A 56,144-nucleotide genomic window follows, 5' to 3' on the forward strand; every position below is an offset into this window, starting at 1 on the left:
GCTACGGCGACGGAAATTCCGATCCTTCCGAACACGCAAGTCCACCGCGGCGATATCCTGACGATCGTCGGGCGAACGCAGGACACCGCGGCTGCCGCCAAAGCACTGGGTGTGGCCGACCGGCCGACTGACATTGCCGATGTCGCCTTCATCGGCGCCGCAATTGCCATCGGCGCCTTGATCGGTGCGCTCGTCTACAAGGTCGGCGATGTGCCGTTTACCCTATCCACGTCCGGAGGTGCATTGATTTCCGGGCTTTTCTTCGGCTGGCTGCGCTCCGTGCGGCCGAAATTCGGGCGCATACCGACCTCGACCGTCTGGTTCATGAACTCGGTCGGTCTGAATGTCTTCATCGCCGTGGTCGGCATTTCCTCGGGCCCGGGTTTCGTCGCCGGCTTGCAGCAGCTTGGTTTCAGCCTGTTCCTTTGGGGCATATTTGCAACGACCGTGCCACTGGTGCTGGCAATGTATGTTGGGAAATACGTGTTCCGGTTCCATCCCGCCATTCTTCTGGGGTGCTGCTCCGGCGCGCGTACGACGACTGCCTCGTTGGGCATGATCAACGATCGGGCCAAGAGCCAGATTCCTGGGCTCGGCTACACCGTGACTTATGCCGTCGGCAACACCCTGCTGACGATCTGGGGCATGGTGCTCGTGATGATGATGACCTAGAGCCTCTTCAGGTCGCGCAGTGGCGGTCTTCAAAAAGAAGACTTGCGAAAACAGATAGATAGAGGGTTTCCCGATTGCATTTTATCGGGCCCCCTCCTGCAGCCGGTCTTAATGCGTTGCGCGTCGCAACCTGAATTATCGCTGCCTCAGCCCAGTCGGAACACTATCGGGAGCGTGTTATGCCGAACAACACCGTACATGTTGATCAGTTTCTGCTCATCCATTCGGGACGTGCAGACAATTGGCGCGAGATCACGACACTCGCGGACGCCTGGGCCGCCAAGCGTGGCGATCGGGCAGCGCTGGAGGCGGCGATTGCAGCGGTACGGGCGGCGGAGGAGTACCACGCCTATCCGGGGGGGCGGTTGCTTTCGGCACTGGCAGAGCGCATCGCCACCGATGATGCCACCGGGGCAGCAAAGCTTGCGCGACGAATCTCCAACGGGCTGCTTACCCATTCCTATCGGGGCCGTCCGAGCGAATGGGACGTCCACGACGAGATGTCTGCAACCGAGGTGGCCGACATCATGCCGCCCGGAACCGGTGAGGCGGGCGGGCGCCGGCCCTATTTCGAGGTTCTGTTCGTCAACAGCCAGCCGGCCTCCCGATGGGACGCCTTCGCAGCCGAGATCCGCCGGTTGCGCCGGCCGGAGGATGGCTTCATCTACGAGCCCGTTCTGGTGGGTTCGTTCGAGGATGCGTTCTGCGCGGCCGCATTGAACCCCGACATCATAGCCGTCGTCCTCGCCGAGGGATTTCCGTACCGCTCGCGCCACGACGCGCCTGTGCTTCGCTCGGTGCTTGATCCGCTTGGCGAAACCGAGGGGCCGGACATGTCGGCGCTCCGCCTGGCGCGCGGATTGAAGCATATCCGGCCGGAGCTCGACGTGTATTTGCTTTCCGACCGCCAAGTCGAGAAAATTGCCGGCGACCCGACGGCCGATGCCATCCGGCGGGTGTTCTACGCGGTCGAGGAGCCGCTGGAACTGCATCTCGCCATCCTTGAAGGCGTGCAGGAGCGCTACGAAACCCCGTTCTTCGATAATCTGAAGAAATATGCGCGCAGACCGATCGGTACATTTCATGCCTTGCCCATCGCCCGCGGCAAATCCGTCTTCAAGTCGGACTGGATCCGCGACATGGGGGAATTCTACGGGCTCAACCTGTTCCTGGCGGAAAGCAGCGCGACAACCGGTGGTCTCGATAGCCTGTTGGAGCCAACCGGCACCATCAAGCGGTCCCAGGAATTGGCGGCCCGTGCCTTTGGCGCTGACCACGTCTTCTTCGTGACCAATGGCACCTCCACTTCCAACAAGATGGCCGTGCAGGCGCTTCTGGCGCCAGGCGATATCGCGGTGGTCGACCGAAACTGCCATAAGTCGCACCACTACGGCATGGTGCTGACGGGTGCCCAACCATACTACGTCGAGGCGTTCCCGATGACGGAGTATTCGATGTATGGCGCCGTGCCGCTGGCGACCATCAAGCGTGCGCTGCTGGCGCTAAGGGCCGAAGGTCGCCTCGACCGTTTGAAGCTGCTTGACCTTACCAACTGCACGTTCGACGGACATATGTACAACGTCAGACGGGTGATGGAGGAATGCCTCGCCATCAAGCCCGACCTCATCTTTCTCTGGGACGAGGCGTGGTCCGGATTTGCCCGGTTTTCGCCCTTCCTGCGTCCACGCACGGCCATGGGGGCGGCGGCCGACATCGAAGACTGGCTGCGCGATCCGGCCTCTGTCAGCGCCTACGAAAAGCAAAGCGCCGACCTTGGCAAGAATCCCTCCGACGAAGCGCTGCTTGCCGCTCGCCTGATCCCGGATCCGCGCCTTGTCCGCCTTCGGGTCTACCAGACCAACTCCACGCATAAATCCATGTCAGCAATCCGCCAGGGCTCTATGCTGCTGGTCAAGGACGTGGATTTTCACGATGTCGAAGCTCAGTTCCACGAGGCGGTTTTCACCCATGCCTCGACCAGCCCGAACCAGCAGCTGATCGCCAGTCTTGATGTTGCACGCAGGCAGATGGAACTCGACGGCTATGGGCTGGTGATGAACGCGATCGAGATCGCGCTGAAGATCCGCCGGGCGATCAACGAGCACCCGCTGATCTCGAAATACTTCCACGTCCTTGGCGCCGATCAGATGATCCCGGCAGAGTATCGCCAGTCAGGGTTTAAGGATTACCTGGCGCCTGGCTCTACCTGGGCCACGGCGGTCAAGGCGATGAAGGAGGACGAGTTCTATCTCGATCCCACGCGTATGACGCTGGTGTGCGGAACGGCTGGTTTCGACGGGACGCAGTTCAAGGGGCTGCTGGCGAACGAGTATGATATCCAGCTGAACAAGACGTCGCGCAACAGTGTGCTGCTGCAATCCAACATCAACAATACCCGCAGCGATATTGCGCACCTCGTTCGCGTTCTGGTGGAAATCTGCCATGATATCGAAAAGCGGCTCGCCGACGGCGGAGAGGGCGAGCGTGCTGCTTTTGCCGCGCGCGTAAAGTCGCTGATGACGGATGTGCCCGACCTTCCCAATTTCAGTCACTTCCATGAGGTTTACCGCGGCGATGCGGGCCGGACGACGCCGGAGGGCGATATGCGTGCCGCCTTCTTCCACGCCTATGATGCTTCGGTTTGCGAATACGTGCCGCTGATTGGAGCCGAGTGCGACAAGCGGCTGAAGGAAGGTCCGGAAATGGTCTCCGCCAACTTCGTCATTCCCTATCCTCCAGGGTTCCCGATCATGGTGCCGGGGCAAGTGCTGACGCAGGAGACGATCGACTTCATGCGCAAACTGGATGTGAAAGAGATCCATGGCTACGAGAAGGCGCGCGGACTGAAGTTGGTCAAGCCCGATGCTGTCGCCGCGAAAGCGAAGCGTCAGTCAAAAGCGCGATAGCGGCTGCGATGTGGAGGCGCTCCGACGTGGTTTTATCCGCATGATGAACTTGCGCTTTCTGGGGAGTAGCGCATGCAGCCAGAGCTTTTCGAAGGGGTGACTGACAGCCCGTTTGTCGCTGCAGTTCATTGGGGCGCACCGATTTTGCATGAGGGTTTGGGGCGGCAGTGAACGCGTCAAAGCCTCGGATCTGGGTGAGGGGGAACGAGTCTGGTGATGATTTGGGTTGAGCAATTCCTGATCAAGTATCCCGAGCTTGCGGTGTTCCTTGCGATCAGCATCGGATACCTGATCGGTGGTCTCAAGTTGCGTGGCTTCAGTCTCGGACCGGTTACCGGCTCACTGTTTGCCGGCATCCTGATCGGGCAGTTCGCCGACGTCCCGGTTGCCGGCATGGCAAAATCGTTCCTGTTCCTTTTGTTCCTCTTTGGCATCGGCTACTCGGTCGGGCCACAGTTCCTGCAGGCTTTGAAGCGGGACGGAATGAAGCCCGTTCTGCTCGCGGTCGTCGTCTGTGTCACCGGGCTGCTCATGTCCGTCGTCATTGCGAAACTCCTTGGACTGGATCCCGGTTTTGCGGCCGGGCTTTTGTCCGGTTCGCTCACCGAAAGCCCGGCGATGGGCACTGCAACGGAAGCGATCAATGCGCTACCGCTGCCCGAGGCCGACCGCGCGCGGTTCGTGGCGCACATCGCCGTGGCTGACGCGGTCTGCTACGTCTTCGGCGCGGTTGGCGTCATTCTCTTCTGCAGCGTCGTCGGCCCCTGGTTGCTTGGCATCGACCTCGTGGCCGAGGCGCTGAAGCTGGAGAAGGAATACGGCATCACCCGCAAGACGGCTGGGGTCTCCTCCGCCTGGCACAGGTTCGAGATTCGCGCCTACCAGATTGTGGCTGGCGCACCGGCCGCCGGCATGTCGATAGCCGCCGCCGAGGCGGCGCTTCCGGAACACAGACTTTTCATTCAACGTCTGCGCCGGGGCGGCTCGATCATCGAGGCGGCCCCGGATGTCGTGATCGAGCCCGGTGACATCGTCGCTGTCTCCGGGACGAGGGAAGCGTTGGTAAGTGTCCTTGGGCCGCGCGCCGAAGAGATCGAGGACCGCGAACTGCTCGATGTCCCGGTTTCGATCTGCGATGTGCTGCTCACAAGCCCTGATCTCAAGGGTCGAAGCATCGCCGATGTCGCCAAGGAAAGCTGGACCCGCAGCCTTTATCTGCGCACCATTACGCGCGGGAGCCAGGATATTCCCATCGCGTCAGGGATCACGGTCGAGCGCGGCGATATCCTGCGCCTCGTGGGGCCGGAGGCCGTTGTATCGAGCGCCGCCAAGCGCATTGGCGTCGTGGTCGCACCGCCCGCGGCGACCGACTTCCTGGTGCTCGGCCTTGCTATCTTCCTGGGCGGGCTTGTCGGTGTTCTCGTCACGTTTCCCATCGGCGACATGCGGATTTCGCTCAGCACCAGTGTGGGTACACTCCTCGCCGGGTTGGTCGTCGGCCATCTGCGCACGCGCTTCCCGCTCTTCGGCCGAATACCAGACGCCGCGGTATCACTCATGACCGCGCTGGGTCTTGCCGCCTTTGTCGCGATGACGGGTCTTCATGCCGGGCCTGTCTTTGCATCGGCAATCGCCGAGGCCGGGATCGGGCTTCTTTTCGGGGGCATGATCGTCACCACGGTTCCGATGATTGTCGGCCTTTACTTCGGGCGTTACGTGCTTGGAATGAACCCCATCCTGCTCCTGGGCGGGCTTGCCGGGGCGCAGACGATGACGGCCGGCATGGCAGCCGTCCAGGACAGGTCCGGGAGCACGGTTGCTGTCCTTGGCTACACGCCCGCGGTCCCCATCGGGCACATCCTGCTCACCACCTGGGGGACTGTGATCGTCGGTATCGTCGCAGGATGAAGAACGGCAGATTCCACCAATTGGCGGCAACACTTCTGCACGGTTACATTTTTGCAACAGACTTACACAGTGAAAAAGAAAATACTGACTGCGAATCGACAGTGTGACACGACCAAGGCCTAAAGGTGCTTTAGATGCGACAGACACTATACATCGCGCCGCCCTTGCTCTTCATCGCGGCGCTGGCAACCGCGGGATCGGCGGCGGCGCAGGAACCGCCAAAACCTGCGGCGCGGCCTGTGGAGGTCAGCAAGGCGCCGGAGCATTGGCTTCCCAAGCTGCGGCTGGGCGACGACAATGCCTATCTGGAATTCTATGGCCAGATCAACAAGGGCCTGCTGATCTACGATGATGGCGGGACAACGGAAAATTACTTTCCGGTCGACAACGGTAACTCGTCCTCGCGCGCGGGATTTCGCATCTACACGCTCATGGAAAAAGGCTGGTCGTTCGGCGCCAATCTCGAATGGGAATGGAACCCCTACTCGACCACCAATGTGAACCAGTTGAACGAGGATCACTTCGATTGGGGGACTGACCTGCTACGCAAGGCGGAAATTTATCTCGACTCGAAGGATTACGGCAGATTCTGGTTCGGCCAGGGCAGCATGGCCTCGGATGCGACAGCCGAGGTCGATCTGTCCGGAACCACCGTCGTCGGCTATTCGCTTGTTTCCGACATGGCCGGTGGGCCGTTTTTCCGCAACGATGACGGCACGCTGTCGACGGTCCGGGTCAAAGACGCATTCACCAACTATGACGGCCTCAGCCGCAAGTTCCGCGTCCGGTATGACACCCCATCGTTCGGCGGTTTCAGTTTTGCGACGTCGGTCGGCACGCAAGTCGTCCCGGAGGAAACCGACGTCACCGTCTGGGACATGGCGGTCCGATATGATGAGACCTACGATGCCTTCAAAGTCGGTGGCGCAATTGCCTTTTCGAGGCCGGGCGACGGTAATTCGATCTACGACGCGTCCGTTTCCGTGTTGCATCTGGATACCGGTCTCAGCCTTACCCTTGCGGCGGGCTATTCGGATAAGGAAACGGTCGACGGGCGCTACGGTTATGTGAAGGTTGGTTATCAGGCCGATATTTTCGACGTCGGCAAGACGGCGTTCTCGGTCGACGCCTATTTCGGCAAGGACATTGCGGGAATGGGGAGCAAGAGCGACTCCTTCGGAGCGCAGGTTGTCCAGAACCTCGACTATCTGCAGACGGAACTTTACCTGGGAGCTCGGACCCATTCCTTGGAGCAAAGGACAGCCGATCTCCAGGACAGTTTTGCCGTTCTTGGAGGTGCCAGAATAAAATTCTGAAGCACAGTTGGGTGTCCGTTGCCGACCGGACCTTTTCCAATGAACAGCGTCTCTCATTATCATTATTCTAGAAAGTGCTTGAGCTTCGCGTTATGGATTCACCGGCCTGTCTGTCGAGGCCAAGGTGGTCAATTGCCGTTGCGAATTCCCTTCGAGGAAGTCAGCACGGAACGGAGTTTAAATCCCGCGTCTACTCAGAGATCACGGCAGACTGGCAAGGCGAACGCCCGCCTTGCTAAGACCCTCGTCGATCAACGCGATCAAGTCCGGCGCGTATCCTCGCGCAGCAAGTTCTGTCTCGGCTGATTGCGGCAAACCGCGCTTAGTCCAACGAAGCCCGCCAAGGGCGTTGGTGGCCTCACGGGTCAGGCTGAGTTGGCCAGCCGATGCCATACGCAGGATGTTGACTGCGGTATCGGCGGGGTTGGCCAGTTGGCGCGCGCGTGTCAGCGCGTCGCGATACTTGCCGTTTCGATAGTCATCCAGGGCCAGGGTAAGCGCTGCGTCGCGGTGCAGATAGTCGCAGCCCGCTTCCGCCACCCGCGCGAGGCGCACGCCCTCAGAATAGTCCCCACTGACGAAGAACAGCAGACCGAGCCGAGCGGGGATGGCATCATCCAGCGGATTGAGTGCGGCGGCGCGGCGGCCGGACAGGAACGCCGCCTCCTTGTCGCCGCCGACGAAGCGTGCCTGCATCTGGGCGACATAGCTTTGGCTTGATTGCGGTGCGAGAGCCACGGCTTTGTCCGCGAGCTCCATCGCCCGCGCCGCCGCCGTCGGCGAGGCGCTTGCCTCACCGGTCGCCACCAGCACCATGGCCAGACTCGCAAGCACATCGGCATCGACCGCCTGATAAGTTACCGACCGTTCCAGGCAGGTACGTGCTGAAGCCAAGCCTTCCGGGTCGATCCGCGCCAGGGAGGCATAGGCTAGCAGCACGCAACCGTATCCGAGCGACGGCGACACGAGCTGCCCCGCGGCCTCCAGACTGACGATGACACCTTCCTCACCTGCAAGCGAGCCGGCGAGCCGGGTCAGCAGCTTTTCCTGGACGGCGCGTGCGTCACTGCTGTCGATGTCGGCTTTCGCCGTGCCCGCTCGCAAGGCCTCATTGCTTTGTGCATCCACCACCTGCCACGAAACCCGATGCTCGTGCGAGGCGACGTTGTAAGCGATTGAAACGTGATATTCCTTGCCGCTCTGCGATGATCCGTCAACGCCGGCTGCCGGTCTCTGCGTGAGGGTGCGCACGCCGGAAAAATGCGATAGCGCATGAACGAGGTAGTCGCTCGCCTTCCTTTGTTCTTCGGCATCGGCTCCGCTTGCGGTCGGGACGATGATAACGATCGTCGGCTTCGCAGAAAGCACCGGTTGCCAGGGAAAGCGCTCAACGAACGAGAGATAGGCCGCACCGCCCATTACCGCGGCTCCTGCGACAGCGCCCGCGATCAGAGTGAAGCGACGGCGTTTGGGCTGGACGATGGCGGGGATCGCTTCCGGTTCGTCCGGCTTGCGCCTCCTTTCTACGGGGGAGATCGCGATTCCTGAAGGGGCAGGGGACCGGCCGCTGGTCGTGAAATGCGGAACGTAGTTGCCCTTGGGCAGCTCGATGCGGAGCCCCGCTTTCTCGCCGAAATTATCGTGATATTGCGCCAGCGCTGCGCGCAGCCGCGAGACCTCCACACGCACGATTGGATCGGTTGCCGCATCGAAGGTGGTTGGACGGCCGAAAACATCGATCGCGATAGTATAGGCTTTGACCCGCCCGGAGCGGCCCGCGAAGAATTCATCGATCAGGTAGCGCAGGAGTTTCCGGTGACGATCGGTCGCATGGAACTTACGATCGGCAAGCAAACGGTCAAGTGCAGCACGCGCCTCATCTTCAGTGACGGCACTGTGTGCTTGTTGACACGCATTCCTGTCATCCATGCTGCGCCCTCAACTGCGCACCACCCTGAAGCGAGCGCGAGCGCAACACGAACTCTAGACGAGAGCCGCAGCGGGGAAAACAGTAAATTGTCTCGTCACAAAATATTCGTGGAGGCGAGTGAGGCTGCGAACATCACGCAACCTAGTGCCGTGCCTCTGTCGTGCGCCGATGTCAAAGTCGTCATAGCTTGGGAGGGTTAGAGAAGCGACATGGCGGCCCCGGCCGCCTGGCCGTGCTCGTAAATTAAGACGCCGGTTTGGTGCAAATCGGAGCTTTTGATTGCCTAACGAGAGGGCCGCTATAGATCAAAAAGACGCTATCCGCCCATACTTGAGGACCGCACATGGAACCTCCTGCAATCGTCAATGACCTTGCCTCTATTGTGCAAACCGCGCTGGCGCCTGTTTTCCTACTTGCTGGCACAGCCGGTTTCGTCGGCGTCTATGAGATCCGGCTTGGCAGGGTGTCGGAGAGGCTCAATGCGATACAGGAGAAAGGCGAAAGGGGCGAGGTGCGACGGACGCAACTGGATTATCTGCGACGGCGAACGTTGGCCTTGGAAATAGCAGTCGCCCTTGGCACATTTGCGGCGATCTGCACCGGTTGGGCTATCCTCAATCTGCTTGCTGGCGCACTCCAGTTCGGGTTTCGTGAAGAAAATCTCTTCTGGTTCTTTGGCGGTGCAATCCTGTCGCTTATCGGATCACTTCTGGCATTCCTTATCGAGATGCTTGTTGCGGGGCGAAGCATGCTGCGCCAGATGCGAACGGATGATGCGGGTGAGCAGCGCGAATAACTGCCGTAGCTTTTCGCACCTGGCAGACGTATATGCCCAAACAAGGCGTCTCGGCTTAAGTCCTTGGCATGGCCGGCACGGCGCTAGCACGCGAAATACGAATCGCTCAACGACAAGATGATGTCGCGCAACGTTTGTTTCGGAGGTACCAACCTGTTCAAACTACCGCGGAACAATCGCTCAGGGACGAGGGTGAGGGGCTTCTGACTTCGGCGACATAAACCTCGTAACCGAACAGGGGATCCTGGCTCAAGTCCTTGCCATCAAACCAGGTCATAAAGTCTTCAAGGTCGGTCTGCCGTGAGAAACCCATAGCCACGGCAGACATGGTTTCGATGTCGCCATCTTCGTCCTCGTATGTCGCGCTCACCTCGAGGACACCCAACCGTTTGAAGTTCGCTTGCATGTGAAATGAAAGCCAAACCAGATATTCCAGCGGGTAACCGGGATTACCTCCGTATGTCACAACGAACGGGAAAGCTAAACGGAACCGTTCGGCCAGCGCTTCGCCGTCGGTCACAAAGATCAGGAGATCAGTATCTTCGTCGATGTCGTGAAGTTCGATCGTCAAATCATGATTGCGCAATGCGACGTAGCCGCCAAGGCGATCCCATGGCAAGGAGGTCATGATGATGTCGCGCCATCGCTTGATGGCCTCGTCGAGATCGCTGCGGACCAAAAACATGAAGAATTCCTGCAAAGCGTGACAACCAAGAACATACAGCCTCGCATAGCGCGCGATTCAGTCAATAGATATTAGGGGGCACTAAATCTCATTTGCGACTTGTAGGGGGACAAGGTGAAGTTTGCGAGGATGGAGACCGCGGGCGCCGGCGATTTCGCTCGGGTGACGCCCACTGTTTAGGAGCAATTCCAAGGCCGGTTCTTCCTGGAGCGCGGGGCGCTAGCGAAAGTGAATCCACGGGGGTCCAAAGCGCACATAGCGACGGAATTATAAGCTTGCGGTTGTAGTATTTTAGGATAGCCTTGTGGGGGATTAGCCCGCATCGGCTATCCCGTTTGGAAGTGAGAAAGATCAACAAATAGAGAGACCTCGGACAAGAGGCGGCTCATATTCGAAAATGCTTCGTCCCCGAATTGGTATGCCGATCGGGTTCCCTTGGATGTACTTGCGGGACGTCTTTGGCTTGCGGCGCACGGCAACCGTGTAGTCCGATGTCACAGTGGTCCCATTTGCTTGAAATGGATCGACGTGATGGCTGAGAATAAGAATGCCGGCACACCTCCGAGTGCACAGGACCTCCGAATGCAGATCCTCCAGCGGGAAATGGAGGAGATGGACAAAGATCGGCGATTGAGGACGATTGAGGAAGAGAAACACGCCGACTTTGCCGCAGATTTCCTCAAGAAGCAGGTGACCGAGGAGGAGATCGCCATCGTTCGCCGCCTTGTGACGAACGCCGTCAAGGCCGGCAAGTTTGAAGCTATGGTTTATAGCTTCCCGTCCGAGCTATGCACCGACAGCGGCCGCGCCATCAACAGCGGTGATCGCGACTGGCCTCAGACCCTGCAGGGCAAGGCAAAGGAGTTCTTCGATCGCTATCAGCAGCACGGCAAGCCGCAAGGCTACAAGTTGAAGGCGATGATCATCAACTTTCCGGGCGGCGTGCCCGGCGACGTCGGGTTCTTCCTGAACTGGGCTCCGGACAAGGCCTGAGCATCACCGCCATCGGCGTCGGAGTGAGCGGTGGCGGCACTACATTTCCTGTGCTCAGGGAACGATCGACCGTTTCGGTAAGCCCGCGCCTTTCGGCGCGGGCTTATGCGCTTTAAGCAACGTCAGGCACCGTTCTGCGAACGTGGTCGTCGTGCTCGAAGTCATCCGGTCGTTTCTGGCGTTTGCCGAGGTCCGGCTCGGTGAACTTCACGCGCTCGTAGGGGATCGAGGCAAGAATGTGCGAGATGCAGTTGATCCGCGCCCGCTTCTTGTCGTCCGACGGCACGATCCACCAGGGGGCATACTCCGTGTCCGTCATGCGGATCATCTCGTTGTAAGCCCGGGTATAGTCCCACCAGCGCTGATAGGACTCGACGTCCATCGGGCTAAGCTTCCACTGGCGCAATGGATCGGCGATGCGCTGACGGAACCGGCGTTCCTGCTCCTTCTCGCTGACGTCGAGGAAGTATTTCAGCAGGACGATGCCGCTTTCGACCATTGCCGCTTCGAAGCGCGGCGCGAGTTCGAGGAAGCGCCGGGCGCTGTCTTCGGAGGTGAAGCCCATGACGCGCTCCACACCCGGGCGGTTGTACCAGGAGCGGTCGAAGATCACCACTTCGCCGGCTGCCGGCAGATGCTGGATGTAGCGCTGCATGTAGATCTGCGACTTTTCCCGCTCCGTCGGCGCTGGCAGGGCCGTTACCCTGAAGACGCGGGGGCTGACGCGCTCGGTAAGTCGCCGGATCACGCCGCCCTTGCCGGCAGCATCGCGGCCTTCGAAGATGATGACGATGCGGGCGCCGGTCTTTTTCACCCAGGCCTGCAGGTGCGCAATCTCTTCTTGCAGCCGGGCGAGCTCCTTGGCGTAGCCACCGGATGATCGCTCTTCTGCGGGTGCAGACGCTTCGACAACCTTGTCGGGGCCGTTCTTGTCCTTATTCTTTTTCTTGCCTTCGTGTTTTCCCATCTGTCTCTCCCGTTTCGAAGTTTTGTGCAGTTCCCATGGCGTTGGAGTTCGCCACAGCTTCCCCTTTCGGCACCTGGCTTTCGCCGTACCGGGCTTCGTAAGCGTCGAGCGCGTCCTCCATGCCCTCGAAGATCATGTTGGGTCCGATTCTTTCGATGATGCCGGCTCGCTCAAGCAGGGCGCGGGCATCCGTGTGCAGTTCCGCCGTACCGAGCGCAATGTCGCGCGCCTTCAGTTCCTCGGCGAGATCCCCGAGCATCTCGGCTGCGGTGCTGTCGATCTGCGGGATCGCACTGGCATCGATGACCAGCCAATGCGCAGGGGGCGGCAGTTCGTCGGCGATCGCCGTCAAGCGCGCCCGCACATAGTCCGCGTTGTAGAAAAGCAGGCTGTCCTGGATCATGCAGGCGCCAAAGCCCGGCACCGGGCGTGCGTCCGGTGCTCGATGCAGCTTGTAGAAACCGTCCCGGCCGGGGATTCTGCCAAGCATCGCGTCGTGCGGATACATGGTCTGCAGCAGCAGATAGATCAGTGTCGCGGCAATCGCGATGACCACGCCGGTCAAGACGCCGAGGCCGATCGGCCCCCAGAGCGCGATCAGGGCAAAAACGAACTCGATCCGGTTGACGCGCCATATCCGCCTGAGGCCCTTGATGTCGATCAGGCTGAGTGCGGTCGCCGCAAGGATAGCGCCGAGCGCCGCGATCGGCAGGACGCGCAGAATGTTGCCGAGAAACAGGAGCACGGCCATCAGGGTCGCAGCGGCAACCAGGCTTGCGATTTGCGATCTACCACCGACAGCAAAGTTCACGGCGGTACGGGAATCCGAAGCGGTCACCGGAAACGCCCCGAACAGCCCGGCGGCGAAATTTGCTGCACCGAAGCCTGTCAGTTCGCGATTTGGATCGACACGATAGCCACCGAGCGTCGCGAAACTGCGCGCCGTGATGACACCGGAGCCGAAACTGACGAGGAAGATGGCGGCTCCGCCCGTCAGTAGGGCGTCAATCGGCAGGTTCCCGAGGCGCGGCAGGGTAAACGACGGTAACCCCTGCGGTATGTCGCCGACAACCGCCATGCCGCGCCCTTCGAAGTCGAAGAGAAAGGAAAGCAGCACGGCGACGAAGACGACGATGACCGGTCCTGGTATGGGCGATCGATAGATGCGGGCCACTTGCAGGAGCGCGAAGCAGGCCAAGGCAAATGCCAGGGTGGGCCAATGGATCGAACCGGCTTGGCGCAGAAGTTCGACCACCGGCGATATCAGACCCTCGGACTCGATGCTGACGCCGGTAAAACGCTTGATCTGCCCAACCAGGATGGACAGGGAGATGCCGGCGAAGAAACCGGTCAGGATCGGACGTGACAGAAAGGTTGCCAGCACCCCGAGCCGCACGAGGCGGGCAATCAGGCAAAGGATACCGACGATCAGCGCCAGCAGCGCAGCGGCTGTCACGCGGTCGACCGTGGTGCCGGGCGTAGCGAAAACCGTTGTCAGAACCGCGGCCAGCACGGTCATCGTCGCAGCATCCGGTCCAACGATCAGTTGGCGCGATGGCCCGAAAAGTGCGTAGGCGATGAGCGGCGTTATGCTGGCATAGAGGCCGGTTTCGGCCGGCAGTCCAGCTATGGCCGGGTAGGCGATGGCGCTTGGCAGGCCAACGGCGGCAATGGCAAGTCCTGCGGAGATATCGTTGCGCAGCCAGCCGGCACGGTAACCATCCAGGTTCGCGAGCAATGGCAGGGGAGGCAAAGTAAATGGCATGTTTGTGTCTCGATAACGCGAAGAGTCAATCGGGCACGACGTCCCATTTGTCGTCGGGATCGAAGCTGTCGATGAAGGGCACGATCTCTTCGGTATTCGGCCCGAGATCGCGTTCGTAGACGATACCTTGCTGGTTGACGACGAAGGTCTTGACGCCGGTCTCGGCATAGCTTGCCGGCCAGGCGATCAATGCAAAGCCGCCGATCATGTTGCCGTTGATGACATAGTCATAATGGCCGCCGGCGATGTTATCGCCCTGCGATATCAGGATGCGGAAACGGTAGCCGAAATACCCTTGGCCGGCCTTTGCCTTTTCCAGCGCAGCTTCGCTGATCGCATCGCCGACCGGGCTTTCACCATCGCCCTGGTCAGCCGGCCAGTAAAGCCCGTCGGTCAGGCCCGGGCTACTGATCAGCTTCTGGGCATATTCGAGCACGCCATCGGCGTCGCGATCCTCAGAGGCATATTCCCTCTGGGCATCGACATAGGCCTGTACCGTGTCGATTGCCTCCAGTTCGTTCTCGCCGACGCGGCGATTGACGATCTCCTCGAGCCCGACATAGGTGTCGAAGGCCCATTTGCCGTCTTCGCCCTTGGTGATCGGGAATGGCAGCGGCCAGAGCCGATCGCCGATCTGGATGATCTTGCGCCCTTCGAGATCGCGTACGATCACATTGCGGGCGGCACCTTCACGGATGAGCGCAAAGGTATCCATCGTCCCTTCACCGGCCTTCAGCTTCTCGGCATTGAGCCCCAAAAGCTTCGCCAGACCGTCGAAATCATTGGCGGCGAGCTTCGCCTTGAATTCGTCGACCGCCTTGGCTGGGTCATCGAAGACCGGAGGATCTTCGTCCGCCGCATAGGCGTCGAGGCCGGCCGCCATTTGATCCGTTGGTGCCTGTTCCGCCGGCGCCTTTGTCTGCGAGAAGGCGTTGAGCGGCACGGCGGCCAACGTGAGAGCGATCGCCGTCCCAAGGAGAAGCGGATGAAAGAGCTTTGTCATGGTCGTTCTCCTATCTGACTATCGTCTGCCGCCGCCGCGCCCACCGCCGCCGCCACCGCGGTGGATTGGAGGTTTGCCACCGCCGCGGGTCGCTTGTGGCCGCCCGCCGCCACGCTGGCCGCCACCCATGCTCTGTCCACCACGCTTCGACGAATTGACCTCGCGCCGGCCGGAATTGACGTTGCCGAGCCCCGACGGGTTCACGGGTCGATTCTCGGCCTTGCCGCCCATCTTCGGCTTGCCTGCGGGTCGGTTTGCCGGGGTCTGCTTTGCTTGCGGACGGTTGGCGCCTGCCTTGGCGTCACCGGCCTTCGGTCTTGTCGCCTGACCATCGGCAGGACGGGTCGCGGACCGCTGCTGCGCTTTCAGTCCATCTAACGTGCTCTTGCGCACATCCCTGATCTGGCCGGCGCTGCCGCCGCCAGCGGGCCGCGCGTTCGGGCGCTCGCGATTGATCTCGTTGGCGCGGTTGCGCAGGTTGTTGTTGCCGTCGGCCTTGATGTTGTTCTTGATGTTGGTCCGGTCGAACTTCTGAAACTGGGTGCTGTCGAATTTGATCTTGCTGCGGTCGACATTCTTCCAGTCGACGTCGTTCCACTTGACCTTGCCGTTGATGTTGTTGAAGCAATTGTTGCAGTCGATGTCGACGTCACCGCCGTTCCAGCGGCCGCCCCACACGCCCCAATCGTCCCAGTCGACGATTGCTGCGAAGGCAGCACCCGTCACAGCACCTGCAAAGAAGGTCGCGCCCGGATACCAGTAGGCGGGAGAGGGCTCGTCATAGTAGCTGATCGGTGTTGGTGCATAATTCGGCTCGTACAGCATCTCCGGCGGATACTGCGGCACGTAGATCGTTTCCGGGTTCGCCGCCTGGATGACGACATTGTCGCCTTCCTGGACCACTTTTACCTTGTCGTCCGTCTTGATGATGTTCTTGGCGACCGCCTCGTCGCGCAGTTGCTGTATCGCGATCAGCACGTCCTTCTGCTGATTGGCGATCGCATCACCGAAGGACTGGTTCCAGTCGAGGTCTTCGGCCATCATCTTGACGATCTGGGGATAGTTGAGCAGCGAGATGACGCTGCCGTCCCAATCGTCCTTCGGCTTCATGTCGGGCTTCTTCTGGCGTGCCTCGAGGAAGCGCTCCGCCTCGACGATCTGCAGCGGATAGAGAGCCGCAGCGGAGATCAAGGCCACCAGTTCGTCCGGATAGAGCGCGATGCGGGCGACGAGGATTTCGAGTTCGTCGTCGCTGAGCGGTTCCGGCGCTGTCTGCTGCTCGGCCGCCGGGGCGCTTGCCGACTGCTGCGCGATTGCCTGGCTCGACGGTGATGAGAGCATCATGGCAATGGCACTGCCAAGTAGGATGGTCGTCTTCCGGATCATAAACACCTCTCCAAGCACGAGGACGACGCGTCCTAATGCAAACTATGGTCGGCCCAGAAGTGAATAGACATGGCCGCATTCGCTCGCGAAAGAGCGCCATCGGGCTGCTGTCGTAAATTCGCGTAAGTTACGCTGTGCGTGCGCGTGAGCCCCTTATTGTCATCAGTATGACTTTTCGTCCGGCCTAATTTTGATTGCATTTACATCCACGGGCGCATTGTTGCCGCCGTCTGTCGAGGTCACATGACTGTAGAAATATGGACCAGGAGCCGCACTCATCTCAATGAAGCTTCTCCACTTCTAACTTTTACGGATGGCCAGGAAATTTACTGCACCGGGGACACGGCGGACCGCGCCTTCCGTGTCGCTTTCGGGGCCGTGCGCGTCTACCGAATGCTCACAAGTGGTCGGCGTCAGATCCTTTCATTTCATATGGCGGGAGAATGGTTCGGGATTGAACGTGACAAGCGCCGGAAGTTCAGTGCTGAAGCAATTGGGTCGAGCGGAATTCTTTCCGTGAATGCCAGCCCGAACGATAGGGCCGTGCCCCTATCATCTATATTCTTGGCACTGTCATCCGCGCAGGAGCAACAGCTCGTCGTTGGCCGACCGAGCGCGGATGAACGCGTCGCCGCGTTTCTGCTGGAAATGTCGGCTCGGCACCATGGCGCCCATGAATTCGAGTTGCCGATGCCTCGTAGCGACGTTGCGGACTACCTCGGCTTAACCATCGAAACGATTTCGCGTGCCATGACAAGATTGAAGCGAGGCAAGCTGATCAGGCTCGATGGCTCTCGGCGCATCGAAATCCTGGATATGGAAGCCCTAAAAACGATCTGCAGTTGAAGCCGCAGCGCACGAGCAGACAATTATGGCGGGCCATCTCCCGTCACGCCAGGAATTCCCGAATTTCCTGAACGAGCGCCTCAATCAGCTCTTCGTATTCTCGTCGGCGTTCTTCGCGTAGATCGGTCGAATACATATCGACCCTGCCCAGGGCTTCGTCAGCAACAGCCAGGTCATCGCACAATCCACGGAAACTCTCGCGACCAAGCAGAAGCTGTCGTATCTGAACAGACTTGTCAGGAAAGCGGCTCAACGCCGCCTGGAGCCCCGGGCTACCGACGTTTGAATTCAATCGCGCTTCCATACTCCCCCCCCGCCCACGACAGATTGTCTCGACCCCTGATGGATAGTAGGCGGATCATCTTGGTTGCACAGGTATGATACGCGACAATACGGGACGGGATACCCTTGGGTCCCCTGACAGCCTCAGAGCAGAGATTACGGGAAATGGACCGATGCCGATCAGCGGAGTAGTTGATTTAAAAGATTTTTTGCTTACGGCTATTCTTGCGCGAGTTCTAAATATAGGGTGGTTCGAGGAAGGGCAATTTGTAACCCGATCGCCTATAAGTTGGGCTCGGGCGTCTTCGAAAGGGATCCGATGGTCGCTGCAAGTTCAGGCAAAGAGCAATTCGAAGGACCCTCTGCCGATGACGTGCGAGCACAACTGGACCGTATCCTTTCAAGCGACAAATTCCATCTTCCTGAACGGGCTCGAAACTTCCTAAAGTTTGTTGTCAATGAAACCCTCGAGGGTCGTGCCGAGTACCTGAAGGCATTCACCATTGCACATGATGTATTCGGGCGAAGAGACACCTTTGACGCGCAGAACGATCCGGTCGTTCGAATTGAAGCTGGCCGAATCCGTCGCGAACTGGAGCGATACTACCTGCTGTCGGGTTCAAACGAACGAGTGGTCATCACTATTCCGAAAGGTGGCTACGTGCCGGCCTTCGAATTCAATCGTGAGTTCAAAGGTGTCGAGCAGGCAGGAACTGAGACGCTAGCCCAGATCGAGGATGGGCTTGCGTCTCAGCCTGCGACCCCGGAGCGTCCGAAAGCCAGGTTTCGCATCGGATTTCCGGTGCAGGCGCTGCTTGCTGCTGCTGTGGTGGGCGTGGTGGTCACCTCCACGCTGCTGATAAGAGCAGGTGACACAGATTACGGTGTTGCATCCGAGGCTACCGCAACCACTCGCCCGGCCATTGCGGTGGAGCGCTTCCGGGATGTTGTGGTGAGCGATCGCTCTTCCAGTCTCTCGATGGGGCTGACAGAAGAGATCATCGGCAATCTGGTCAAGTTCAAAGAGATCATTGTTACTGAGGGGACGGCATCTGCTGGACGTAACCGGACCACTTCAGGCTACATCCTCCAGGGCTCTGTGAGATTGGAAAATGAAAAGGTCCGATCAATTGCACGGCTCGTTCGGCGTTCGGATGGGGTAATCATCTGGGCGAACAACTACGATTCAGATTTGCGCGCGCAAAGCGCATTTGAAATTCAAGGCGCCCTTGCAAAAGACATCGCTACCGCAGTCGCTCAGCCGTTCGGCGTGATCTTCCAGACCGACACGAAAGATATTGCGTCCCAGAGTGTAGGCGGATGGGACGCCTACACCTGCACCTTGGCCTACTACAGTTATCGAACCGAGATGACGCAACCCGCCCACGAAGTCGCGAAAGATTGTCTGGAAAAGGCGACCACCCGGGCGCCGTCCGATGCGACGATGCAGGCGTTTCTGTCGCTTCTCTTTCTCGATGAGGTGCGTTTTTCCTATAAGCTTGGCGCGAAACCGGTTCCGGCCTCGCTCGAGACATCTTTCAAGCTGGCTCAGCACGCAGTCGAACTCGATCCCCAAAACGCCCGCGCGCTGCAGGCACTTATGCTCGCCAGCGTTTTCAGAAACGATATCCAATCGGCATTGCGGGCCGGTGCGGCTGCCTATGCCATCAACCCCAACGATACAGAGGTTGCTGGAGAGTACGGTTTGCGCCTGGCGATGTCCGGTAAATGGGAGACCGGGTGCGGACTTATCTCGAACGCTGTGAGCAAGGGAGCCGGCCCGAAGGGGTACTTCGAGGTTGGGATGGCGCTCTGTGCATTCATCGACGGTGACTTGGGGGCGGCGGAGCTCTGGTCGCGAATGTCCGATCTCGATTACAATCCGATGCACCACATGGTCTTGACGGCCATTCTTGGGGCCGCGGGCCGGATCGATGAGGCCAGAAACGAGCTAAACTGGCTCAACCAACACACCCCCAAGCTCATGCCGAATATCGCCCGAGAGATCTCAGTGCGCATCGCGCGCCAGGAAGATCGGGAACGGATTTTTGCCGGCTTGCGCGCGGCTGGTGCAGAAATCGATAGCTCTCCAAGCGCGACCAACTGATCAGCGACGCCTCGTCGTAAGGCATAGAGGTTACGCGAAGCTACGCCGGCAACTAGCTTCGAGATGATAAGCGTCCCGGCAGACGGAGATCCTCTCCAGCCGGTTTGGGACGCATTGATGAGTAAACGGAACTCTGCACTTCTTCTTCTCCTCGTTCTGTCTGGCTGTGGACATCCAAGCGGCGTGATGACGCCGGTCTCGCCTCCTGCTTCGAACGTGACAACTTCGAAAGTTGACATGCTGGTGGCGACGACGCGTGAACCTTCCGGCGATCCGGCTACCCTTTTCAACGGGGAACGAAGCCCTGTGCCCTCTCTTACTCAGGTCTCGGTTTCGCTGCCGCCCAAGCGGCAGTCTGGAACCGTTCAATGGCCAAAGAGCCTTCCCCCAAACCCGGCGACGGACTTCGCCGTGACGAACGTCCAACAGATCGCGACGGTGGATGAGGGCCGGGCCTGGTTCAAGCAGCATGTGAATGGCGGCCATGCACTTGTCTTCATACACGGCTTCAACAACAAGTACGAAGAGTCGGTCTTCCGACTGGCGCAGATTGTTCACGATAGCGGGATGCAGGCGACGCCGGTGTTATTTACCTGGCCGTCGCGCGCTGAAATTACCGCCTACCAGTATGACAAGGAAAGCACGAACTACTCGCGCACGGCGTTGGAGCAGGCGCTTCGTACACTCGCAGCCGATCCGAACGTAAAGGACATTACAGTCATGGCCCACTCGATGGGGACGTGGCTGGCGATGGAATCACTCCGTCAAATGGGGATTCGGGACGGACATGTGAATTCAAAGATTCACAATGTTATTCTCGCGTCGCCGGACATTGATATTCAGGTGTTTGCCAAGCAGTACGTGGAGATGGGAGAACCGCGGCCAAAGTTCACGATTTTCGTGTCTCAGGACGATAAGGCGCTTGCCGTATCCAGTTTCATTACGGGCAAGGTTTCGAGACTGGGCGCCATCAACCCCGCGGAAGAACCGTACCGGTCAAAACTCGAAAAGGCCGGCATTACCGCGGTGGATCTGACGACGTTGGATACCGAAGACAGCCTGAGCCATGGCAAATTCGCCGAAAGCCCTGCAATTGTTCAGCTCATCGGCCAGCGCCTGATGAAGGGACAAACACTCACCGATTCAAACGTCACCCTTGGACAGGGCATTACGGCTGTTGTCGGTGGAACGGTTACGAATATAGGTAACGTCGCTGCGACCGCAGTTGCAGCACCGGCAACGTTGGTCGAGCGGCCCTTGAGCGGGCGGGCGCGACCGCGCTCATCCGATACGACACTTGAAGACGACCTGAAACCGCAAGAGCTCGTGAAATAATGCTGCGTACCTGCTCAGGACATATCCGCATGAAATGGGTTCTCTCCGCCGCAGGTTCCGCTTTTTCTGCAGGATCCGAATATCGAGGCCGGCTCGACAATCGAAAAGCGCCAAGTTCAATGCCGTGTTCCAACTGGATAGCGCTTCTTCCGTCTACTTGATAATCCTATTGGTCCGCGCGTTCGGGGAAAAACCATGTCCGACAGCATACATCCAATTGCCATCCACCACTTGCCACCCTTCATCACCGCGCCGGGGCAAAGTGACGTCCTCTTCAACGTCGTTGTCATCTTCATGGTCCTGGCGATCTTCGCCCTCGGCACCTTCTATCTCAGGCTGCATTCGCTGCCGGAAACCATGGCGCACAAGAGCCACAAGGTTCAGTACGAGCTGGTGGCGGTGCTGGGGCTGATCTCGCTGGTGACCCACAACAACATCTTCTGGATCGCGGCACTGATCCTGGCGCTGATCGACCTGCCGGACTTTTCGTCGCCGCTCTCGTCGATCTCCCGTTCGCTGGAGAGGATCGCCGGCAAGGTGGATCCAGCCAGTGAACCGGTGCCGGGTGAGCCCGAGCCGGCCGCGGACCATCCGGCCGCACCTGCAGAACAGCCGTCGGTGGAAGGGAAGGCCTGAGCTATGTTTGAATTCATGCTTTGCTCGATGCTCACGATCCTTCCGGATTATCTCTTCCGCCGCTATGTCCAGGGCAAAAGGTTCGGCAAGGAGATCACGCTCTACTCCGTCTGGTTCGAACTGCGTTACGGTATCACCGCCTGCATCATCCTGACGATCTCGCTGATCACGCTGATCTTCTACTTCCACCCGTCGACGAAAAACGTCACCGCGGCGTTCCGCACGGTCGCGGTCCTGCCGGAGGCCGGCGGGCGTGTTTCGGAGATCTATGCGACCCGCTTCGAGAAGGTGGAGGCCGGCCAGCCGTTGTTCAAGCTCGACAGCTCGGAAGAGGAAGCCGCCGCCGAGGTCGCGCGCCGGCAGATCGCCGAGGTCGATGCCGAGATGACCGTCGCGCGCACCGAGCTCGTCGCCGCCGATGGCGCGATCGTGCAGGCCCAGGCGGCCGTGCAGCAGGCACAGGACGAGTACGACACCCAGGTCGAACTCAACCGGCTGAACCCCAACGTGGTCGCCCGGCGCGAAATCGAACGCCGGCAGGTCGCGCTTGAAGGCAGCAAGGGTGCGCTGACCGCGGCCCAGTCCAACAAGCAGACGCTGGAGACCAAACTGCAGTCACTGCTGCCTTCGCAGAAGGCGAGCGCTGAGGCGGCTCTGAAGCAGGCGGAGGTCGATATCACCAAGGCCACCGTTCGTGCCGGTGTCTCCGGCACGCTGCAGCAGTTCACGCTCCGGGTCGGCGAAGTGGTCAACCCGCTGCTGAGGCCAGCGGGCGTGCTCGTGCCGGAAGACGCGGGCCGGGCCCGGCTGGTGGCCGGCTTCGGGCAGATCGAGGCTCAGGTGATGAAGCCCGGCATGATCGGCGAGGCGACCTGCGTCGGCAAGCCGTTCACCATCATTCCGCTCGTCGTCACAGAGGTGCAGGAGGTGATCGCTGCCGGCCAGGTGCGCGCCAGCGACCAGCTGATCGACGTCACCCAGATCTCGCAGCCCGGCACGCTCACCGTGATAATGGAGCCGCTCTATCCCGGCGTCCTCGAGGACGTCCCGCCTGGCAGCAGCTGCATCGCCAATGCCTATACCAACAGCCACGACGAGCTCGAGTCACCCGATATCAGCACCGGCCGCTGGGCCTATCTGCATGTGGTCGACACCGTGGGCCTCGTCCATGCGATGATCCTGCGCATGCAGGCCTTGATGCTGCCGGTGCAGACGCTGGTGCTCGGCGGGCATTGAAGTGGAAGGTAGCAACCCAAACGGGCACTATCAGCCCGTTCGGTGGCGCCGAAAGGCTTTATTGTATGGTAAGTGTCTACGAAGCAAGGTGCCTTTTGGCTAGAGCCCCCAATGACACGAGACCAGCGACTGTCGAGCTCACTCACTCTTCCCCATGACACGACATCCGCTCCTCAACGCAATGCTACCGGCTGGTTCGGATTGGTAACGATATAGTGGTACTGCAGGTAGTATGGAGCAGTTCCGACCGGAAGATAGTCAGTGAGCGCCGGCTCTCGGCCCAGCACCCGTGCCATCTGGGGGATGAAATTGTCGCCATACCAGTTACTGACCTTCTCACACAGTTAGCCGCAGCTCATTCTGGACCGTGCGGAAGTAGGTTTCGACCTGGCGAACCTTGTTCTGGCGGGCTGCCGTGAGGTGATCAAATATCACCGCTTCAATCGCATCACGGGCGCGAAAGTAGCCACGAACCGCTGTGATGAGAATAGCGATCGCGCCAAGTAGAACGAGAACGGCGAAGAGTTTTCCATCCAACCCGAAGGCTGGGCGTGATTTCGATTTTAGCCTCAGTCCTCGTCGGCGGTCGACCGCGCCTCGAAACTCTCACGTTGCATCGACAACCATCTTCGAAGTGGCCAGCAAGCTCGATGGACAAGAATTGTCACCAGATTTGATTTCATGTTGGCCGATCCCAAGACCGGGCGCCTGATTTACACCGTTCAAAAGGAAGTGGATTTCTCCACGTCTCTACAATTCGGTCCGTACCGTCGCTCCAACGTCGCCACGGCCGTTATCCGATGTGACGAAACTACCGATCGACGTCACGGTCGCCTTTGCCGACCTGGTAGGCTTCACCGAGCTTTCGTCCAACATGCAGCCGCAGGATGTCGTGAGATTGCTCAATGGGTTGTTCACTCGTTTTGACGCGGCGGCGCAATAGCTCAGGATAGAGAAGATCAAGGCGGTCGGCGACGCCTACATGGCGGTCTGCGGCCTGCCCGAGCCTTGTTCCGATCACGCCGAGCGCATGGTGCGCATGGCCATTCGCATGATCCATATCAGCCGCGAACACGCGCTGGAGCACAACACATCCTTGAAGCTGAGAGTCGGTATCAACAGCGGCCCAGTCGTGGCCGGCGTCATCGGCAAGAGCAAATATATCTAGGACCTGTGGGGGCGACACGGTTAAACTTGGGAGCCGGATGGAGTCTGCGGGCGTTCCCGATTCAGTCCAGGTGACACGCACAGTGTATGACCAGCTCAAAGGCCAGTTTGTTTTCGAGGCGCGCGGTGCAATCGAGGTCAAGGGCAAAGGCAAGGTCGAGACCTGGCTTTTGAGGCTTTAGGCCTGCAAAGTGCCACGCGCCGACGCGACGCGTTGTCCTCCCATGATGGGCGCCGCCTCGCGGCGCCTGACGATAGGCCGGGAATCGGCCCCGCCCCGCCCTTTCAACCCGGGCCAGCCGGTTGGATCGGGGGCTGACTGGCAGAGCAAGCCGGGGTCAGTGTCGCATTTCTAACTGGCTCGCGAAGTCGCAGCCCTATTCAGCTTTGACATTGTTGTGTTATGACAAAATGGCATTGGTTTTGAAACTGCCTCTTCCCTGCTTCGGTCTGACCCAATCTGGCGAACCGGGCCAGACCAAACGCATCGGCACTGGTTCAGCGCGAACCGTCCGTCGGCAACAAGATCGGCCGCGATATCCGTTTTTTGAGTCTGCTTTCGAAAGTGCTTCGCGGAGTATCTCGACCTCCATCGTCTTGCGGCCGAGCATGTGCTCCAGCTCGCGGACGCGGTCTTCAAGCTTCTTCACTTCCGACTTGCCGACAACCGGCTCGTCTGAATCCGCGGCGGCAGCACCTCCCTCACTCAAGAGCCTGCGCCACCGGTAAAGCAGATTGGGCGCAACGCCATGGCGGCGAGCCGTCGAAGATACCATCTCGCCTGGTTCGAAACTCTGCTCAATGATTGTCAGCATCTGCTCGGTTGTCCGTTGTCCACCGCCTGCGGCGGACATCACCCGTCAGCAATTCAACTCGTTAGACATAAGCCTGTCCTCAAGCCTGTGCTTGAGCCTTTCTGCTTATGCCGACTGTCCGGTCGAAGGGGGGTGCAGTTCACGGGTAAACATCAAGAACCACCGGCGAGTGCTGAAACCACCCCGCACTCCGAAGACGAGTTGGCCGCGCTTGCTGCTGAAAACACGCGTCTTCGGCAGTTGCTGGTGAACCGACTTCGCTCCGAGAATGCCGAGCTCGAAAGGCTGTTCAAGCGATTTTGAGCGAAAGGGACGGCGCCCGAGCGGGAAGCTAGTGGGCTCGGTTGCTGTTTGCGGCGGCCGCGCTTTCAAGAACCACCATACCGGAATAGAGCACGGGTGTGTCGTTGCGATCGCGAAAGCACCGGCCGAAAGCGATCACAGAAACATACTGGCCGCTCCGCGTCCTGACGCGGTAGACGGACTGTTGGGCTCGTGCGCCGACAATGGTGTCGGTGATTTGTTTGGCGACGTATGCCCGGTCTCCGGGATGCACACGGTCAAGGTAGGATTTGAGCGGAAGCCCTCGGTTGGTCTCCTCGGCGAAAAGGCCAAAAAGCTCGGCTAAGGCTGAATCTGCGTAGACGAGATCCTGCGTTATATCCCAGGTGAAAATGCCTGAGTCCGCAGCGTCCGCAGCCGTGAGCTCAACAACCAGCGTCCGCTCTCTACCGTTCACCCCCGACTCTCCCACTTTTTAGAGAAGCAATTGCTCGGTTCCGATCGTTGCTGATGAAACGTCGTGGCGCTTGTGCGGGCCTTGTGATCAGGTCCGCGCGTCCGCCGTCATTCCGATTTCTATTTGCCTGCCCGTTGTATGCCGATCAATCAGGTGACGAAGGCAATCGTGCTTGTTGTAGCCGCCGTCATCCAGGAGACCGAGATAGAACTGCGCCAGCGTTTGAAATTCTGTCCTCTTGGTCGGTTCGTGTCGTCCACGCATCAACCCCTCAGTTTGTCATTTATTTCAAATCTTGAAGTGATTTGGCCGCGACGTGCGTAGACAGCACATTTCCGGCAGAAATGTTCTGCGATCTGGAGCCTTCACGGACGCCTGTCGTGCGCAACAAATAACCACAAGCTGTGAGAAATCAAAAATAGACGCGATAAGTTGTGGCGTTATATGCAAACGTAGAAATATACTGCCCGGATCAAGCGAAGAGGTTGATTTTGGACGAACGTAAGGACGATGAGAATTCCGAGACGGATCGCTCACCGAGCGAGCTGCAGGACATTGCTGAAAAGCTGGCGATCCTCGCCAAGGAGATCAAAGTTATCGCAGCGACTCCGCTTTATGCCGGCCCCGTCAGCGAGGCTTTCGAACCTGCGACTTCTACCAAGCGGCCGGACGACGCTGCGAAAACCGGAGCCCTGCCCCAATCGTGATTTCGGATGACATAACCACTACCGCCTGGAGATTGTCGGCGGAGCATCTGCTGCGCGGTCAAAAAGACCCAACGACAATGATCGCTGAAGCCATTAGAGACGAGCGCAAGCGCTGTCTTGAGATCGCTGCCACATGCTGTGGCAGCGACTCTGAGGTCGTCCGTCAAATCCGCGATGGCAGAGCGGATGGTGACGCATGATGGCGTTTCCTGTCGTTTGGCACTTCTGTGGTTGCCGCCCGTTTGGCAAGAAGTTTCTGACCTTTTTTGACGTGTGATCGAGTGCGGTCTTCTGTCAGGCCTTTCGTTGCGGCGCTTGCAAAGGCCGCCGGCCGGTATGTCATCGATGCGCATGAGATCCTTCAACAGTCTGCGTAGCTCAGGCCACGGCGTAAGGTCGAGCTCCAGACCCGGGTTTCGACGGTCGATGAGACGTGGTAGGCGTTCGGCGGTGCCGGTTTGGGAATTATCTTTTCCACGCGTGATTGCAGGCAAAGTTCTGCTAATCTCAGAATCAGCCGCGGTTCGACCTCCCTATAGCTTGAATTGCGGTCAGGCCACGCAAAGTGTCGCAAGCACCGTGTGTGGCCGTTTTATGCCGTCGCAGAGAGTTTGAATCATACAAAGATTATGTCAAGGTTATAATGTTGACCGCCGATCAAATCCGCATGGCGCGAGCTGCCTTGAAGTGGGGTGTTCGTGATTTAGCAAGTCGCGCCAGCATTACGGCGGCGACCGTCACGCGAATTGAGGCTGGCCGTCCGGGGTATGCCGCAACGTTGGAGGCGATCCGCATCGCGTTCGAAGCTGCTGGGTTAGAATTCATCCCGGAAAATGGTGGCGGTGTCGGCGTGCGCTTTTCCAAGCCAAAAGAATCTGACCTGCCAGACGGTTGAGGCGTACTCGGTTCTTTCCTCCGAGATCAAGGCAGCCTTGATCGACAGGACCTTGTACGCGCCTGGAGCCTTCCTATCTGGGTGGCCATCCTCGACATGGAGCCCCGAGATGGATCCGGTGTCAACGAACGCAGTTTCAGATCACGAGATCGAAATCATTCCGCCCACGCGCGACAAGAGACGCACAAGCGACGACGGTTTGCATCTGTTGTCAAAAGAACGCCTGGCCTCACGAATGGATGCAGACGGTTGCTGCATATGTGAGGAGTGTCTCGCGCCCTGACGAGGGATAGACTGCGATGGCGGGTTGCGCTCTTAGGCTGCCCTGACGTTTTCGGCCCTCGATTTTCCGGTCTTTCGGTCTTGCCCGACGTCGTAGCTGACCTTTTGACCATCGCGAAGCGGACCTGTGCCATCGACCGCGGAGACATGAACGAACACGTCGGTTCCACCGTTCTCGGGTGAGATGAAACCGTAACCCTTGTCGTGATTGAAAAACTTAACCGTACCGATTGCCATCATCATCCTCGTTGGCTCTAGGGTCTCCGCAATGCTGCGGAGCCTATTCAACGCGTTCAGCTCCGGCAATCACGCAAATGGGTGAAGTTGCGGCCGGCTAGCACCGCATTCGAGCTCCGTTCCTTTGGCGCAACCTTAATGTCCTCAGTCGCGTGCATCTCTTGATGGTGCGGCTGGAGCCGCAGGATTTGACATGAAGGGAAGGGGCCCCAGGGGCGCTGCCCCCTTCGCGACGTTGCGCTCCGTGCAGCGGGCGCTGGCGCTTTAACCCCAAACCCCCTCTCGTCCGCCCTAGCTCGGGAAGCAGGAACGAAAGGCTCCCCGCTTCGCGAGATCAAGGGAAAGGGCAAGGACATGGCTAAGGAAAACGCAACGGCTACCAGGCCTGCGTGCGATGTCTTCTTTGTATACGTTGACCTACAGCGTGTGCACAACAAAACGGAGCACAGCCATGCTTGTTCCCGATGCTGCGGAGATTTGAGGTGTGCTTATTGCGTTCAGTCTTCTGGTCTTTGCGGGTGCGAAGAACCGAACGCTTCACGCCGACTTCGTACAGATGCCCGAAGGCATGAATTCACCCCGCCAACCAGCTGAGCGAATTGCGCTACCCATCGTCTCGTGCACGATCCCGGCGGTTTGCGCTCTGAAAGGGTCGTGCGGGAGTCCTCACCATCCAGTGTGTCTTTTCAAGAGTTTGTAGGTGTCGAGACCTCTTACCGCCCGCCGCGATTAAGTGTGCCGGTGGTACGGATGGAACGGTTTGGCAGAAGCGAGGTGGAACGATTCCTCCGTAAAGTGCTTTCTCTCCTGCATTCACTTGCCAAGGAGAGAACCATGAAATCGCTGGCTGAAATTTTCGAGCATACACTGCAGGATATCTATTTCGCTGAGAACGCCATCACCAAGGCACTTCCAAAGGTTGCTAAGGCAGCCAACAGCGCTGAACTGAAAAAAGCGGCCGAAGAACACCTCTCGGAAACCAAAGACCAAATCAAGAAATTGGAGCAGGTTTTCAAGTCGATCGGCAAGACGGCGTCTGGTGAAAAATGCGACGCCATCGAAGGGCTGATCAAAGAGGCCGACGGTTTGATGAAAGAGGCCGAAGGAACAGCTCTCGATGCCGGACTACTGGCCGCTTGCCAAGCTGTCGAGCACTACGAGATCGCGCGCTATGGCTCTCTTCGTGAGTGGGCCAAGGATCTTGGTCATGATGAGGCGCACAAACTTCTGAGCGAGATTCTCGACCAGGAGAAGGCTACGAACAACAAGCTCACCAACCTCGCCGTGACGTCGATCAACAAAACATCGAAGCGATCCAAGGCGGCCTAATCGCCAAGGGGCGGCCGCGCCCGTTAAAATGGCGCGGCTGGCCGCGGCGCAACCTCTGCAGTTGTCGCTCCGGCAAGGTGAGCCGGTTGCGTGGATTGTCATTCCAGAGCCGTCGTTTTCTTGGGCTCAAAGGAGAAAAGCGTATGACTTACATCGAGGACGACAACGGCGAGGTCTGGGATCTTGCCGAAAAGATCGGGTTCTGCATGCTCACCACTCAATCCGGCGCGGACCTTAAGGCCAGGCCAATGTCGGCCTACATCGAGCGGGTTGAGAACGCCCTGTATTTCTTGACCGACGTCAAGAGCCACAAAGATGACGAGGTCGCGCGCCATCCAAATGTCTGCCTGGCTTTCGCCGACACAAAGAAGCAAAAGTATGTGTCGATTTCGGGCGTCGCCGAGGTACAGAATGACCGCGAGAAGATTCGGGATCTCTGGTCGACTCCTGCCAAGGCATGGTGGGACAGCCCCGACGATCCCTCCATTCGCATTCTCAAAGTTACGCCAAGCTCGGCAGAATACTGGGACAGTCCCGGCACTGTGATCAGCTACATCAAGATGGTAGCGGCAGCCGTCACCAGCGCCAAACCGGACATGGGCGAAAACGCCAAAGTGCGGATGTAGATATTGGCGGGCCGACGTGGCCTGCCATCTTTGCCGCCTGACATTACCTCATGAAATCGGTGATGCGGCGGCTTGGCGCGATCGCTCATCTTTTCAACGGGGCAGGAAAACGTCTTTCCGCTGATCGCCTCATAATTCCAGACGCGCTGCTGGCGTTATCCGCCGCCACGGCAATTGAACCTCAGGTCGAGACCTGGCGAAAACAGCCGTTGCGCAGGCCATTCTCGTCGGCGCTTCAATTGATCGGCTGCGACATTTAAGGGGAAGTACGTGTGACGGATTGGCTTTTATCTGTTGGTGTGAAACTCGACATTTTTCCGCATCTGGCAGCTTTGATGGTGGCCTACATCCTTGCTCTGCCGATCGGCTGGGATCGCGAACAAAACGAACGAAGCGCTGGTCTTCGCACATTTCCGTTGGTCGCCATCGCCGCATGTGGGTTTATACAGGCTGCAGAGACGGTCACACTTGGCAACGCCGAGGCCACCGCGCGCGTGGTTGAAGGTCTGATCAACGGTGTCGGTTTCATCGGTGGCGGCGCAATCCTTGTCGGCAAGCTCGGCACTCGCGGGACCGCCACGGCGGCGAGCATCTGGGCGACTGGCGCAATCGGCGTCGCCGTGGGGCTCGGATCCTACGATACCGCCATCGTTCTATCGATCGTCACGTTCGCAACGTTGAAAGTTATGACAAATTTCAAGTCACCGAGAAACGAAGCCCTGGCACCGCGGGAAAAAGGTTGAGTAAGGGCCATTGGCGTGTGGTTGCGGGAGAGCCAACCCTAATCGTCGCTTGTCCGGATTCCCAGCTTGCCACCGGCGCGACGCTGAGCCTCCTGCGGCGACGATCAAGTGTCTAGGACGCTCGAACCAACCCTCCCACGTCCCAACCTCCCTTGCAAGTAATGCCGGCGCGCCCCAGCACAGCCGGAGCAAGCCAAGCTATTGGCATCGGCTAATGTTTCAATTTCGGTCTCCAGGACGAAGTCACAGACAAGATTGTCGAGGCCCTCGTTGGACGCCTGGCGCAACCACCTTCACGCAAAACGTCCGAAGAGCTTGGAAGCCTATGTTCTATCTGTCCGCGGGCGAGGTCTGATCTCAGCGTTCAACAGTTCCCCAGAAGCGCTCCGCGAGGCCAAGATACTCTTGGATTGGGCAGCGACCGCTGACGTGTGCATGTTAGCCTCTATGCACGCACCAATGAAGGCCTCGCGCGCGACTGCAGAGGGAACCGAACGGTTCAGCGCCCCCCGGCATGCCGTCACGGCTCGTTCATAGCCCTGTCCGTGCCTTTTATCGGCCATTCATGTTCCAGAAAATCCAGCGCGTCGTAAACTGATGCGAATATGCGGTTCGTTCCTGACTGTAAGTGCCGCGCTAAAACTTTATCAGGCCGTTCGAAAGAAAAGCGCGCAGCTTGGCGTGTACCGGCACAGACTGATAGCGGGCAATTAGTTCTGGGCTCGCCCTCTTGCCATAGTGGCTTGCTATTTCCGGCATCGAGATGCGCTGTCCGGCATACGGTACGTACCGCACGAGCGTTCCTGCGGTGATGTGACCGGGATGAATAACACGGCAGTAAAAGCCCGGTCGAGCAGCCTTTTTGTATAGTTTGAGAAAGGCATGATCTCCCATTCTATCGCCAAGAACCCGGCACGGCATTCGAGGTGCTGTTACTTCCATCACGAGATCGCCGGACAGGAAACGGTCACCGACCGACACGATCTGGTTGTCCAAACCTGCAATACAGAGATTTTCGCCGAATAGCCCGTGATTGACAGGCTTGTTGAGCGTCTTTTGCCACCAAAGCCGGCTCAGGTTCCCCTCAACGTAGACCGCCTGTTCCGGACCTCCATGATGTTTTCGATTGCAAACGGCGTCGTCTGCAAGACCCTTCAATCCAATGGAGACCGTTTCGCTGGTGGAGCGCTTGTTGATCCCGGTTTTCGTCTTCTTGCCGGGTCTTGCCTCCGGTTTGCCAATACATACCGCCAACACCTTCAGATCTTGGGTTGCGACCGTCATGTAAAAGCCAACCTCCAGTGTGCGCTTGCGTCTATTGGCCATGCCTTACCGCTTGCGCCTGCCATCTTTGTGGCATTTTTTGAACCTCTTGAGAAACAATAGCTCCTGGGTCAGTTCTTCCCTTCAACGCTCTGCTTTCTTCGCCGTTTGGTGCTCGTGGGTGATGAGTTCGCCAGGTTTCCTGGCTGCTTCTAGCCGGCGCCCATCTGTGGTTCCAAGGCGCGGCGTTGACCACTTCAGGATCAATGGTCAACGTCGTTCAATTTGGATCTGGCCTTGTCAGCAGGGACCTCACGCACGCACCCAGGCCTCGGTATGGCGGTACAGCCAACGCATGCGGGCACGTGCAGTACTGCTCAGCCACAGGAAATCGACTGGCTGGAAAACCGGTAATCTGATGCCCCTGAATTCCAGTTTCGCTTCTCACCAATCGTTTACTTCCTAACGGCTGCTCAATGAGTATCATCGCCTTGATGCCGGGGGCGGCGTCAGTCGGGGCAAATTTGTCGTCTTGGGAGAGCAACAAATGAACCTGGAGAATTCGAGCATCGCACCGAACGACGTTGGGCTGCTCCGGAGCGTGCTTGACGCATGGTGCCGTCATCAAAACATCAGCCGAAAAGAGGCCACAGCGGAAGCGAGAATCCTCATCAACGAGTATCAAAGAGGCGTTCGTTCTCAGATAGAGTTGATCGACGCGCTCTCCAAGCAGCAGTAGGAATGCATAGCTTCCCACCGGCCACTTCCGCAGAACTGGTTGTTGAGGGTGTATCGGCGCCCTCAGCTTTTGGACCTTTCGCAAGCCGTCACCCTTCCATTGGCGTGCAGCAACATCCGAGTTGCAGCAGTCTGCTGGTCGGCGCCCGTCTGACAGGCCACGTCCAATAGGGCCTTTCATACAATCCTCGCACAGCCGCGACGAGATAGCGGTTTCGATGCGCAAATTTCTGTCTGAGCGTCAGCGATCTTCTGACTAAACAGCTTGTCGGCCCAAGCCTGAGGCACCCCCGTGACCATCGCCTCACTCGGTGGGAGACCAGTCCCAACGCGCAAGATGCGAAAATGCGGAATGCAAGTACCCGCCGACTGGAGGCACTACACCGGCGCGCCAAAAGGGGGCGGCATGCGCTGGGCCGGTTCTAGAGGTGCCGAACTGCCGCCTGCCTCCCAGGACACCTACACAGAAGGTCGCCGCTTAGAGTTCAGGATTAAAGAGTCGTCAAGGCGCGAGGCATTCCTCGCATATCCCGCAACCGTCGACATCCATTAGCGATGCGAGGTGCTTCTGCTGGCAACAGAGGCACATTACGATATCGGACGTGTTCTGTGGCTCGCGTTCAGGCGGAAGAATTTCCATCTGTCGGTCAGAACTGGCGCGGGTTGTCTGTCGATTCATCTCGGGGCTCCATGTCGAGGACTCCACAGAGATAGGAAGCCGTTAGACCGACGCAAGATGCCGATCGCTACGCTCCTTAAAGCGGAACCAAGATGGGGGCGATCCGGCTCTAATTTAATGTGCCTCGAACCGATCCAGCATACTTTGAAGTATCTCATTCTCCTGTCGGAGCTTCCGAGCCAGACGTTCTTTCAGCCTGAGGTTTGCTTCCTGGAGCGACGCCAGCTCGTCAACAGTGAATGCAACGTCAACGTGCTTTGACTTTGTTGGCGCGCGCCGCACCAAACCCGTCGAATGAGGACGCTTCGAACGCTTGGACGGCTTTGCCGGGAAGGCAGCGTTGACTGAAGCATCTGCCGAGCTTGTCTTTGGGACGACATTCCCTTCTGGCACTTCTGGTTGACTAGCGACTGTTGCGACATCATCGATCGTCGCAGCCGCTGAATTGAGCGGCTCCGTAACCTCCGGTGGCAGCTGGTCACCAATTCGAGCTTCAGCCAGGAACAGATGTGGGACTTCGGCCTCGGCCTCACGCACAAGTGCCTTCAGATCGGTGTCGCCCCAAATAGAGGCTGGTCGGCCTGTCGAACGTCGGCGCGCCGACTTCACTTCGACAATGAACTTTCGCTGTTGTGGCTTCATCGATATCCAGGGTCCGGAGCGGGTTCAGCGCGTGAAGCGTCAAAATCGCTCTAGCATCTTCTTGAGTTGGGCGTTCTGTAGCGCCAGCTTCTCCGTAAGCTGATGCCTTAGCATTCTTATTTCCTCGTCCAGTGCGGCAACGTCATCGGCTAACGAGATCGGCCGCTTGGGAGCATGGAAGCTCGGTGAGCCATACTCGACCCGAGGATCCACCGCAACGGAAGTGCTTGATCTCTTGTCTCTTGTTCGCCGTCCAGGTGGTTTGCGTGCGGGTCGACCCGCCTGCTCGGGCACCTGCTCGGCCATAGGGTTTGTGCTGTGGCTGGCGGCCTCGAAATCAACCGCATTTGTTCCGCCGGCCCCGACGACATTGTTTTCGACTTCGCTCGGCCCCGTGCCGGCTGCGTTTGTGACCGCATCCGTCGTTTGAGTAACAGCAGGAGGTTCCATTCCTGCCGAGGGCGCATCCGAGCTTTCGCTCACGGGCTCCGATATAGATTCCCGGGGCTCGACAGCTCTGCCTCTTGAGGTCAGATCAAGTAAGAACTTCCAAGGTGATTTCATGATATCTCGTCATCCAGGATTGCGCCAGGCCATCTCCGAAGGATGCTTTGACGAAGACCGATCGCGTAGACGACCGGTCTTTCATTAACACTCAGCTGAGTCCGAGCCGCTTGCGCAACTCAGCATTCTCCGCCCGCAACTTATCGCCGAGCTCCCTGCGAAGCCGCGAATTCTCTTTCTCAAGCTGAAGAAGATCCGCGATCTCGTCATGTGCTTGAGATGCCGCTGCCGGCCTCTTGTCGTCGTTCTTCTTTGCGGCGTTTGCCCTTGCGGTGCGCTTCGGTTGACTTGCAGTTTTCGCCTCGGCCGAAGTTTCCTTGCTCTTCCGGGCTTTCCTGGCGCTCGGTGCGGGGCTTGACTCTGCCGTGGCAGCGTCCGCTTTTTTTGCTCGTGGCCCGCGCTTCTTAGGCGCGGCCACTTCCGCCGGAGCGGTCGCAGTAACCGGGTTGTCGTCCAATTTGACCTCATCTGCCATAAGTCTATTTCCTCTCTCCGGATCGAAAGCATTTGTCCGACGCGCGAAATATGACAGCCATACCACTCGCGGTCGAGACATCAACAATATCAGAGCTACATTGCACGAGGCCGACCAAGGCAAGTTTGCCAGCGATGGAGATGTGGCGACGTCGTCGGTAGGAAGTCAAGTCTGCCCGTCAATCATGAGTGGGAAGCCTGTTCGCTCGTTCGGGCTCTGCAGAGTGCTTGATGAGATCGGCGCGCTTATCGAGAAGGGCGATCCGGATGTGACGCCTCGCGTAAAAGAGATCGTCGACATTGCCCGATCGCTTGCGCGTACGCAAACGCCTTGATAGCGCCTGGTGAGGGGCATGCATCCACGGAGTTGGACCTGCTCGCCGGGGACTAGGCTCGATTGCGCGACTTTGACCGGCGGGAGGCGAACTTGCGTCAGGGTGCTATTTGATAAAACCTGGATACTGGACTTCTTCTCTATTCACGCCTTCGGAATCTAACCGAATGGGAGCGGGATCCGGGGTGTCGGCCATGTACCTATATGCGACAAGCCAGTCGCGCAAAATAGTCTCAATTGCGGCGGCTCGGCCGGCAGGGAGGGGAGGCAGGTCTGCGAAACCGGACATGAAAGACTCCTCTGTCTCACCCAGATAACGAACTTTCATAGCGCCTGTTCCCAGCGAGTTGAACAATTGCTCCAACGGCTCATTCACGCGACAGCGGAACTCTTGTCGGTGCGAAGCAATTGACAGCATCCGTTGGGTTCGTCATTCGAAGAGAAGCATCTCGCGCAAGAACCGGTTGTCGGCAAGTGGTGCTAAGAGATTACCTGACGGATACGGCTTGTACGTCAATTAATGTCCGGAGATGCGAATGGCTGAGAACGACAACGAGGGACCGGCTGAACCCACAAAAAACCGCCGTACTCTTATGGCCAGCCGTTGCCGCAGGGGCACGATTGGATTGGGGTAATCTACAGGTTCGTGATCGCTCTCAAATCTGCCTTCCCGAAAAGAGGAAGTGAGTTGGCGGCAACTACCGGGCAACTCTACTCCGACGAAAACCCTGACATTCTACTGAAAGTTTAATTTCTAATGCTCTGCGAACGATCCGAGAACACCGAGAATACGAAAGAGCATCTATAACCCCTATGGATCAGCAGATTTTGAGGGTAATCACCTGCGCATAGACGGCGGTCCTTGGGTGGTGCGCGATCTGCCTCCTTATGCCCACATTCGAGGGCTGAAGTGGGCCATGGACAAAGCCGGCGTCTTCTTTCTCTTGCTCATCTGCATTCTCGTTGCCCTTGTATTGAGCATTCTGATGTTTGAACCGGGGGTAGAGACGGCGCCGCGAGATTTGCCTGTGACTGTCCCAAGCAACTAGGGCCTTTGCCTAGAAGCGACCACCCTGGGCACCGACGGCGAATTGATGGGTGGTCTTGCCGTAAACGCCTTCGTAACCTCACGTCGGATTCTCAGGCCGTCGCGCCGTCGATATACGACACCTGCCGTATATCGCCCGCTCGGCAATCGTCCTACGCAATGTCTCCCGCGATCCTTGGCGGGAGGTTCGAACCTAGGAAACCACCAATGAAGATCGCTATAGCCGTCCTGGCGTCGCTCGCTTTTGCGACGACCGTCAACGCCTATGTCCCGTCGACGCCAGTCGAAAAGAAGCCCATCGCTAAAACCGGCGAGATTGAATTAGCCGCCGGGGGGGCGCGAGGCCTTACCGCAACGAGCAGGGACGCCCCCTCGTCCAAGGGAGCCGCGAAGACTGACGGAAAAACCACGCAATAACGAAATGAGAAAGGGCGGCTCCGGCCGCCCTGAATTTTGGCAATGTGCGGCTACGGCGGGAGGCGGTGACATCCTCCCTAAGGCCCGGCGAGTGTCCCTCCAATCAAGATCCGCGATCAGGACAGCCTGCAAATCACCCAATGAATGCAGAGTTCAAGCGGAAGATCGACGTGAAGGAGGCCGCCGAGCATATCGACCACAGCTTTGACCGTGTTCCGGCCTGTGACGTCCAGAATGGTGGCGAGCATCCCGCCGACCAGGCGGTGTTCAGGCGCGATCCGGATGGTGACTTCCTTCGGAAGCTCCTCCTGCAACTGCTTGCGGCTTCGCTTCTTCCGTGCGTCGCGCTCGCGCTGCAGTGAGGCCCCGGCCATGGCTTCGGCATCTCGGAATCCTCGCGCTGTGGTCGGACCGCGGCGAAACATGCTTTCATTGGGACATGCCGGCAACCTCGGTGGCTCGACGCGCAATCAGTGCCGTATGGCCTCCGACGTAAGCTCCACGAAGCGGCCGATTGACCAGAGATAGGCAACGATTTGCCATCTCACACGGTCGCGGTTTCCGTATTTCTCTAGTACTCGATCAAGGGTTCTGCTCGCTTGGATCTGCTCGTCAATTTCGCCAATGACGTAACTGTCATGGCCGACAGCGCAAATGTCGCAGCCTGCTTCAATGACATCGAAAACGAATGCCGGTATTTCGCTTGCGTCCATCTGGCGTCGTTCGGTCATGGTTAGACCCCCTCCGCTGTGTTCGTTTTGTCAGGGTTCGATCGCCCGGTGCGACAGGGCAAACCCTGTCCCTTCGTAGCGGCATGGGCTTGGGCCGCGGTCGATCATGGAAACAGTCGCTCATCCGTGAGCGTGAGCAGGACGACGACCTCTGTCTGCAAGTCGGCGCAGATCTGTTGATATTCGGTGATCAGCTGGATGCGAGCCGGGTACTCCTGCAAAAGATCGTCGAGAGCCGAGGCGGCCAGCGCGTAAGCCTCGAAGAGATCGAGCAGACCAGGGTCTCTCGCCAGGCGCAACTGGGGGCGATGGCGCGGTAAAGCCATCTCCAGGCGGGCTCGTCCCAGGTGCATAAGTCTCATGGCCGGTCCCCCGTTTTCGCTAGCGCCTAGTTCGAGGGGGCGACCGGCGTTGGAAGGACAGCGGTGACTTGTTGGCCAGGGGCGTTCGAGAGCGCGCTGCCCACGAAAAGGTAGCCGCCGATGGCGACAATCGCCAGCAGCATCACTCCGATAGGAAGCCCGGTCGAGAATCTTCGCTCTGGTTGGTTATAGCGGTATTGTTCGTACATCTTGAGTTCCTTCGATCATCAGCGACACCAAGGCGAACCGAAGGGACGATAGGTCGCCCTGGTGTCGTTGTTCGCCCGCAGCGCGCAGGGGAGCTGGCCATGGGCTAAAACAAAATCTAGGGCGGCTAGCGTCGCGCAGCTACGGTATTAGGACCATTGCGAAGGGGTTATCGGACTGAAGTCCCATGGTGGAACATTTTCCCGCACCCCACGTTTCTAAGCGCGTTTTCTGCAATTTTCGTCGGAAATCCTTGAAGCCGCACTCGCCCCCATCAGAGCGCTTTCCGGCAAAAGAGCTGTCTTAAAAAGTATGGCCCCGTCGGGGGCACGACGAGGCCAGAGGCTCTTATCGAGGAGACTTCACTGGGGGACATTGGTGAAGCCTTGTGCCTGACCCTGATTGGGGAAACAGGATCAAGACAACGTGGAAACGCCCGCATCGTGAAATCGTTCCGGGATCTCAGCAAGAAAAGATGGCCTCGAGCGAGGTGCAGGAAACGACTTGCTCCGAAAAGGTGAACGCGCCGGCGCAAAGGCGAAGTCAATTCGCCACGAGAAGCGACACTGGCACAACTGGGTCTTCCTTGACGGTCCTCGTGACGACGTAGGTGAAGTAGCGGGCGATTCCGAGTTCGCTGTCGAGAAGCGTGTCGATCAGGCGCTGGTAGGCGTCGATGTCGGCAGCGACGATCTTCAGGATATAGTCAACGCCACCGCCGACTGACCAGCAGCAGACGATTTCCGGAATGTCGCGAACAACCCGCTCGAATCTGTCGAAGTCGACTTGGCGGTGGCTGGCAAGTGTCAACTCGACCATGGCGCTTGCGACGGGGGCTACTCGTCGAAGAGATAGGCGCGCGTGATATCCGCTGATGATGCCGGCCTTTTCCAATTTGCGTAGCCGCATCCAGCAGGGCGTGGCAGAAAGGCCCGCCTTTTCTGCGAGCGCAAGCTTGGTGATGCGGCCATCCCGTTGGATGGCGTCGAGGATACGTAGGTCGATCGCGTCAAGTCTCATGGCAAACTCCTGAGGCGGTATCGCGCGCTGGTCTGCGTCAAGCGCTTCTGAGCAATGCCGCCTTTTCTGCTTCCATTTCCGCGATGTCTTGAAAACGGTCGGCGATGCGCGCGTGCGCGCGACCGCTATCGGCAGCGCCGATGGCAACGATGATCTCGTCGGGGCCGGGGGCGTCGGCGATCTGGAAGTTGGCGGTAAGGAAATGCGATCGTTTGCCGTTCTCACTCTTGTGCATCATCGGCAGCGACAACAGAGCGCCCGGCGCATTACGAGTGTTGGCAAATTCGAGGTAGTTCGTGCCGCCGATCGCTTCGCGGAAGGGGTTGCCGAAGCGCAGCGTGTGGATCATCGCCGAGGCATGTTCGATCTCACCGGCGATGCCGACAGCCGCGGCCTTGCCGCAAGCCTCGACCTTATCCGCAGGCATCTGGCGGAGCAGCCGGTCCGTCATCTCCTGGCTGAGTTCACCGGCGATGCGAATGATTTCCGGCCGCAGATCTTCGACAAAGCCTCGCCCTGCCCAGGGGTTCTGGATCACTGCAGCCACCAATGCGATGTTGACCGGACGCGGCGCTATCTTGCCGCCTTCGATAAGGGTTTCTTCCAGGAAGGTGCAAATTTTTCGGATGCCGAGTGTCATGGGGACGCCGCTGATAGTGGAAACTTGCGGCAACTTACCGGCTCGCCTGGGCATTTCTTCCTCTGTTTCGAGGAAGTGGGCACCGGTCGTTCCTGCAAAAACAAGGAGATCCCTGCGTTGAACGACTCCGCTCAATGAGCGAAATCTAGATCATCTTATTTTTGGAGGAAGTTTGCCTTTAGCTCCGAGTGGAGAAAAAATGGCATCGGTCTTCCTCCGTCCGTGAGAATGCGCCCGTCTCTGCGCCCGCCCAACATGGCTCCGCCAACAGGCGACCACCAGATGGAAGGGAACCAAATGAAGACGTTACCGGCGAACACGACCGCTTTGATGCTTGTCCTGCAGCTTTCCGCGGGCACAGCTTACGCTGCGAGCGCACGGCTCGATAGGCTCATCGACCAGAAGTATCCGGAACTCGAGCAGGTCTACAAGGAACTCCATGCCAATCCCGAACTCGGCTTTCATGAGACACGGACGGCAAAGCGTCTGGCAGCAGAATTGGAGAAGCTTGGCTTCGAGGTGACCGTCGGCTTCGGTGTGGGTACCGCTCTCGTCGGTGTCTTTAGGAATGGCGACGGCCCGACGATCATGCTGCGAACCGAACTCGATGCGCTGCCGATGGAGGAAAAGACCGGGCTCGATTACGCCAGCCGCGTACAGGTGCCGGCAACCCAATGGCCTGGAAACACAGATGAGACGGCAAAGGTCTTTGTCGCCCATAGCTGCGGCCATGATATCCATATGGCGTCATGGCTTGGGGCGGCCCAATTGCTGGTCGAGATGAAGGATGATTGGCATGGAACGCTGCTCCTCGTCGGTGAGCCGGCCGAAGAAATCGGCGGCGGCGCAACGGCCATGCTCAAGGCCGGGCTGTTCGAGACGTTTCCGAAGCCAGATTTCGGCTTCGCCATGCACGTGAACGGTGATCCCGCCGGCAAAATAACCGTGAAGGACGGTGCCTTCAGCGGAAACTCCGATACGTTCGACTTGACCTTCAAGGGTCGCGGGGCGCATGGCAGCGCTCCGCATCTCTCGATCGATCCGATCGTCCAGGGGGCCCGTTTCGTCACCGATATCCAGGCTGTTGTGAGCCGTGAGAAGGATCCGCGCGAACCGGGCGTGATTACGGTCGGAAGTTTTCAGGCGGGGACTGCGGGCAACATCATCCCCGATCAGGCCAAGCTGAAGTTGACCATGCGTTCGACCACGCCGGAGACGCGCAAGCTGCTGCTGGAGGCGATGCAGCGCGTCGCCAAGACGACGGCGCAATCGGCCATGGCGCCGGAACCCGAACTGCTGCGCATCGGCGGCGGCGCTGTGGCCGGCACGAACTCGTCAGAGCTGATCGGCGACGTCAGGCCGGCATTGGATGCGTCCTTTGACGGCGTCGTCTACGTCCCGACCGCGGTCCAGCCGACGTTGGGCGTCGAGACCTATCCCGAGTTCATAGAAGCAGGCGTGCCTTCCATTTTCTATTGGGTTGGCGGGACCTCACCCGAACAGATTGAAAAAGCCAGCCAAGAGAACAGGCCCGTTCCCTCCAATCATTCGCCATTTTTCGCTCCGGCCCCGGAGATTTCCATCAAGACGGGGGCGAAGGTTCTGGCGATCTCAGTGCTCGAAAAAGCCGGCGTTGACTGAAGCCTGAATGGGATAGCGGCTTCGAGGTCATCGCCAGTTCGATGACCTCGAACTCGGCGTTGAAGATACTACCTTTCATAGAAAGTTTGGCCGAAGATATCCATCGAAACGAAGTAGACTTGTCCACTACCGGCGCGCATGTTGATTGATAGAAATCAAGAGGCGAGGCAGTTGGATCAGAAGTCCCGGATATTGTCGCTCCGCGACATCGCGAGCCAGATTAACAGCGGTAGCGATCTTCAGACGGCATTGCAGCAGCTCATCGCCGCTGCATGCCGCCATGCGAACTGGGCCCTAGGCTCAATCATGGGGATCGACGCTGCGCATGGGTATGCCTATGTCATCGTGCGCCATGATCCAACGCTGATCGAGCGGCAGCTGCCCGACAAGTGGGAGCTGGCGACCAGCCCCTCCCTGATCGCCTTGCAGCGCAATGAGCCCGTCTATATCAGGGACGCGCGTGCGTCGGGCGAGTTTCCGGGCTACAGAAAAGAGGCCTTCGAGCGCGACTATCGAACGGTGCTCGTCATGCCGATGAACTGCAGGGATGCTGAGGGCCGCCCGATGGTGCTCAGCGTCATCGCCCGCGAGGTGACTGAAGTGTCGGAGGACGACCTTGCTTTTCTCGGCACGATCATCCACCTCGGCGCCATCGCCGTCCAACGGGAACACCGTCTCGAAGCCGAGAAGCGATCCGCCCAGCGGCTGGAACGCGCGCTGGAGGCGCATACGTCGCTGCTCGAACATGTGTTGAGCGACGGGTCGGTCGCATCACTTTCCAGCATGGTTGGGAAGATGTTGCCGAACCCGGCCGTCGTCGTTGATTTCACGGCCAATCAGGTCGTTGCTGGCCGGTCGCCGAACGCGCTTTACGACGAGGCTGGTTGGCAGCAGGCGGCCGCTACCGTTCTTAGCCGGCCGCTGATGAAGGCGGCTCGTGATGCCGTCGAGCGCGGGACGGCCGACGCCGTGAGCCTCTACCTCGACGACGGCACGCAACGTTTCAAAATAACGGCCCGCATCGAAGCGCTGATGGTCGACAATCAACTGGTTGGGGCGCTCATCATTTTCCCGACGACCCGCGAATTCAGCGATCTCGATCTCCTGATGCTCGACAGCGCCAAGTTTGCATTGAGCGTGCAGATGATGCGAAGCTTCATCCGGTTTCGCTTCGAGACGCGGACGCAGACCGAACTCTTTTTCGAGATCGTGGAGGCGCGGTGGCGTAATGCCGGTGATGTCGCCCAGCGGGCTCAACGGCTCGGGCTCAGCTTCTCAACGCCTCAGCAGATGATCGTCGTCGATTTTCCGGACAAGACGAAGGCATTTGGCGGCGCTTCTGTCGATGTGGAGCACACGCTCTCGCGTGTCATGCAGCAGGCATCCGTTCAGGCAAACCTGATCGCGGTCGAGGGCGGCGTCGTCTGCCTCGTCCCTCATGATACGGGTAAGCGGCAAGAGCGCACGACAAAGCTCGCGCGGCGTATCGCCGAGGAACTCGGCCGCTATTTCGACGAGGCACCTATCGTCGTCGCCAGCAATCGGTGTGCGGCCCTTTCGGACTATCCGCCAGCCTGGGAGCGCTGCGCCCGGATGATCCGCATCGGGCGTTCATTCGGCCTGACCGGGGCGGTCTCCGCCCAGGATTTCGGCCCGCTGCCGATGCTGGTCGCCGCCTGCGAGGCGGGCGACGTGCGCGGCTTCGTGCAGGAGAGCGTGGGCGCCATTGCCGATCACGACCGGGACAACGGTACTCCTTACCTCGAAACCCTGTCGGTGTATCTGCAGGAAGGTTGCCGCAATCAGGCCTGTGCCGATGCTATGGGCCTGCATGTGACGACGCTGCGCTATCGGCTGGCGCGCATCCAGGAACTGTTCGGCGTCGATGTCGAGACGCCGGAAAAGCGCTTTGCCGTCGAGCTCGCGATCCGCCTGCACGGCGTCATCGACAACCGCTCTACCGCCAGCAGTTAGCTTATCTTCATCGGCCAAGTATCGCCTTGTGACCTCGTCGCCACCGATCTTCTGCGCCCTTGATCGTCTCCTCGGGATCGATGGAGAAGTTCCTTCGCTCCTCCTTTGAAGCCATGGAAGCATGGTCGCCATCACGGCGTTAGCCTCCAACCAACTTGATGGTGAGGAGGCGAGAAGCGCATGGTTGAGACAGCAGCATCGACGGACGTGCCGATTGATCCGATTGCGCTTCGTCGCGCCTTCGGCACGTTTGTAACCGGTGTCACCGTCATCACCACCCGCGACGAAGACGGCACGCCGCGTGGAATGACGGCGAATTCCTTCACGTCGGTTTCGCTCGATCCGCCGCTGCTATTGGTCTGCGTCGCGAAATCCGCGTCGAGCTATCCTGCCTTCACGAATGCGGGATGTTTTGCGGTCAATATCCTCCATGAAGGACAGGTCGACGTCTCGGGAAACTTTGCCTCGAAATCCCCCGACAAATTCCAGTCGGTGACCCACGATCATATCCATACGGGCGCGCCGGTCCTGACTGACAGCCTGACCTGGTTCGATTGCACGACTTACAACACCGTGGACGCCGGCGACCATGCAATCCTGATCGGCCAGGTTCGCGCATTCGGCACCAGTCCCACCGCACCGCTCGGCTTTTGCCGCGGCCGCTATGCCAGTGTGAAGGACCCGCTGCCAAACGGCTGGCTTGCGTCGCATGGGATGATCATCGGCTATCTGATCGAGGCCGGTGAAGGCTTGCTGCTGCGTTCGGATGGCAAGGGCGGCTGGGTTCTGCCGTCAGCACGGCGCCGCAAAGCCGACAGCCAGCTCGTCATCGACGGTGGCGACGCGCTCAGCCTCGTCCCGGACGAGACCTTCCTTTACTCCGTCTTCGATGTCGCCGACAGCGACCCGGGCTACCTGGTCTATCGCGCACGGCTGGCGGGTGAGGGCGGCGCCGGCACGAGCCTGCCATCCGATCTGCGCTTCTTCCCGCTCCACGATCTTCCTGATGATGCGATCGCGACGCACGAACTGCGATCCATGTTGCGCCGCTACGTGCGCGAGCGGCAAGCCGGCCGCTTCGGCATCTACATGGATTCCGACGACGGCGGCCGTGTGGCGATGATCGACGGCGAAGCTCGCACCTGGCTTCAGACCTCCCAAGACCAAGGACATTGAAATGAAGACGACGGTCAGTTCCATCGAGGGTTCGCGCCAGTTGCTGTTCATCGGCGGGCAGTTCGTGGCACCGAAGAACGGCAACTACATCGCCAGTTTTGACCCGACGACGGGCGAGCCCTGGTATCATTTTGCTGAAGCAGGTGCGGACGATGTCGGGGCAGCCGTCGTTGCTGCCGCCGCCGCCTTCCGCGACCCGGCCTGGCGCCGGATGACGCAGACCGATCGCGGCGCGCTGATGCGCCGTCTCGCCGAACTTGTTCGCGCCAATGCCGATAGGCTGGCGGAGATCGAGACGCGCGACAACGGCAAGCTTCTCAAGGAAACCCGGGCGCAGATGCGCTCGATGCCAGACAGCTATCACTATTTCGCGGGCATGGCCGACAAGCTGCAGGGCGAGACCATTCCAATCAATCGTCTCGATACGTTGAACTTCAACCTGCGCGAGCCCTTGGGCGTCGTCGGCATGATCACGCCGTGGAATTCGCCGTTGATGCTTCTGACCGGCACGCTGGCACCGTGCCTTGCAATCGGCAATACGGTCGTCATCAAGCCCTCGGAACATGCGACCGCCTCGACCTTGGCGCTTGCGGAACTGATCCACGAGGCGGGCTTTCCCGCCGGCGTCGTCAATGTCGTGACGGGTACGGGCCAGAGCGCCGGTGAGGCGCTGACGCGTCATCCTGGCGTTGCGAAATACGTCTTCACAGGCAGCACGGCCACCGGCCGGCGCATCGCCGGCAACGCCGCGCAGAACCTTGTTCCGTGCTCGATGGAGCTTGGCGGCAAGTCGCCTCACGTCGTCTTTGGTGATGTCGACATCGAACATGCGGTCAACGGCGTCGTCTCCGGGGTCTTCGCAGCCGCTGGCCAGACTTGCGTTGCCGGTTCTCGCTGCTTCGTCGAGGAGCGCATCTATGATCGCTTCGTTGAGGCGCTCGTCGCCCGAACGCAACGCATACGGGTCGGTCTCCCGGCGGTCGAGGACACCGACATCGGTCCGCTCGCGCTCGCCGATCAGCTCTCCAAGGTTGAATCCTACGTGGCCTCCGGCGTCAAGGAAGGGGCGCGCGTTGCCGCCGGCGGGCGGCGTCCGCAGCGGCAAGGGCTTTCGTCAGGGGGCTGGTATTTCGAGCCGACAGTGATGGTCGATGCGCAAAACGACATGACCTTCATGCGCGACGAACTCTTCGGTCCGGTGGTCGGCGTCATGCCGTTCCGCGACGAGGAAGAGATGATCCGGCTCGCCAACGATACGCGATACGGCTTGGCTTCCGGCATCTGGACAAAGGACATCGACCGGGCGCTGCGGTTCGCCAACCGGATCGATGCCGGGACCGTCTGGATTAACACCTACCGCTCCGCGTCTTTCATGTCTGCCAACGGCGGCTTCAAAGAAAGCGGCTACGGCCGGCGCGGCGGGTTCGAGGTCATGCACGAGTTCTCGCGGTTGAAGAACGTCATCGTCGACTACTCCGGCGCGATGCAGGACCCCTTCGTCATCCGTCTGAAGTGACAGCAAAAGCACGGGCACAGGAAAGGCAGAAAACATGAAGTTCGCAGTCTCCCTCACGATGGAACGCTTCTCCCCCGATATTCCGATGGAGCAGGTCAAGAGCAACTTGCTGCAACTCGCACGGCTTGCCGACGAAGGCGGCTTCGAAACGCTGTGGACTGCAGAACACCATACGCTGGAATGCACGATCTCCCCCAATCCGTTCCAGACGCTGGTCTGGCTCGCGCAGCACACGGATCGCATCCGGCTCGGCACCTCCACTCTGGTCGCGCCCTATTGGAATCCCATCCGGCTCGCCGGCGAGTCGGCGCTCTGCGATCACCTGACCAATGGCCGCCTGGAGTTCGGGATCGCGCGCGGTTCCTACCAGTACGAGTTCGACCGTATGGCGGGTGGTATTCCGCAGCAGGAGGGGGTGGCCTACATGAAGGAGATCGTGCCGGCCGTGAAGAAGCTCTGGTCCGGCGACTATGCCCATGAGGGACAATACTGGAAGTTTCCGGTCACGGCGGCAGTGCCGAAGCCGCTGCAGCAACCCCACCCGCCCATCTGGGTGGCGGCGCGCGATCCCGGAACCTTCGACTGGGCGATCGCAAACGGCGCCAGTATCCTATCGACGCCGCTCTCCGCGCCGGAAGCCGAAATCCACGTGCTCTCCGAGAAATTTCGCAAGGCGGTCGCCGATCATCCGGAGGTGCCGCGCCCGCGCTTTATGATGCAGCGCCGCACTTGCGTCTATGACCGGCCGGATGGGTGGGAACGTGCCGTCAAGCACAGCATGGACTACGGCCGCGCCTTCGAAAACCTCATGCAGAACATCGGCACGGTGCACAACGGCTTCCCCGAGGCAGTGCCCTACGAAGCGGTCAAGGGCAAGGACAACTACAATCCGGACAACATCCGCAAGAACCTGATGTTCGGCACGCCGGACGAAGCGATCGAGAAGCTGTTGGTCTATGAGGCCGCCGGTGTGGACCAGTATTGCTTGGGCCTGACCTTCAATCTGCCGTTCGAGCTGCAGAAGCGGACGCTGGAGCTATTTGTCAGCGAAATCATGCCCTTCTTCGCGGCCCGTGAGAAGGAACAGAAGCGTATCGCGGTGGGTGCCTGAACATGGCAGGAGCTCAGCGCCATACCGTCGGAGAGGTGACGCTCAACTACCGCATCGAGGGAGAAGGCGAACCGCTCGTCTGCATCCACGGCGTCGGCTCCTATCTCGAAGCGTGGTCGGGCGTGGTCGAACGTTTGAAGGACCGGTTCACGATCCTGACATTCGACCTTCGTGGTCATGGCCGCTCCAGCCGGGTCAAGGGCCGCTACGAGATCGACGACTTCGTCAACGAGACGCTGGGGCTTGCCGACGCAGCGGGCTTCCCGACCTTCAATCTTGCAGGCTTTTCGCTGGGCGGCCTGATCGCCCAGCGTCTCGCTCTGACCCACCTTGGACGTCTGCGCAGGCTGGCGCTCTTGTCGACCGTGGCCGGCCGCACGCCGGCCGAGCGTGAGCGGGTTCTCGACCGCCTCGCCGCCCTCAGAGACGGAACGCCTGCCGACCATCACAATGCCTCGCTGTCGCGCTGGCTGACGGAAGAGTTCCAGGAGAACAACCCGCAGGTGATCCAACGGCTAAGGGCGCGGGACGCCGAAAACGACCCCGACTGCTACGCGGCAGCCTATCGTGTGTTGGCGGAAACGGATTTCGGCGGCTTTCTCGACCAGATCCGATGCCCAACGCTGATTGCTACCGGCGAAGACGATGCCGGCTCCAACCCGCGCATGGCGCGCTACATGCACGAGCGCATTCCCGGGTCCGAGCTTCGTATCCTGCCGGGCCTTCGCCATTCCATCTTGATCGAGGCGCCCGACGTCGTGGCAACGCTGATGGGCGAGTTCATGAGCCAGGGGGAGACGGTCGATGGATGAAGCACTGCGAGCAAGGGGAGAGGCCATCCGGCGCCAGGTGCTTGGCGATGGCTATGTCGATGGGGCAATCGGCAGCAGCGATGCCTTCTCGCGGCCCTTTCAGGATCTGTTGAACGAACATTGCTGGGGCACCGTCTGGACGGACGAAAGCCTCGATCTGAGGAGCCGCAGCCTACTGAACCTCGGAATGCTTGCAGCGCTCAACCGCATGCACGAATTCGGCATCCACTTTCGCGGGGCGATCCGCAACGGTTTGACCGACGAGGAGCTTCGCGCAGCACTCGTGCAGATCGCGATCTACTGCGGCATTCCCGCAGGCGTCGAAGCGTTCCGCGTGGCCCGGAGCGTCCGCGACGAGATGGCTGAAAAAGGAGAGCGCTGACTTCCACGTTTTCTAGGAAGGGGCAGCGCCACGCTACCTCGTATCGCCGGAAGACGGATGGCGGGCTCAGAACTCAAGATCAACCCGATGGCAGGAAGAGGACCCTGTCAAAAACCAGAACGACAAAGGGAACGACAGCATGAACACATTCGCAAAACTCACCGCGGCGGCATCGTTTGCCTTGTCGCTCGCGACCGTTCCGGCCCACGCCGGTGCCGTACTCGACCACGTGCTCGATGCAAAGACACTGAAGGTAGCGACCGACGCCAACTGGGCGCCGCAGTCCTTCATGAACGAAAAGAACGAGATGGACGGCTTCGATGTCGATGTCGCCAAGGAACTCGCCAAGCGGTTGGGTGTCGGTGTCGAGTTCGTAACTCCCGGCTGGGACATCATCACGGCCGGCAACTGGCAGGGGCGCTGGGACATGCATGTCGGCTCGATGACGCCGACAAAGGAGCGTGCCAAGGTCTTCGATTTCCCGGCCGTCTACTACTACACCCCGGCCGCCGTGGCCGTGCACAAGGACAGCGCTGTGGTCGGCCTGATCGATCTGGACGACAAGGTCGTTGGTGCGACGGCGACGTCCACCTTCGAAGCCTATGCCAAACAGGATCTGACCCTCGACGCTGCTGGCGCACCTGCCTTCGAATACACCTTCAAGCCGAAGGAGGTGAAGTCCTACGCCAACTCGACGACCGCATTCGATGATTTGCGCCTCGGTGACGGTGTGCGGCTCGACGCAGTCGTATCGTCGCTGCCCAGCATTCGCGACGCAATCAAGGCCGGCTATCCGATCAAGCAGGTTGGCGACCCGGTCTTTTACGAACCGCTCGCAGTCGCTGTCGAACACGGCGACAAGGAGCTGAGCGACAAGATCGCCGAAGCGATCAAGGCGATGCAGGACGATGGCACGCTGAGCAAGCTGTCGGAGAAATGGTACGGCGTCGACTACACCGTCGTGAAGTAAGGCAGCCATGTCTGGCGGTCCGGGCAGCCGGACCGCACGTTGTCCAAAGGGACCAAAGATGCTTTATCCGGATACTGTCGAGTCCGAAATACTCGTCCACAAGCCATGGTTCGTGGCCAGCATGTTCGCTGCCGTCCTCATTGCCTTCACGGCCTTCGGCCTGACCGGCACAACGATGGGCGAACTGATGCGGCCAGTGATCGGCGAGCCGCTCGAAAGCGGATTCTACGGCCGCTTTGCGACCGCCTTCGTCGTGGCGGTGCTCTTCTGCCTCAACATCGTCCTGATCGGCTTTGCGAGCCTCAGGGTCCAGATCGTCGTCGTCTGGCTCGAATTGCTGGCGCTGTTCCTCGCCTTCTTCCAGACCTTCGATCTCAGCCTGCCCTTCATAGAGGAAAAGTTGCCGTTCCTCATCACGCAAGGGCTGGTGACGACGGTCTATGTTTCGGCGATCTCGATTGTGATTGCCTCGGCGATCGCCATCCTCGGCGCCGTGGCCAAGCTCTCGACCAACGGCTTCGCCTATGCGATTGCGAGCTTCTACACGTCCTTCTTTCGCGGTCTGCCGCTGTTGATGCAGGTTTATCTGATCTATCTCGGGCTGCCGCAGCTCGGCTTCATCATCGACGCGGTGCCGGCCGGTATTCTGGCACTTTCGCTCTGCTACGGCGCATACATGACGGAAATCTTCCGCTCCGGCATCCAGAGCATCGACCGCGGCCAGTGGGAGGCGTCGCGCTCTATCGGCTTCGGCTTCGGGCTGACGATGCGCAAGGTCATCCTGCCTCAGGCGTTGCCGGTCATCATCCCGCCGACCGGTAACCAGTTCATTTCCATGCTGAAGGACAGCTCGCTGGTCTCCGTCATCGGTGTCTGGGAGCTCATGTTTCTCGCACGGACGCTCGGCCAGAAGACCTTCCAGCATATGGAAATGCTCATATCAGCCGCCATGCTCTACTGGACGATGTCTATCGTTCTCGAGCTGATCCAGTCCCGCATCGAACGTCACTATGCCAGGAGCAAGGTCAGATGAGCGCCGAGACCATCATCGACGTCAAAAATGTTTCCAAGTGGTACGGCGCCTTCCAGGTGCTGACCGACATCAACCTGACGGTCCGCAAGGGCGAACGCATCGTGATTTGCGGTCCGTCCGGATCCGGCAAATCTACCTTGATCCGGTGCTTCAACCGCCTGGAAGCGCACCAGGAAGGTGAGATCGTCGTCAACGGGATCAACCTGCATCCGAAGATGCGCAATGTCTCGGATGTGCGCCGCAACGTCGGCATGGTGTTCCAGCACTTCAACCTTTTCCCGCACATGACCGTACTGATGAACTGCATGGTCGGACCGATGTGGATCAACGGCGTGCCGGAAGCGGAGGCGCGGGCAAGGGCGCTCACATTCCTCGATCGGGTACGCATCCCGGAACAGGCCCACAAGTTTCCAATCCAGCTTTCCGGCGGCCAACAGCAGCGCGTCGCGATCGCGCGCTCGCTCTGCATGCAGCCGGCCGTGATGCTGTTTGACGAACCGACATCCGCGCTCGACCCCGAGATGGTGTCCGAAGTCCTTGATACCATGACGAGCCTGGCAAAGGACGGCATGACGATGGTCTGCGTCACGCACGAGATGGGGTTCGCCAGGGCCGTCGCAGATCGCGTAATCTTCATGAACTCGGGACAGATTCTCGAAGAGGCTAGGCCCGATGATTTCTTCGACAATCCAAAACACGAGCGGACCAAGCTGTTTCTCGGTCAGATCCTGAAGCATTAGCTCGGCGCTCGTTGGTGCGTTCTGATGCGCGGAACGCGCTCGGCGTGTCTCCGAACGCTTTGCGAAACTCACGCGAGAAATGCGCTGTGTCCGCGAAGCCTGTGATATTTGCAATTTCCATCACAGTCAGCGAGCCCCGGAAAGCAGGTACCGCCCGTAGTTCAGTCGCATGTTCCCAAAGGTTCAGCCCTTCTGCGCGGCCCGCAAGGCGGAGGCCGGATAACGTAGGGTCGGGTCGAAGGGATTGAGCTTACTGCTGATCGCTTGCGCCTCTGCCTTCAAGAGATCGGTGATCGTGCCGCTTCGCGTTTCCGTCAGGCGCGATGCCAGCGTGCCGATGCTCAAGGAGGCGACGGCGATGCCGTTGCGGTCAAGAACCGGCACGCCGAGCCCAGCCATGCCCTCGATCATCTCGAAGTTCATCTGGGCTGCGCCGATGCGCCTGACCTCCTCGATCTTGATGCGCAGGTCCACCTCGTCGATCGCCGCCCGGTCCATGATGCGAGGCATATTAAACTTGATGATCGCCTCGCGTTCTTCCTCCGGCAGGTGGGCGAGGATGGCGATGCTGCCCTGGCCGATGCCGAGCGGCACCTTGCCACCGATGTCGCCGGTAAAGGAGCGGATCGGGAAGGGACCCTCGACGCGGTCGAGGCAGATTGCGTCAAAATTGCTGCGCACCAGCAGAAAGACCGTGTCGTTGAAGGTGGCGGACAGCCTCAAGAGTGACGGCCGGGCGATGTCGAGGATGCCTTCTCGCCTGCGCGCCTGCGAGGCGATCGAGAAGAACTCCAGCGACAGGCGGTAGGATTTCCCCTCTGGCATTTGCTCCACGAGGCCTTCGGCAATCAGGGTCTTCAATAGCCGATGCGCCGATGGCTGGCTGAGATTCAGCCTCCGCGCGAGATCGATGACCCGCACACCCTCGCTCGCGTTATCTGCGAGGTCTTTCAGGATGTGGATCGCCTTGGTGAGGCTGGAGCTTCCGGCGTTCTCTGATTCCGACATTTGCGAAAATCTTTCAAAATCTGCGTGGCGTAATTCCGTATCTCGGATTTTTCTAACAAAAAATTCCGAAATAGAAAATTGCATTTGTGTTTTTCGTCAATTTCCGGGAGTTAATTCACACAAGCCTTCTTCAAGGGGTGGATGTGCCAGACGTGAATAGCCGAGAGGCTATTCCGAGCGCGAAACCGTGCCTTTATCGGTGCACTCGCGTACGCCGGAGATCTCAACGCCTGAAGGAAGGTTCGATGGTTGACGACGTGTCGCAGCCGCCGGGATCGCCGACAAGAAAAATGGGGCAGGCGATCTCAGGGGTAGCGACCCAGGGGAGAATGAGCATGAGTTTCCTGAACCTTGAGAAGGTCTCCAAGTTTTATGGATCGGTCGCAGCCGTTCATGATTTCGATCTGGCGGTCGAAAAGGGCGAGTTTATCTCGCTGCTCGGGCCCTCCGGCTGCGGCAAGACGACGACCCTGCAGATGATCACTGGGCTCGTGCGTCCCTCCTCGGGCACGATCACCATGGGTGGGCGCGACATCACTCATTTGCCGCCGCCGCAACGCGAACTGGGCGTAGTCTTCCAGAGCTATGCGCTCTTCCCCCATATGACCGTGGCGCAGAATGTTTCCTTCGGCCTCGAAATGCGCAAGGTCGCAAAACCGGAGCGCGACAAACGGATCAAGGAGATCCTGTCGCTGGTCCATCTCTCGGCGCTTGCCGATCGCTACCCGCGCGAGATGTCGGGCGGGCAGCGCCAGCGCGTGGCGATTGCCCGGGCGCTTGTCATCAATCCGCCGGTGCTTTTGCTTGACGAGCCGCTATCGAACCTCGATGCGCAGCTTCGCGAGGAGATGCAGTTCGAATTGCGCCGCATCCAGCAGACCGTCGGCATCACGACGATCATGGTGACCCATGATCAGGCTGAGGCGCTGTCGATCAGCGACCGCGTCGTCGTCATGGAGAAGGGGCGCATCACCCAGGTCGATACGCCTTACGAACTCTATGAGCATCCCCGCAACGACTTCATCTCGTCCTTCGTCGGCAAGTCCAACTTCATGTGTGCGACCTCGTCCTTCAACGGCAAGGGCGCGTCGATCAGCATCGACAACACGCCGATCCGCTTCAACACCGACCGCCGCGAGCCGGATGGCAAAGTCTCGATCTTCATCCGCCCGGAAAAGCTCCGGTTAACCGAGCCGGGCGAGGGCCAGATCCAGGGCAAAGTGACGACACGCTATTTCATGGGGAGCCAATGGCTGGTCAGCGCCGAGACACCGGCGGGCGTTCTTGCCGTTGCGGTTCCCAATCTCGGTGCGCCGCCGCCGATGGAAGGCGAAACCGTTGGGCTTGCCTGGCAGAGTGCCGATTGTCGTGTGCTGGCGGGAGCGGCCAAGTGATGAGCGCCGCTACCTCCGCCATCAAGCCGCGCCAGCTCGCGCCGTTGGCTCTTTCCGGGCCGACCACCTTGTTCTTCATCGGCCTCGTGCTCTTGCCGCTTCTGTTGACGGTGATCCTCTCCTTCAACAGCTATGACTATACCGCCGGGATCCAGAGCGACTTCACCTTCGCCAACTACCTCACGGTGTTGCAGGACGAATATTATCTCTCGACCTTCTGGCGGACATTGCGGCTTGCGCTTCTGACGACGGTCATCACGGTGGCGATCGGTGTGCCGGAGGCCTACGTGCTCTCGAACATGCGCAAGCCCTGGCGGTCGATCTTCTTGCTCGTGATCATCGGCCCGCTGCTTGTTTCTGTGGTGGTGCGCACCTTCGGCTGGAGCATGCTGCTCGGCAAGAACGGCTTTGTAAACAGCGCGCTTGCCATTGTCGGCCTTGACCCGGTGCAGCTTCTCTACACCGAGACGGCGATCGTCATCGGTCTCGTCCATATCATGCTGCCGTTCATGGTCATCCCCGTCTGGACCGTTCTGCAGAAACTCGACCCGACGGTCGAGGCGGCAGCGCTCACCCTCGGCGCCTCGCGCTTCACCGCCCTTCGTCGCGTCGTCTTTCCGCAGGCGGCTCTCGGCATCCTCTCGGGCAGCCTCATCGTCTTTGCACTCTCGGCAAGCTCGTTTGCCATCCCCGGCCTGCTTGGCGGCCGGCGGCTGAAAATGGCGGCAACACTTGTCTACGACGAGTTCCTGATCGAGCTGAACTGGCCGCTCGGTGCGACCATCGCGATCATCGTGCTTGTCGCCAATCTCGTCATCATGCTCGCCTATAACCGCCTCATCGAGCGGCAGGCGAAGCGCAAGCTGGGTTGAAGCCATGCAGAGAAACGGACCCATCGCTCTCGCATTCCATAGCCTCGTCGTCGTCTTCATGCTGGCGCCGATGGTGGTCGTCTGCCTCGTGGCCTTCACGCCGGAAAACACCCTGGCGATGCCCTGGAATGGGCTGTCGCTACGGTGGTTCAAGGCGGTTTTCCATCATGCCGACTTTATGTCGTCCTTCGGCAACAGCGTAAGGCTCGCCCTGCTATCAGCCACCATCTCCACCGTTTTTGCGGTTCCGGCGGCGCTGGCGATTACCCGCTACGATTTCCGCGGCCGTGAGGCGCTGAACGCGCTCTTCCTGTCGCCACTGATCATTCCGCACCTGGTCCTCGGCGTCGCTTTCCTGCGTCTCTTCTCGCTGATGGGCATGGGCGGGTCCTTCGGTTGGCTTGTCGCCACCCATGCGATCGTCGTCACCCCCTATACGCTGCGGCTGATCCTGGCGTCACTCACCAGCATGGACCGCAACGCCGAAAATGCGGCGCGCACGCTGGGGGCTGCGGAGTGGACGGTGTTTCGCCGGATCACCATGCCGCTCATGCTGCCAGGTGTCAGCGGCGGCTGGTTGCTCGCCTTCATCAACAGTTTTGACGAGCTGACCATGTCGATCTTCGTGACCTCGCCGTCGACGGTAACGCTGCCGGTCCGCATGTACATGTACGCGAGCGAATCCATCGATCCGATGATGGCGGCCGTTTCGACGCTCATGATCGCACTTGCCACCGTTACGATGATCATCCTCGATCGCCTGTTCGGTCTCGACCGGCTGCTTGTGGGCAAGGGCTGATATCCGATGTCGATGAACCCGTTACTCCGGCGGCGCTACCGCCTGGACGAGACACTCGTGCCCTTCACATTGAACGGGACGGCCCAAACCGGGCGCCGCGGCGACACGGTACTGACGGCGATACTCTCGGTGAGCGGTCGCCTGAGACAGAGCGAATTCACCGGGGAGAACCGGGCCGGCTTCTGCCTGATCGGCGCCTGTCAGGATTGTTATGTGATGACGGCGCAAGGCAGCCGCGTCCGCGCCTGCAGCACCGCCTTGCTCGCGGGCATGGCTTTCATCACCGATCTCGGCGCGGTGTCGGAGACGGCCCATGATTGAGCCGTTGCAGCCCGTCATCGTTGGCGCCGGACCGGCGGGCATACGCGCCGCCGAGCGCCTCGTGCGCGCAGGTCTCAGGCCGATCGTGCTTGACGAAGGTCTGCGCGCTGGCGGGCAGATCTATCGACGCCCGCTGATCGACGACGGTCGATCCTATCGCAGCCGCTATGGTTCGGAAGCTGGCAAGGCAAGAAGGTTACACGAGGCTTTCGAGGCACTCTTGCCTGCGATCGACTATCGCCCCGAAACGCTGGTCTGGAATGTTTCGGCGGCTGAGCGCGGCAATCAGCTCGATGTCCTTTTGGCCGGCGTGCATCGGCAGATCGGCTTTTCGCAACTGATCCTGTGCACCGGCGCGACCGATCGCGTGCTGCCGTTTCCGGGATGGACGACGCCTGGAGTTTACACGCTCGGCGCCTCCCAAGTGGCGCTGAAAGCCCAGGGCTGCACAATTGGCGACCGCATCGTCTTCATGGGCTCCGGTCCGCTGCTCTACCTCGTTGCCTGGCAATATATGAAGGCCGGCGCGTGCGTGGAGGCGGTGCTCGACACAGCACCCATCACGTCGAAGCGACACTTGCTGTCGCTTGCCATCCATGCGCCGCGCATCGTCGGGCTTGGTGTTTTCTACGGGCTCCAGCTCCAGCTGGCCGGCGTGAAGATCCGCAACGGCGTGCGGCCGGAGGCGGTCCTCGGGACGGGCCAGGTCGAGGGTCTTCGCTTCCGTCGGCGGGCAAGCAAAGGTGAGGTCGTCGAGACGGCATCCTGCGACGCGCTCGCCTACGGTTTTGCCCTTCGGCCAGAAACCCAGCTTGCCGATCTTGCCGGCTGCCGTTTCTGTTTTGACGAGCGCGATCGCGTGTGGCTGCCTGAGCGAGACGCCATGGGGCGCACTAGCCGGGCCAACGTATACGTTGCCGGTGACGGCAGCGGCATTGCCGGCGCCGATGCGGCGGAAGTCTCGGGC

The 56,144-nt window shown here is 59.6% G+C and carries 53 protein-coding genes and 5 pseudogenes (1 of these 58 running past the window's edge); 35 read left to right on the plus strand and 23 right to left on the minus strand.

Going from position 1 to position 56,144, the window contains the following annotated elements; genetic code table 11:
• The 4 genes and pseudogenes from IB277_RS29890 to IB277_RS29905 form a co-directional block, all read left to right on the plus strand.
• Positions 1-672, plus strand: a pseudogene (locus IB277_RS29890) (aspartate-alanine antiporter); the annotation flags it as partial.
• Between the two features lie 179 nt (positions 673-851).
• Positions 852-3,578, plus strand: coding sequence for a decarboxylase (locus IB277_RS29895; RefSeq protein WP_192372330.1), 2,727 nt, complete (start codon positions 852-854; stop codon positions 3,576-3,578).
• Positions 3,579-3,794: 216 nt separating this feature from the next.
• Entirely contained in the window at positions 3,795-5,486 is a 1,692-nt protein-coding gene (gene aspT / locus IB277_RS29900; protein WP_192372477.1) for an aspartate-alanine antiporter, read from the plus strand.
• Between the two features lie 134 nt (positions 5,487-5,620).
• Entirely contained in the window at positions 5,621-6,802 is a 1,182-nt protein-coding gene (locus tag IB277_RS29905) for a porin (protein ID WP_192372332.1), read from the plus strand.
• Positions 6,803-7,003: 201 nt separating this feature from the next.
• On the opposite strand, the gene IB277_RS29910 is transcribed toward IB277_RS29905, so the two are convergent.
• Positions 7,004-8,731 (minus strand): tetratricopeptide repeat protein, encoded by a 1,728-nt coding sequence (locus IB277_RS29910; protein WP_192372334.1) that lies wholly within the window; start codon positions 8,729-8,731, stop codon positions 7,004-7,006.
• 344 nt (positions 8,732-9,075) lie between these two features.
• On the opposite strand from IB277_RS29910, the gene IB277_RS29915 reads away from it, so the two are divergent.
• The gene (locus tag IB277_RS29915; protein ID WP_192372336.1) at positions 9,076-9,528 is read left to right on the plus strand and encodes a DUF2721 domain-containing protein; all 453 of its coding nucleotides are present in this window, start codon (positions 9,076-9,078) and stop codon (positions 9,526-9,528) included.
• 157 nt (positions 9,529-9,685) lie between these two features.
• On the opposite strand, the gene IB277_RS29920 is transcribed toward IB277_RS29915, so the two are convergent.
• On the minus strand, positions 9,686-10,213 hold the full coding sequence (locus IB277_RS29920) for a hypothetical protein (RefSeq protein WP_192372338.1): 528 nt from the start codon (positions 10,211-10,213) through the stop codon (positions 9,686-9,688).
• 531 nt (positions 10,214-10,744) lie between these two features.
• Between IB277_RS29920 and IB277_RS29925 the strand changes: the two genes are divergently transcribed.
• A complete protein-coding gene (locus tag IB277_RS29925) occupies positions 10,745-11,206 on the plus strand; it encodes a histidine kinase (protein WP_192372479.1) in 462 nt (153 codons plus the stop codon).
• A 112-nt stretch (positions 11,207-11,318) separates the two neighbouring features.
• Here IB277_RS29925 and ppk2 read toward each other — a convergent pair whose 3' ends face one another.
• Genes ppk2 through IB277_RS29945 form a run of 4 tightly spaced genes read right to left on the minus strand, consistent with a single transcriptional unit; the run spans position 11,319 to position 16,327 of the window.
• The gene (gene ppk2 / locus IB277_RS29930) at positions 11,319-12,173 is read right to left on the minus strand and encodes a polyphosphate kinase 2 (RefSeq protein ID WP_192372340.1); all 855 of its coding nucleotides are present in this window, start codon (positions 12,171-12,173) and stop codon (positions 11,319-11,321) included.
• Positions 12,142-13,938, minus strand: coding sequence for a SulP family inorganic anion transporter (locus IB277_RS29935; RefSeq protein ID WP_192372341.1), 1,797 nt, complete (start codon positions 13,936-13,938; stop codon positions 12,142-12,144). Before IB277_RS29935 ends, ppk2 begins: the two co-directional genes overlap by 32 nt.
• Positions 13,939-13,963: 25 nt before the next feature.
• Positions 13,964-14,941: a DUF2950 domain-containing protein gene (locus IB277_RS29940; protein WP_192372343.1), complete on the minus strand. Its 978-nt coding sequence runs from the start codon at positions 14,939-14,941 to the stop codon at positions 13,964-13,966.
• An 18-nt stretch (positions 14,942-14,959) separates the two neighbouring features.
• A complete protein-coding gene (locus IB277_RS29945) occupies positions 14,960-16,327 on the minus strand; it encodes a DUF3300 domain-containing protein (RefSeq protein ID WP_192372345.1) in 1,368 nt (455 codons plus the stop codon).
• 243 nt (positions 16,328-16,570) lie between these two features.
• Here IB277_RS29945 and IB277_RS29950 point away from each other — a divergent pair, with 243 nt between their 5' ends.
• The gene (locus IB277_RS29950; RefSeq protein ID WP_192372347.1) at positions 16,571-17,173 is read left to right on the plus strand and encodes a helix-turn-helix domain-containing protein; all 603 of its coding nucleotides are present in this window, start codon (positions 16,571-16,573) and stop codon (positions 17,171-17,173) included.
• 43 nt (positions 17,174-17,216) lie between these two features.
• Here the strand turns inward: IB277_RS29950 and IB277_RS29955 are convergent, their stop codons facing one another.
• Positions 17,217-17,477 (minus strand): hypothetical protein, encoded by a 261-nt coding sequence (locus tag IB277_RS29955; RefSeq protein ID WP_192372349.1) that lies wholly within the window; start codon positions 17,475-17,477, stop codon positions 17,217-17,219.
• A gap of 297 nt (positions 17,478-17,774) precedes the next feature.
• Here IB277_RS29955 and IB277_RS29960 point away from each other — a divergent pair, with 297 nt between their 5' ends.
• The 4 genes from IB277_RS29960 to IB277_RS29975 all read left to right on the plus strand — a co-directional run bounded on the left by IB277_RS29960 (position 17,775) and on the right by IB277_RS29975 (position 22,769).
• The gene (locus tag IB277_RS29960; protein WP_192372351.1) at positions 17,775-19,562 is read left to right on the plus strand and encodes a hypothetical protein; all 1,788 of its coding nucleotides are present in this window, start codon (positions 17,775-17,777) and stop codon (positions 19,560-19,562) included.
• Positions 19,563-19,679: 117 nt separating this feature from the next.
• The gene (locus IB277_RS29965; protein ID WP_192372353.1) at positions 19,680-20,897 is read left to right on the plus strand and encodes an alpha/beta hydrolase; all 1,218 of its coding nucleotides are present in this window, start codon (positions 19,680-19,682) and stop codon (positions 20,895-20,897) included.
• A gap of 195 nt (positions 20,898-21,092) precedes the next feature.
• Positions 21,093-21,533 (plus strand): hypothetical protein, encoded by a 441-nt coding sequence (locus IB277_RS29970; RefSeq protein ID WP_192372355.1) that lies wholly within the window; start codon positions 21,093-21,095, stop codon positions 21,531-21,533.
• A gap of 3 nt (positions 21,534-21,536) precedes the next feature.
• Positions 21,537-22,769 (plus strand): HlyD family secretion protein, encoded by a 1,233-nt coding sequence (locus IB277_RS29975; protein ID WP_192372357.1) that lies wholly within the window; start codon positions 21,537-21,539, stop codon positions 22,767-22,769.
• A gap of 194 nt (positions 22,770-22,963) precedes the next feature.
• On the opposite strand, the pseudogene IB277_RS38295 reads toward IB277_RS29975, so the two are convergent.
• Positions 22,964-23,342 (minus strand): annotated as a pseudogene (locus tag IB277_RS38295) (adenylate/guanylate cyclase domain-containing protein); the annotation flags it as partial.
• Between the two features lie 247 nt (positions 23,343-23,589).
• On the opposite strand from IB277_RS38295, the pseudogene IB277_RS38300 reads away from it, so the two are divergent.
• Positions 23,590-24,118 (plus strand): annotated as a pseudogene (locus IB277_RS38300) (adenylate/guanylate cyclase domain-containing protein); the annotation flags it as partial.
• A gap of 317 nt (positions 24,119-24,435) precedes the next feature.
• On the opposite strand, the pseudogene IB277_RS29990 reads toward IB277_RS38300, so the two are convergent.
• Positions 24,436-24,803, minus strand: a pseudogene (locus IB277_RS29990) (transposase); the annotation flags it as partial.
• Positions 24,804-25,082: 279 nt separating this feature from the next.
• Positions 25,083-25,490, minus strand: coding sequence for a PAS domain-containing protein (locus tag IB277_RS29995; protein ID WP_192372378.1), 408 nt, complete (start codon positions 25,488-25,490; stop codon positions 25,083-25,085).
• A 491-nt stretch (positions 25,491-25,981) separates the two neighbouring features.
• Here IB277_RS29995 and IB277_RS30000 point away from each other — a divergent pair, with 491 nt between their 5' ends.
• A complete protein-coding gene (locus IB277_RS30000) occupies positions 25,982-26,197 on the plus strand; it encodes a hypothetical protein (RefSeq protein WP_192372379.1) in 216 nt (71 codons plus the stop codon).
• A 667-nt stretch (positions 26,198-26,864) separates the two neighbouring features.
• Positions 26,865-27,092, plus strand: coding sequence for a helix-turn-helix domain-containing protein (locus IB277_RS30005; RefSeq protein WP_060580853.1), 228 nt, complete (start codon positions 26,865-26,867; stop codon positions 27,090-27,092).
• A gap of 315 nt (positions 27,093-27,407) precedes the next feature.
• Here IB277_RS30005 and IB277_RS30010 read toward each other — a convergent pair whose 3' ends face one another.
• Positions 27,408-27,611, minus strand: coding sequence for a cold-shock protein (locus IB277_RS30010; RefSeq protein WP_192372481.1), 204 nt, complete (start codon positions 27,609-27,611; stop codon positions 27,408-27,410).
• Between the two features lie 834 nt (positions 27,612-28,445).
• Between IB277_RS30010 and IB277_RS30015 the strand changes: the two genes are divergently transcribed.
• From IB277_RS30015 to IB277_RS30030, 4 genes are all read left to right on the plus strand, one after another.
• The gene (locus IB277_RS30015; RefSeq protein WP_034799916.1) at positions 28,446-28,940 is read left to right on the plus strand and encodes a ferritin-like domain-containing protein; all 495 of its coding nucleotides are present in this window, start codon (positions 28,446-28,448) and stop codon (positions 28,938-28,940) included.
• 143 nt (positions 28,941-29,083) lie between these two features.
• Positions 29,084-29,566: a pyridoxamine 5'-phosphate oxidase family protein gene (locus IB277_RS30020; RefSeq protein WP_060519017.1), complete on the plus strand. Its 483-nt coding sequence runs from the start codon at positions 29,084-29,086 to the stop codon at positions 29,564-29,566.
• 50 nt (positions 29,567-29,616) lie between these two features.
• Positions 29,617-29,826 (plus strand): hypothetical protein, encoded by a 210-nt coding sequence (locus IB277_RS30025; RefSeq protein ID WP_192372381.1) that lies wholly within the window; start codon positions 29,617-29,619, stop codon positions 29,824-29,826.
• A 75-nt stretch (positions 29,827-29,901) separates the two neighbouring features.
• Positions 29,902-30,309 carry an MgtC/SapB family protein gene (locus IB277_RS30030; RefSeq protein ID WP_210339694.1) on the plus strand — a complete coding sequence of 136 codons (408 nt, stop codon included), beginning with the start codon at positions 29,902-29,904 and terminating at the stop codon, positions 30,307-30,309.
• Between the two features lie 323 nt (positions 30,310-30,632).
• On the opposite strand, the pseudogene IB277_RS30035 reads toward IB277_RS30030, so the two are convergent.
• Both IB277_RS30035 and IB277_RS30040 read right to left on the minus strand, forming a co-directional pair.
• Positions 30,633-30,919 (minus strand): annotated as a pseudogene (locus IB277_RS30035) (DUF982 domain-containing protein); the annotation flags it as partial.
• Positions 30,920-30,945: 26 nt separating this feature from the next.
• Positions 30,946-31,593, minus strand: a complete 648-nt coding sequence (locus tag IB277_RS30040; RefSeq protein WP_246812853.1) for an MOSC domain-containing protein — start codon at positions 31,591-31,593, stop codon at positions 30,946-30,948.
• A 526-nt stretch (positions 31,594-32,119) separates the two neighbouring features.
• Between IB277_RS30040 and IB277_RS30045 the strand changes: the two genes are divergently transcribed.
• Positions 32,120-32,311 (plus strand): hypothetical protein, encoded by a 192-nt coding sequence (locus IB277_RS30045; RefSeq protein ID WP_192372385.1) that lies wholly within the window; start codon positions 32,120-32,122, stop codon positions 32,309-32,311.
• A gap of 792 nt (positions 32,312-33,103) precedes the next feature.
• Here IB277_RS30045 and IB277_RS30050 read toward each other — a convergent pair.
• Both IB277_RS30050 and IB277_RS30055 read right to left on the minus strand, forming a co-directional pair.
• Positions 33,104-33,631, minus strand: coding sequence for a hypothetical protein (locus IB277_RS30050; RefSeq protein ID WP_192372387.1), 528 nt, complete (start codon positions 33,629-33,631; stop codon positions 33,104-33,106).
• Between the two features lie 655 nt (positions 33,632-34,286).
• Complete coding sequence (locus IB277_RS30055) at positions 34,287-34,670, minus strand: hypothetical protein (protein ID WP_192372389.1); 384 nt, start codon at positions 34,668-34,670, stop codon at positions 34,287-34,289.
• 1,588 nt (positions 34,671-36,258) lie between these two features.
• On the opposite strand from IB277_RS30055, the gene IB277_RS30060 reads away from it, so the two are divergent.
• A complete protein-coding gene (locus tag IB277_RS30060) occupies positions 36,259-36,468 on the plus strand; it encodes a hypothetical protein (protein WP_192372391.1) in 210 nt (69 codons plus the stop codon).
• Positions 36,469-36,584: 116 nt separating this feature from the next.
• Here the strand turns inward: IB277_RS30060 and IB277_RS30065 are convergent, their stop codons facing one another.
• The 6 genes from IB277_RS30065 to IB277_RS30090 all read right to left on the minus strand — a co-directional run bounded on the left by IB277_RS30065 (position 36,585) and on the right by IB277_RS30090 (position 39,428).
• Positions 36,585-36,842, minus strand: a complete 258-nt coding sequence (locus IB277_RS30065) for a hypothetical protein (protein WP_210339688.1) — start codon at positions 36,840-36,842, stop codon at positions 36,585-36,587.
• A gap of 96 nt (positions 36,843-36,938) precedes the next feature.
• Positions 36,939-37,199 carry a hypothetical protein gene (locus IB277_RS30070; protein WP_226020835.1) on the minus strand — a complete coding sequence of 87 codons (261 nt, stop codon included), beginning with the start codon at positions 37,197-37,199 and terminating at the stop codon, positions 36,939-36,941.
• A 104-nt stretch (positions 37,200-37,303) separates the two neighbouring features.
• Entirely contained in the window at positions 37,304-37,561 is a 258-nt protein-coding gene (locus tag IB277_RS30075) for a hypothetical protein (protein WP_060582097.1), read from the minus strand.
• Positions 37,562-37,587: 26 nt separating this feature from the next.
• Complete coding sequence (locus IB277_RS30080; protein ID WP_192372395.1) at positions 37,588-37,770, minus strand: hypothetical protein; 183 nt, start codon at positions 37,768-37,770, stop codon at positions 37,588-37,590.
• A gap of 541 nt (positions 37,771-38,311) precedes the next feature.
• Positions 38,312-38,788 (minus strand): Lrp/AsnC family transcriptional regulator, encoded by a 477-nt coding sequence (locus tag IB277_RS30085; RefSeq protein ID WP_060582096.1) that lies wholly within the window; start codon positions 38,786-38,788, stop codon positions 38,312-38,314.
• A 37-nt stretch (positions 38,789-38,825) separates the two neighbouring features.
• Entirely contained in the window at positions 38,826-39,428 is a 603-nt protein-coding gene (locus IB277_RS30090; RefSeq protein WP_192372397.1) for an amino acid synthesis family protein, read from the minus strand.
• A gap of 297 nt (positions 39,429-39,725) precedes the next feature.
• Between IB277_RS30090 and IB277_RS30095 the strand changes: the two genes are divergently transcribed.
• The 10 genes from IB277_RS30095 (at position 39,726) to IB277_RS30140 (ending at position 50,783) form a co-directional block, all read left to right on the plus strand.
• The gene (locus IB277_RS30095; RefSeq protein WP_192372399.1) at positions 39,726-41,069 is read left to right on the plus strand and encodes an amidohydrolase; all 1,344 of its coding nucleotides are present in this window, start codon (positions 39,726-39,728) and stop codon (positions 41,067-41,069) included.
• 171 nt (positions 41,070-41,240) lie between these two features.
• The gene (locus IB277_RS30100) at positions 41,241-43,043 is read left to right on the plus strand and encodes a helix-turn-helix domain-containing protein (protein ID WP_060529584.1); all 1,803 of its coding nucleotides are present in this window, start codon (positions 41,241-41,243) and stop codon (positions 43,041-43,043) included.
• Between the two features lie 180 nt (positions 43,044-43,223).
• Positions 43,224-44,219: a flavin reductase gene (locus IB277_RS30105; protein ID WP_034799936.1), complete on the plus strand. Its 996-nt coding sequence runs from the start codon at positions 43,224-43,226 to the stop codon at positions 44,217-44,219.
• A 1-nt stretch (position 44,220) separates the two neighbouring features.
• Complete coding sequence (locus tag IB277_RS30110) at positions 44,221-45,735, plus strand: aldehyde dehydrogenase (protein WP_060607908.1); 1,515 nt, start codon at positions 44,221-44,223, stop codon at positions 45,733-45,735.
• A gap of 34 nt (positions 45,736-45,769) precedes the next feature.
• Positions 45,770-46,846, plus strand: coding sequence for an LLM class flavin-dependent oxidoreductase (locus IB277_RS30115; protein WP_112975442.1), 1,077 nt, complete (start codon positions 45,770-45,772; stop codon positions 46,844-46,846).
• 2 nt (positions 46,847-46,848) lie between these two features.
• Positions 46,849-47,658: an alpha/beta fold hydrolase gene (locus IB277_RS30120; RefSeq protein WP_034799940.1), complete on the plus strand. Its 810-nt coding sequence runs from the start codon at positions 46,849-46,851 to the stop codon at positions 47,656-47,658.
• Complete coding sequence (locus IB277_RS30125) at positions 47,651-48,040, plus strand: carboxymuconolactone decarboxylase family protein (RefSeq protein WP_060519042.1); 390 nt, start codon at positions 47,651-47,653, stop codon at positions 48,038-48,040. The genes IB277_RS30120 and IB277_RS30125 overlap by 8 nt, the downstream gene beginning before the upstream one ends.
• A 139-nt stretch (positions 48,041-48,179) precedes the next feature.
• Positions 48,180-49,010 carry a transporter substrate-binding domain-containing protein gene (locus tag IB277_RS30130; RefSeq protein ID WP_060519044.1) on the plus strand — a complete coding sequence of 277 codons (831 nt, stop codon included), beginning with the start codon at positions 48,180-48,182 and terminating at the stop codon, positions 49,008-49,010.
• Between the two features lie 58 nt (positions 49,011-49,068).
• The gene (locus IB277_RS30135; protein ID WP_034799945.1) at positions 49,069-50,043 is read left to right on the plus strand and encodes an amino acid ABC transporter permease; all 975 of its coding nucleotides are present in this window, start codon (positions 49,069-49,071) and stop codon (positions 50,041-50,043) included.
• Positions 50,040-50,783: an amino acid ABC transporter ATP-binding protein gene (locus tag IB277_RS30140; RefSeq protein ID WP_034799947.1), complete on the plus strand. Its 744-nt coding sequence runs from the start codon at positions 50,040-50,042 to the stop codon at positions 50,781-50,783. Before IB277_RS30135 ends, IB277_RS30140 begins: the two co-directional genes overlap by 4 nt.
• Here IB277_RS30140 and IB277_RS39000 read toward each other — a convergent pair.
• Together IB277_RS39000 and IB277_RS30150 are read right to left on the minus strand one after the other, a co-directional pair.
• Positions 50,707-50,970, minus strand: coding sequence for a helix-turn-helix domain-containing protein (locus tag IB277_RS39000; RefSeq protein ID WP_371813716.1), 264 nt, complete (start codon positions 50,968-50,970; stop codon positions 50,707-50,709). The two genes, IB277_RS30140 and IB277_RS39000, sit on opposite strands and share 77 nt — an antisense overlap.
• Positions 50,967-51,791 (minus strand): IclR family transcriptional regulator, encoded by an 825-nt coding sequence (locus IB277_RS30150; protein ID WP_060519046.1) that lies wholly within the window; start codon positions 51,789-51,791, stop codon positions 50,967-50,969. Before IB277_RS30150 ends, IB277_RS39000 begins: the two co-directional genes overlap by 4 nt.
• A gap of 335 nt (positions 51,792-52,126) precedes the next feature.
• On the opposite strand from IB277_RS30150, the gene IB277_RS30155 reads away from it, so the two are divergent.
• The 5 genes in view from IB277_RS30155 to IB277_RS30175 are tightly spaced (at most 6 nt apart) and all read left to right on the plus strand, a layout consistent with a single transcriptional unit that may run on beyond the window.
• On the plus strand, positions 52,127-53,185 hold the full coding sequence (locus IB277_RS30155) for an ABC transporter ATP-binding protein (protein WP_060582084.1): 1,059 nt from the start codon (positions 52,127-52,129) through the stop codon (positions 53,183-53,185).
• Positions 53,185-54,057, plus strand: coding sequence for an ABC transporter permease (locus IB277_RS30160; protein ID WP_034799957.1), 873 nt, complete (start codon positions 53,185-53,187; stop codon positions 54,055-54,057). Before IB277_RS30155 ends, IB277_RS30160 begins: the two co-directional genes overlap by 1 nt.
• A gap of 4 nt (positions 54,058-54,061) precedes the next feature.
• On the plus strand, positions 54,062-54,856 hold the full coding sequence (locus IB277_RS30165; protein WP_060519051.1) for an ABC transporter permease: 795 nt from the start codon (positions 54,062-54,064) through the stop codon (positions 54,854-54,856).
• A 6-nt stretch (positions 54,857-54,862) separates the two neighbouring features.
• Complete coding sequence (locus IB277_RS30170; RefSeq protein WP_060519053.1) at positions 54,863-55,177, plus strand: (2Fe-2S)-binding protein; 315 nt, start codon at positions 54,863-54,865, stop codon at positions 55,175-55,177.
• On the plus strand, positions 55,170-56,144 hold the 5' portion of the coding sequence (locus IB277_RS30175; protein ID WP_089045073.1) for an NAD(P)/FAD-dependent oxidoreductase. It continues 429 nt past the right edge of the window; 975 of the gene's 1,404 nt are visible here — the first part of the coding sequence; the start codon lies at positions 55,170-55,172; the stop codon falls past the right edge of the window. The genes IB277_RS30170 and IB277_RS30175 overlap by 8 nt, the downstream gene beginning before the upstream one ends.

Source organism: Ensifer sp. ENS07 (assembly GCF_014852185.1).
GTDB classification, from domain to species: domain Bacteria; phylum Pseudomonadota; class Alphaproteobacteria; order Rhizobiales; family Rhizobiaceae; genus Ensifer; species Ensifer adhaerens.

What these genes read in the sequence shown, in the direction of transcription:
- IB277_RS29895 (WP_192372330.1), top strand. Translation starts at nt 852, where the DNA reads ATGCCGAACAACACCGTACATGTTGATCAGTTTCTGCTCATCCATTCG.
- aspT (WP_192372477.1), top strand. Translation starts at nt 3,795, where the DNA reads ATGATTTGGGTTGAGCAATTCCTGATCAAGTATCCCGAGCTTGCGGTG.
- IB277_RS29905 (WP_192372332.1), top strand. Translation starts at nt 5,621, where the DNA reads ATGCGACAGACACTATACATCGCGCCGCCCTTGCTCTTCATCGCGGCG.
- IB277_RS29910 (WP_192372334.1), bottom strand. Translation starts at nt 8,731, where the DNA reads ATGGATGACAGGAATGCGTGTCAACAAGCACACAGTGCCGTCACTGAA.
- IB277_RS29915 (WP_192372336.1), top strand. Translation starts at nt 9,076, where the DNA reads ATGGAACCTCCTGCAATCGTCAATGACCTTGCCTCTATTGTGCAAACC.
- IB277_RS29920 (WP_192372338.1), bottom strand. Translation starts at nt 10,213, where the DNA reads ATGTTTTTGGTCCGCAGCGATCTCGACGAGGCCATCAAGCGATGGCGC.
- IB277_RS29925 (WP_192372479.1), top strand. Translation starts at nt 10,745, where the DNA reads ATGGCTGAGAATAAGAATGCCGGCACACCTCCGAGTGCACAGGACCTC.
- ppk2 (WP_192372340.1), bottom strand. Translation starts at nt 12,173, where the DNA reads ATGGGAAAACACGAAGGCAAGAAAAAGAATAAGGACAAGAACGGCCCC.
- IB277_RS29935 (WP_192372341.1), bottom strand. Translation starts at nt 13,938, where the DNA reads ATGCCATTTACTTTGCCTCCCCTGCCATTGCTCGCGAACCTGGATGGT.
- IB277_RS29940 (WP_192372343.1), bottom strand. Translation starts at nt 14,941, where the DNA reads ATGACAAAGCTCTTTCATCCGCTTCTCCTTGGGACGGCGATCGCTCTC.
- IB277_RS29945 (WP_192372345.1), bottom strand. Translation starts at nt 16,327, where the DNA reads ATGATCCGGAAGACGACCATCCTACTTGGCAGTGCCATTGCCATGATG.
- IB277_RS29950 (WP_192372347.1), top strand. Translation starts at nt 16,571, where the DNA reads ATGACTGTAGAAATATGGACCAGGAGCCGCACTCATCTCAATGAAGCT.
- IB277_RS29955 (WP_192372349.1), bottom strand. Translation starts at nt 17,477, where the DNA reads ATGGAAGCGCGATTGAATTCAAACGTCGGTAGCCCGGGGCTCCAGGCG.
- IB277_RS29960 (WP_192372351.1), top strand. Translation starts at nt 17,775, where the DNA reads ATGGTCGCTGCAAGTTCAGGCAAAGAGCAATTCGAAGGACCCTCTGCC.
- IB277_RS29965 (WP_192372353.1), top strand. Translation starts at nt 19,680, where the DNA reads ATGAGTAAACGGAACTCTGCACTTCTTCTTCTCCTCGTTCTGTCTGGC.
- IB277_RS29970 (WP_192372355.1), top strand. Translation starts at nt 21,093, where the DNA reads ATGTCCGACAGCATACATCCAATTGCCATCCACCACTTGCCACCCTTC.
- IB277_RS29975 (WP_192372357.1), top strand. Translation starts at nt 21,537, where the DNA reads ATGTTTGAATTCATGCTTTGCTCGATGCTCACGATCCTTCCGGATTAT.
- IB277_RS30005 (WP_060580853.1), top strand. Translation starts at nt 26,865, where the DNA reads ATGGCGCGAGCTGCCTTGAAGTGGGGTGTTCGTGATTTAGCAAGTCGC.
- IB277_RS30010 (WP_192372481.1), bottom strand. Translation starts at nt 27,611, where the DNA reads ATGGCAATCGGTACGGTTAAGTTTTTCAATCACGACAAGGGTTACGGT.
- IB277_RS30015 (WP_034799916.1), top strand. Translation starts at nt 28,446, where the DNA reads ATGAAATCGCTGGCTGAAATTTTCGAGCATACACTGCAGGATATCTAT.
- IB277_RS30020 (WP_060519017.1), top strand. Translation starts at nt 29,084, where the DNA reads ATGACTTACATCGAGGACGACAACGGCGAGGTCTGGGATCTTGCCGAA.
- IB277_RS30025 (WP_192372381.1), top strand. Translation starts at nt 29,617, where the DNA reads ATGAAATCGGTGATGCGGCGGCTTGGCGCGATCGCTCATCTTTTCAAC.
- IB277_RS30030 (WP_210339694.1), top strand. Translation starts at nt 29,902, where the DNA reads ATGGTGGCCTACATCCTTGCTCTGCCGATCGGCTGGGATCGCGAACAA.
- IB277_RS30040 (WP_246812853.1), bottom strand. Translation starts at nt 31,593, where the DNA reads ATGACGGTCGCAACCCAAGATCTGAAGGTGTTGGCGGTATGTATTGGC.
- IB277_RS30045 (WP_192372385.1), top strand. Translation starts at nt 32,120, where the DNA reads ATGAACCTGGAGAATTCGAGCATCGCACCGAACGACGTTGGGCTGCTC.
- IB277_RS30050 (WP_192372387.1), bottom strand. Translation starts at nt 33,631, where the DNA reads ATGAAGCCACAACAGCGAAAGTTCATTGTCGAAGTGAAGTCGGCGCGC.
- IB277_RS30055 (WP_192372389.1), bottom strand. Translation starts at nt 34,670, where the DNA reads ATGGCAGATGAGGTCAAATTGGACGACAACCCGGTTACTGCGACCGCT.
- IB277_RS30060 (WP_192372391.1), top strand. Translation starts at nt 36,259, where the DNA reads ATGAAGATCGCTATAGCCGTCCTGGCGTCGCTCGCTTTTGCGACGACC.
- IB277_RS30065 (WP_210339688.1), bottom strand. Translation starts at nt 36,842, where the DNA reads ATGGCCGGGGCCTCACTGCAGCGCGAGCGCGACGCACGGAAGAAGCGA.
- IB277_RS30070 (WP_226020835.1), bottom strand. Translation starts at nt 37,199, where the DNA reads ATGACCGAACGACGCCAGATGGACGCAAGCGAAATACCGGCATTCGTT.
- IB277_RS30075 (WP_060582097.1), bottom strand. Translation starts at nt 37,561, where the DNA reads ATGAGACTTATGCACCTGGGACGAGCCCGCCTGGAGATGGCTTTACCG.
- IB277_RS30080 (WP_192372395.1), bottom strand. Translation starts at nt 37,770, where the DNA reads ATGTACGAACAATACCGCTATAACCAACCAGAGCGAAGATTCTCGACC.
- IB277_RS30085 (WP_060582096.1), bottom strand. Translation starts at nt 38,788, where the DNA reads ATGAGACTTGACGCGATCGACCTACGTATCCTCGACGCCATCCAACGG.
- IB277_RS30090 (WP_192372397.1), bottom strand. Translation starts at nt 39,428, where the DNA reads ATGACACTCGGCATCCGAAAAATTTGCACCTTCCTGGAAGAAACCCTT.
- IB277_RS30095 (WP_192372399.1), top strand. Translation starts at nt 39,726, where the DNA reads ATGAAGACGTTACCGGCGAACACGACCGCTTTGATGCTTGTCCTGCAG.
- IB277_RS30105 (WP_034799936.1), top strand. Translation starts at nt 43,224, where the DNA reads ATGGTTGAGACAGCAGCATCGACGGACGTGCCGATTGATCCGATTGCG.
- IB277_RS30110 (WP_060607908.1), top strand. Translation starts at nt 44,221, where the DNA reads ATGAAGACGACGGTCAGTTCCATCGAGGGTTCGCGCCAGTTGCTGTTC.
- IB277_RS30115 (WP_112975442.1), top strand. Translation starts at nt 45,770, where the DNA reads ATGAAGTTCGCAGTCTCCCTCACGATGGAACGCTTCTCCCCCGATATT.
- IB277_RS30120 (WP_034799940.1), top strand. Translation starts at nt 46,849, where the DNA reads ATGGCAGGAGCTCAGCGCCATACCGTCGGAGAGGTGACGCTCAACTAC.
- IB277_RS30125 (WP_060519042.1), top strand. Translation starts at nt 47,651, where the DNA reads ATGGATGAAGCACTGCGAGCAAGGGGAGAGGCCATCCGGCGCCAGGTG.
- IB277_RS30130 (WP_060519044.1), top strand. Translation starts at nt 48,180, where the DNA reads ATGAACACATTCGCAAAACTCACCGCGGCGGCATCGTTTGCCTTGTCG.
- IB277_RS30135 (WP_034799945.1), top strand. Translation starts at nt 49,069, where the DNA reads ATGCTTTATCCGGATACTGTCGAGTCCGAAATACTCGTCCACAAGCCA.
- IB277_RS30140 (WP_034799947.1), top strand. Translation starts at nt 50,040, where the DNA reads ATGAGCGCCGAGACCATCATCGACGTCAAAAATGTTTCCAAGTGGTAC.
- IB277_RS30150 (WP_060519046.1), bottom strand. Translation starts at nt 51,791, where the DNA reads ATGTCGGAATCAGAGAACGCCGGAAGCTCCAGCCTCACCAAGGCGATC.
- IB277_RS30155 (WP_060582084.1), top strand. Translation starts at nt 52,127, where the DNA reads ATGAGTTTCCTGAACCTTGAGAAGGTCTCCAAGTTTTATGGATCGGTC.
- IB277_RS30160 (WP_034799957.1), top strand. Translation starts at nt 53,185, where the DNA reads ATGAGCGCCGCTACCTCCGCCATCAAGCCGCGCCAGCTCGCGCCGTTG.
- IB277_RS30165 (WP_060519051.1), top strand. Translation starts at nt 54,062, where the DNA reads ATGCAGAGAAACGGACCCATCGCTCTCGCATTCCATAGCCTCGTCGTC.
- IB277_RS30170 (WP_060519053.1), top strand. Translation starts at nt 54,863, where the DNA reads ATGTCGATGAACCCGTTACTCCGGCGGCGCTACCGCCTGGACGAGACA.